This window comes from Bradyrhizobium algeriense, assembly GCF_036924595.1.
GTDB lineage: Bacteria > Pseudomonadota > Alphaproteobacteria > Rhizobiales > Xanthobacteraceae > Bradyrhizobium > Bradyrhizobium algeriense.
This window is the reverse complement of the sequence record NZ_JAZHRV010000001.1, coordinates 5,957,016-6,013,286: the sequence shown is the minus strand read 5'-3', so window position 1 is coordinate 6,013,286 and position 56,271 is coordinate 5,957,016. Positions and strand designations below refer to the sequence as shown.

52 protein-coding genes and 2 pseudogenes (2 of these 54 running past the window's edge) are annotated in these 56,271 nt (G+C 63.0%); 27 read left to right on the top strand and 27 right to left on the bottom strand.

The features are described from left to right. Positions 1–240, bottom strand: partial view of a hypothetical protein gene (locus V1286_RS29060; RefSeq protein ID WP_334485440.1) — the 5' portion only. Its footprint begins 210 nt before the window's first position; the window shows 240 of its 450 coding nt (coding positions 1–240); its start codon is at positions 238–240; the stop codon falls past the left edge of the window. 163 nt (positions 241–403) lie between these two features. Next, complete coding sequence (locus tag V1286_RS29055; protein ID WP_108519866.1) at positions 404–1,012, bottom strand: TetR/AcrR family transcriptional regulator; 609 nt, start codon at positions 1,010–1,012, stop codon at positions 404–406. Positions 1,013–1,116: 104 nt separating this feature from the next. On the opposite strand from V1286_RS29055, the gene V1286_RS29050 reads away from it, so the two are divergent. From V1286_RS29050 to V1286_RS29020, 7 genes are all read left to right on the top strand, one after another. After that, the gene (locus V1286_RS29050; RefSeq protein ID WP_108519867.1) at positions 1,117–1,812 is read left to right on the top strand and encodes a PspA/IM30 family protein; all 696 of its coding nucleotides are present in this window, start codon (positions 1,117–1,119) and stop codon (positions 1,810–1,812) included. A gap of 43 nt (positions 1,813–1,855) precedes the next feature. After that, positions 1,856–2,131, top strand: coding sequence for a YiaA/YiaB family inner membrane protein (locus tag V1286_RS29045; protein ID WP_334485436.1), 276 nt, complete (start codon positions 1,856–1,858; stop codon positions 2,129–2,131). 165 nt (positions 2,132–2,296) lie between these two features. Beyond that, the gene (locus V1286_RS29040) at positions 2,297–2,716 is read left to right on the top strand and encodes a hypothetical protein (RefSeq protein WP_334485434.1); all 420 of its coding nucleotides are present in this window, start codon (positions 2,297–2,299) and stop codon (positions 2,714–2,716) included. Between the two features lie 380 nt (positions 2,717–3,096). Next, the gene (locus tag V1286_RS29035; protein WP_334485432.1) at positions 3,097–3,372 is read left to right on the top strand and encodes a YiaA/YiaB family inner membrane protein; all 276 of its coding nucleotides are present in this window, start codon (positions 3,097–3,099) and stop codon (positions 3,370–3,372) included. A gap of 214 nt (positions 3,373–3,586) precedes the next feature. Next, a complete protein-coding gene (locus V1286_RS29030) occupies positions 3,587–4,648 on the top strand; it encodes a hypothetical protein (RefSeq protein WP_334485430.1) in 1,062 nt (353 codons plus the stop codon). Next, a complete protein-coding gene (locus V1286_RS29025; protein ID WP_334485428.1) occupies positions 4,645–5,844 on the top strand; it encodes a hypothetical protein in 1,200 nt (399 codons plus the stop codon). The genes V1286_RS29030 and V1286_RS29025 overlap by 4 nt, the downstream gene beginning before the upstream one ends. A 93-nt stretch (positions 5,845–5,937) precedes the next feature. Beyond that, entirely contained in the window at positions 5,938–6,144 is a 207-nt protein-coding gene (locus V1286_RS29020; RefSeq protein ID WP_028350436.1) for a hypothetical protein, read from the top strand. A 138-nt stretch (positions 6,145–6,282) separates the two neighbouring features. Here V1286_RS29020 and V1286_RS29015 read toward each other — a convergent pair whose 3' ends face one another. Then, entirely contained in the window at positions 6,283–7,134 is an 852-nt protein-coding gene (locus V1286_RS29015; RefSeq protein ID WP_334485426.1) for an SDR family NAD(P)-dependent oxidoreductase, read from the bottom strand. 72 nt (positions 7,135–7,206) lie between these two features. Further along, the gene (locus tag V1286_RS29010; RefSeq protein WP_334485424.1) at positions 7,207–7,587 is read right to left on the bottom strand and encodes a winged helix-turn-helix domain-containing protein; all 381 of its coding nucleotides are present in this window, start codon (positions 7,585–7,587) and stop codon (positions 7,207–7,209) included. 106 nt (positions 7,588–7,693) lie between these two features. Between V1286_RS29010 and V1286_RS29005 the strand changes: the two genes are divergently transcribed. From V1286_RS29005 to V1286_RS28995, 3 genes are all read left to right on the top strand, one after another. Continuing rightward, the gene (locus tag V1286_RS29005; protein ID WP_334485422.1) at positions 7,694–8,818 is read left to right on the top strand and encodes an alkene reductase; all 1,125 of its coding nucleotides are present in this window, start codon (positions 7,694–7,696) and stop codon (positions 8,816–8,818) included. A gap of 149 nt (positions 8,819–8,967) precedes the next feature. Continuing rightward, a complete protein-coding gene (locus tag V1286_RS29000; protein ID WP_334485421.1) occupies positions 8,968–9,480 on the top strand; it encodes a GFA family protein in 513 nt (170 codons plus the stop codon). 123 nt (positions 9,481–9,603) lie between these two features. Next, positions 9,604–11,268 carry a thiamine pyrophosphate-binding protein gene (locus V1286_RS28995; protein ID WP_334485419.1) on the top strand — a complete coding sequence of 555 codons (1,665 nt, stop codon included), beginning with the start codon at positions 9,604–9,606 and terminating at the stop codon, positions 11,266–11,268. A 112-nt stretch (positions 11,269–11,380) separates the two neighbouring features. Here the strand turns inward: V1286_RS28995 and V1286_RS28990 are convergent, their stop codons facing one another. Then, positions 11,381–12,769, bottom strand: coding sequence for an LLM class flavin-dependent oxidoreductase (locus tag V1286_RS28990; protein WP_334485417.1), 1,389 nt, complete (start codon positions 12,767–12,769; stop codon positions 11,381–11,383). A gap of 194 nt (positions 12,770–12,963) precedes the next feature. Here V1286_RS28990 and V1286_RS28985 point away from each other — a divergent pair. Further along, positions 12,964–14,350, top strand: a pseudogene (locus V1286_RS28985) (M20 family metallopeptidase). 207 nt (positions 14,351–14,557) lie between these two features. Here V1286_RS28985 and V1286_RS28980 read toward each other — a convergent pair. The 3 genes from V1286_RS28980 to V1286_RS28970 all read right to left on the bottom strand — a co-directional run bounded on the left by V1286_RS28980 (position 14,558) and on the right by V1286_RS28970 (position 17,728). After that, positions 14,558–16,066, bottom strand: coding sequence for a tripartite tricarboxylate transporter permease (locus tag V1286_RS28980; protein ID WP_334485415.1), 1,509 nt, complete (start codon positions 16,064–16,066; stop codon positions 14,558–14,560). Positions 16,067–16,073: 7 nt separating this feature from the next. After that, a complete protein-coding gene (locus tag V1286_RS28975; protein ID WP_334485413.1) occupies positions 16,074–16,559 on the bottom strand; it encodes a tripartite tricarboxylate transporter TctB family protein in 486 nt (161 codons plus the stop codon). 197 nt (positions 16,560–16,756) lie between these two features. Continuing rightward, entirely contained in the window at positions 16,757–17,728 is a 972-nt protein-coding gene (locus V1286_RS28970) for a Bug family tripartite tricarboxylate transporter substrate binding protein (protein WP_334485411.1), read from the bottom strand. Positions 17,729–18,395: 667 nt separating this feature from the next. Between V1286_RS28970 and V1286_RS28965 the strand changes: the two genes are divergently transcribed. The 6 genes from V1286_RS28965 to V1286_RS28940 all read left to right on the top strand — a co-directional run bounded on the left by V1286_RS28965 (position 18,396) and on the right by V1286_RS28940 (position 23,710). After that, positions 18,396–19,364 carry a LysR family transcriptional regulator gene (locus V1286_RS28965; protein WP_334485409.1) on the top strand — a complete coding sequence of 323 codons (969 nt, stop codon included), beginning with the start codon at positions 18,396–18,398 and terminating at the stop codon, positions 19,362–19,364. Positions 19,365–19,467: 103 nt separating this feature from the next. Then, positions 19,468–20,319 (top strand): amino acid ABC transporter substrate-binding protein, encoded by an 852-nt coding sequence (locus V1286_RS28960; RefSeq protein ID WP_334489977.1) that lies wholly within the window; start codon positions 19,468–19,470, stop codon positions 20,317–20,319. A 240-nt stretch (positions 20,320–20,559) separates the two neighbouring features. Continuing rightward, positions 20,560–21,291 (top strand): amino acid ABC transporter permease, encoded by a 732-nt coding sequence (locus V1286_RS28955; RefSeq protein ID WP_334485406.1) that lies wholly within the window; start codon positions 20,560–20,562, stop codon positions 21,289–21,291. A gap of 2 nt (positions 21,292–21,293) precedes the next feature. Then, positions 21,294–21,986 (top strand): amino acid ABC transporter permease, encoded by a 693-nt coding sequence (locus V1286_RS28950; RefSeq protein WP_334485404.1) that lies wholly within the window; start codon positions 21,294–21,296, stop codon positions 21,984–21,986. A gap of 6 nt (positions 21,987–21,992) precedes the next feature. Next, entirely contained in the window at positions 21,993–22,724 is a 732-nt protein-coding gene (locus V1286_RS28945) for an amino acid ABC transporter ATP-binding protein (RefSeq protein WP_334485402.1), read from the top strand. A gap of 125 nt (positions 22,725–22,849) precedes the next feature. Next, the gene (locus V1286_RS28940) at positions 22,850–23,710 is read left to right on the top strand and encodes a D-amino-acid transaminase (RefSeq protein WP_334485400.1); all 861 of its coding nucleotides are present in this window, start codon (positions 22,850–22,852) and stop codon (positions 23,708–23,710) included. 134 nt (positions 23,711–23,844) lie between these two features. On the opposite strand, the gene V1286_RS28935 is transcribed toward V1286_RS28940, so the two are convergent. Further along, positions 23,845–24,306: a carboxymuconolactone decarboxylase family protein gene (locus V1286_RS28935; protein ID WP_108519885.1), complete on the bottom strand. Its 462-nt coding sequence runs from the start codon at positions 24,304–24,306 to the stop codon at positions 23,845–23,847. A 129-nt stretch (positions 24,307–24,435) separates the two neighbouring features. Here V1286_RS28935 and V1286_RS28930 point away from each other — a divergent pair, with 129 nt between their 5' ends. Both V1286_RS28930 and V1286_RS28925 read left to right on the top strand, forming a co-directional pair. Further along, positions 24,436–25,719, top strand: coding sequence for a serine hydrolase domain-containing protein (locus tag V1286_RS28930; RefSeq protein ID WP_334485396.1), 1,284 nt, complete (start codon positions 24,436–24,438; stop codon positions 25,717–25,719). Between the two features lie 30 nt (positions 25,720–25,749). Then, the gene (locus V1286_RS28925; RefSeq protein ID WP_334485394.1) at positions 25,750–26,937 is read left to right on the top strand and encodes an acyltransferase; all 1,188 of its coding nucleotides are present in this window, start codon (positions 25,750–25,752) and stop codon (positions 26,935–26,937) included. Positions 26,938–27,133: 196 nt separating this feature from the next. On the opposite strand, the gene V1286_RS28920 is transcribed toward V1286_RS28925, so the two are convergent. The 3 genes from V1286_RS28920 to V1286_RS28910 are packed head-to-tail and all read right to left on the bottom strand — an operon-like array spanning position 27,134 to position 30,391. After that, on the bottom strand, positions 27,134–27,928 hold the full coding sequence (locus V1286_RS28920; protein ID WP_334485392.1) for a fumarylacetoacetate hydrolase family protein: 795 nt from the start codon (positions 27,926–27,928) through the stop codon (positions 27,134–27,136). Between the two features lie 17 nt (positions 27,929–27,945). Then, positions 27,946–29,313: an LLM class flavin-dependent oxidoreductase gene (locus V1286_RS28915; protein ID WP_334485390.1), complete on the bottom strand. Its 1,368-nt coding sequence runs from the start codon at positions 29,311–29,313 to the stop codon at positions 27,946–27,948. Between the two features lie 28 nt (positions 29,314–29,341). After that, positions 29,342–30,391, bottom strand: a complete 1,050-nt coding sequence (locus V1286_RS28910) for an Ldh family oxidoreductase (protein WP_334485388.1) — start codon at positions 30,389–30,391, stop codon at positions 29,342–29,344. Between the two features lie 383 nt (positions 30,392–30,774). Here V1286_RS28910 and V1286_RS28905 point away from each other — a divergent pair, with 383 nt between their 5' ends. Further along, positions 30,775–34,317: a sensor domain-containing phosphodiesterase gene (locus V1286_RS28905; protein WP_334485386.1), complete on the top strand. Its 3,543-nt coding sequence runs from the start codon at positions 30,775–30,777 to the stop codon at positions 34,315–34,317. On the opposite strand, the gene V1286_RS28900 is transcribed toward V1286_RS28905, so the two are convergent. From V1286_RS28900 to V1286_RS28890, 3 genes are all read right to left on the bottom strand, one after another. Next, entirely contained in the window at positions 34,291–34,632 is a 342-nt protein-coding gene (locus V1286_RS28900) for a hypothetical protein (protein WP_334485384.1), read from the bottom strand. The two genes, V1286_RS28905 and V1286_RS28900, sit on opposite strands and share 27 nt — an antisense overlap. 59 nt (positions 34,633–34,691) lie before the next feature. After that, positions 34,692–34,931, bottom strand: coding sequence for a DUF2171 domain-containing protein (locus tag V1286_RS28895; protein ID WP_275190496.1), 240 nt, complete (start codon positions 34,929–34,931; stop codon positions 34,692–34,694). A gap of 97 nt (positions 34,932–35,028) precedes the next feature. Further along, the gene (locus tag V1286_RS28890) at positions 35,029–35,499 is read right to left on the bottom strand and encodes a cupin domain-containing protein (RefSeq protein ID WP_334485381.1); all 471 of its coding nucleotides are present in this window, start codon (positions 35,497–35,499) and stop codon (positions 35,029–35,031) included. A 227-nt stretch (positions 35,500–35,726) separates the two neighbouring features. Between V1286_RS28890 and V1286_RS28885 the strand changes: the two genes are divergently transcribed. Then, on the top strand, positions 35,727–36,329 hold the full coding sequence (locus V1286_RS28885) for a 3-keto-disaccharide hydrolase (RefSeq protein ID WP_334485379.1): 603 nt from the start codon (positions 35,727–35,729) through the stop codon (positions 36,327–36,329). Positions 36,330–36,363: 34 nt separating this feature from the next. On the opposite strand, the gene galE is transcribed toward V1286_RS28885, so the two are convergent. The 7 genes from galE to V1286_RS28850 form a co-directional block, all read right to left on the bottom strand. Further along, positions 36,364–37,374 carry a UDP-glucose 4-epimerase GalE gene (gene galE / locus V1286_RS28880; RefSeq protein ID WP_334485377.1) on the bottom strand — a complete coding sequence of 337 codons (1,011 nt, stop codon included), beginning with the start codon at positions 37,372–37,374 and terminating at the stop codon, positions 36,364–36,366. Then, the gene (locus V1286_RS28875; protein ID WP_108519897.1) at positions 37,371–38,195 is read right to left on the bottom strand and encodes a WecB/TagA/CpsF family glycosyltransferase; all 825 of its coding nucleotides are present in this window, start codon (positions 38,193–38,195) and stop codon (positions 37,371–37,373) included. The genes galE and V1286_RS28875 overlap by 4 nt, the downstream gene beginning before the upstream one ends. Next, complete coding sequence (locus V1286_RS28870; RefSeq protein WP_334485374.1) at positions 38,188–40,491, bottom strand: exopolysaccharide transport family protein; 2,304 nt, start codon at positions 40,489–40,491, stop codon at positions 38,188–38,190. Before V1286_RS28870 ends, V1286_RS28875 begins: the two co-directional genes overlap by 8 nt. Before the next feature lie 156 nt (positions 40,492–40,647). After that, positions 40,648–41,400, bottom strand: coding sequence for a polysaccharide deacetylase family protein (locus tag V1286_RS28865; RefSeq protein ID WP_334485372.1), 753 nt, complete (start codon positions 41,398–41,400; stop codon positions 40,648–40,650). Between the two features lie 4 nt (positions 41,401–41,404). Continuing rightward, positions 41,405–42,229 (bottom strand): class I SAM-dependent methyltransferase, encoded by an 825-nt coding sequence (locus V1286_RS28860; protein ID WP_334485370.1) that lies wholly within the window; start codon positions 42,227–42,229, stop codon positions 41,405–41,407. Position 42,230: 1 nt separating this feature from the next. After that, positions 42,231–43,442, bottom strand: a complete 1,212-nt coding sequence (locus V1286_RS28855; protein ID WP_334485368.1) for a hypothetical protein — start codon at positions 43,440–43,442, stop codon at positions 42,231–42,233. Next, the gene (locus tag V1286_RS28850; RefSeq protein WP_334485366.1) at positions 43,442–44,917 is read right to left on the bottom strand and encodes an oligosaccharide flippase family protein; all 1,476 of its coding nucleotides are present in this window, start codon (positions 44,915–44,917) and stop codon (positions 43,442–43,444) included. Before V1286_RS28850 ends, V1286_RS28855 begins: the two co-directional genes overlap by 1 nt. A 592-nt stretch (positions 44,918–45,509) precedes the next feature. Here V1286_RS28850 and V1286_RS28845 point away from each other — a divergent pair. From V1286_RS28845 to V1286_RS28835, 3 genes are all read left to right on the top strand, one after another. Further along, positions 45,510–46,496, top strand: a complete 987-nt coding sequence (locus V1286_RS28845) for a glycoside hydrolase family 26 protein (protein WP_334485364.1) — start codon at positions 45,510–45,512, stop codon at positions 46,494–46,496. 262 nt (positions 46,497–46,758) lie between these two features. After that, on the top strand, positions 46,759–47,760 hold the full coding sequence (locus tag V1286_RS28840) for a glycosyltransferase family 2 protein (protein ID WP_334489975.1): 1,002 nt from the start codon (positions 46,759–46,761) through the stop codon (positions 47,758–47,760). After that, positions 47,757–49,070 carry an O-antigen ligase family protein gene (locus tag V1286_RS28835; protein ID WP_334485362.1) on the top strand — a complete coding sequence of 438 codons (1,314 nt, stop codon included), beginning with the start codon at positions 47,757–47,759 and terminating at the stop codon, positions 49,068–49,070. Before V1286_RS28840 ends, V1286_RS28835 begins: the two co-directional genes overlap by 4 nt. 3 nt (positions 49,071–49,073) lie before the next feature. On the opposite strand, the gene V1286_RS28830 is transcribed toward V1286_RS28835, so the two are convergent. Then, positions 49,074–50,165 (bottom strand): glycosyltransferase family protein, encoded by a 1,092-nt coding sequence (locus tag V1286_RS28830; RefSeq protein WP_334485360.1) that lies wholly within the window; start codon positions 50,163–50,165, stop codon positions 49,074–49,076. A 224-nt stretch (positions 50,166–50,389) separates the two neighbouring features. On the opposite strand from V1286_RS28830, the gene V1286_RS28825 reads away from it, so the two are divergent. The 3 genes from V1286_RS28825 to V1286_RS28815 all read left to right on the top strand — a co-directional run bounded on the left by V1286_RS28825 (position 50,390) and on the right by V1286_RS28815 (position 52,899). Then, positions 50,390–51,322, top strand: a complete 933-nt coding sequence (locus V1286_RS28825; RefSeq protein WP_334485358.1) for a cupin-like domain-containing protein — start codon at positions 50,390–50,392, stop codon at positions 51,320–51,322. Positions 51,323–51,334: 12 nt separating this feature from the next. Next, a complete protein-coding gene (locus tag V1286_RS28820; protein WP_334485356.1) occupies positions 51,335–52,525 on the top strand; it encodes a GNAT family N-acetyltransferase in 1,191 nt (396 codons plus the stop codon). A gap of 179 nt (positions 52,526–52,704) precedes the next feature. Continuing rightward, on the top strand, positions 52,705–52,899 hold the full coding sequence (locus V1286_RS28815) for a hypothetical protein (RefSeq protein WP_334485354.1): 195 nt from the start codon (positions 52,705–52,707) through the stop codon (positions 52,897–52,899). A 108-nt stretch (positions 52,900–53,007) separates the two neighbouring features. Here the strand turns inward: V1286_RS28815 and V1286_RS28810 are convergent, their stop codons facing one another. The 4 genes and pseudogenes from V1286_RS28810 to V1286_RS28795 all read right to left on the bottom strand — a co-directional run. Further along, positions 53,008–53,955 carry a DUF5996 family protein gene (locus tag V1286_RS28810; RefSeq protein ID WP_334485352.1) on the bottom strand — a complete coding sequence of 316 codons (948 nt, stop codon included), beginning with the start codon at positions 53,953–53,955 and terminating at the stop codon, positions 53,008–53,010. A gap of 271 nt (positions 53,956–54,226) precedes the next feature. After that, a complete protein-coding gene (wrbA, locus tag V1286_RS28805; protein WP_334485350.1) occupies positions 54,227–54,826 on the bottom strand; it encodes an NAD(P)H:quinone oxidoreductase in 600 nt (199 codons plus the stop codon). 144 nt (positions 54,827–54,970) lie between these two features. After that, positions 54,971–55,670: pseudogene (locus tag V1286_RS28800) on the bottom strand (pirin family protein). 73 nt (positions 55,671–55,743) lie between these two features. Further along, positions 55,744–56,271, bottom strand: partial view of an SDR family NAD(P)-dependent oxidoreductase gene (locus tag V1286_RS28795; protein ID WP_334485348.1) — the 3' portion only. It continues 225 nt past the right edge of the window; 528 of the gene's 753 nt are visible here — the last part of the coding sequence; its start codon lies beyond the right edge, outside the window — the gene reads right to left on this strand; it ends in the stop codon at positions 55,744–55,746.

The window sequence follows — 56,271 nt, the reverse complement described above, 5'->3', positions numbered from 1 at the left end:
ATTGTGGAAACCACCGGCGAAACCGCCGCCGTGGAAACCTCCACCGTGGAAGCCGCCACCACCAAAGCCTCCGCCATGGAAGCCGCCGCCACCCATGCCGCCACCATGGAAGCCGCCACCACCATCAAAGCCGCCGCCATGACCGCCTCCACCTCCGCCGCCGCGCGCCAACGCCATTGTCGGTGAGGCCAGGCCGACCAACGCAACTGCCCCCAACGCGATTACCAGCTTTCGAAACATGATCATTCTCCGTCAGAAAGGTTGCTCCCAACCAGGACACTTCGTCAGGTGGCGACGATTGCGAGGAATCACCATTCGTTTGGAGCGATCGGCTATTCAACTCCGTGCGAGACTGGCTAAATTTTGATTCATGAAGCGCGGTGCGCGCGAGCTTCGTCGAAACTCAATCATGCATCGCCGTCAGCCCATCGACCATCGCTCCAACGATGATCGCAATCTCCTCGCGCAACGCTTCGACCGGCACCGCGATCAGCTTCTGTTCGAGGCCGAGCAGCACCATGCCGTGCGCGGCGGAGAAAAGACTGCGCGCCGTCACGCCGAGCTCCGCCGGCGAACGGTTTGGAAACAGCGCGGCGAGCGGACGATAGATATGGCGGAACAGATCCATCTGCTCGCTGATCGCCCATTCCGGAACAGGTTTGCCCGGCGCCATCCGGTGTTCGAACAGCGCGCGCCACAGTTCGAGATTTTCCGCGGCGAAATTGCAATAGGCGACCGCGATGCGCACCAGCGTTTCGCGAGGGGAGGCGGGGCCATCGCTTTCAGCGGCTGTCAGCGCGGCGTCGAGCCGCCCAAGCGTGCGCGATCCCACCCGCAGGATCAGTTCGTCCATATCCTCGACGAGATTATAGACCGCGCCGTTGGCGACGCCGATTTCCCGCGCCAGCTCCCGCGTCTTCAGGCCGGCCAATCCGCCCGCGGAGATGCTTCGCTCCGCCGCCAGGATCAGTTCCTCCCGGAATTTTGCTCGTCTTTCCATTGCTTTAGACATTATTTACCAATTTCTTGAGCGATGCTCAAAATAGTTCTTGAGCAATGCTCATGTTGGTGCTACAACTGAATCATGAGCGGTGCTCATAACACAGGGAGTTACCAATGTTCAAAACTGTTTTGACGCTCTTCCGGGGCAGCGTGGCTGCCGCGGGAGAAGAACTGGAAGACCGCTCGGCACTTCTCATTCTCGACCAGCAGATGCGTGACGCGGCCGCGGCCGTCGAACGTTCCAAGCGCACGCTGGCGCTGGCGATCGCAGGCGACCAGCAGGAAGGCCGCCGTCTCGACGCCACCAACGCCCGGATCGCCGATCTCGAAGTCCGCGCCACCGCAGCGCTCGATGGCGGCCGGGAAGATCTCGCCCGCGAAGCGGCACAGGCGATTGCCAATCTCGAGGCCGACCGCGATGCCGCGATGACTGCGCGAACCCTGTTCGCGTCTGAAATCACGCGCATGAAGCGGCAGGTCGCCAATGCCGAAGCCCGGATCACCGAGCTTGATCGTGGCCGTCGCATCGCCCGTGCGTCGGAAGCGGTTCGTGCGCTTCGCCGGGGCGGCATCGAAGCCGCGCGTCCCTACGAATCCACGCTGCCGGAAGCGGAGAACACGCTGAAGCGGCTGCGTGAACGCCAGATCGAGGCCCAGGCCGCTTCTGACGCCCTGATCGAACTCGATGCCGCGAGCGGTCCGCTGGCGACCGCCGAGAAGCTCGCCGAACAGGGCTTTGGCCCTCGGCTGAAATCAACCGCGGACGACGTACTCGCGCGGCTGAACGCCAAACGCACGCAGGCTGCCTGAAACTGAATTTGATCGATTTAACCCATATCAACAGGAGATTGTCATGAACCAGAACGTCCAACCCCACAGCAGTGCCTGGGTTACCTTCACTTACGCTTCGTTTTCCGCATCGGCCTTCATGGTCGCCGTCGGCGTGTTCTTCCTGCCGCTCGATCTCTGGATCAAGGGCTACCTCGCGATGGGCATCGTCATGCTCGTTCAGTCCTGCGTCACCCTGACCAAGACCGTGCGCGACATGCACGAGAGCGGCAAGATGGTGAACCGCATCGAAGATGCCAAGGCCGAACGGCTGCTGATGGAAGTTTCCAAGGCTGCCTGATTTCCAAGGCTGCCTGATTTCCAAGCCCGCGTAACCTGTGACGCGGTGCTGGCGAGGCGGGCGGCGGATGTTTCGGCATTCGCCGTCCGTTCGGCGGCCAGGCATGATCGAGAAATCGCTGCAATCCGGCTTTGCGTCGGAAGTCTCAAGGAAGGATCGACTTCAATGAAACGACCCGTGGTGTTTCTTCTGCTGGGACCTTCGCTGGTTGCGCTCGCGGTGTGGATGGTTGCTGCTGCCATCGCGGGTCGGATCGACGATAGCTTCATTGGTGTATGCGCAATAACGGCCTTTCTGCTCACCTTGCCTGTATCGTCGATCGCCGGGCTCATGGACGGGTATCTTGCACGGGGTTTGCCGACGCTCTTGAGGGCATCCCTGACCGCAGCCTTCGGCATGACGATTGCCATCGGCCTGATTCTCGCCCTGTTCGCGATCATGTTTTCGCCGACGGTGCCGCCGGAGGTCATGAACGGCGCACTCTGCGCCGGCCTGTTCCTGCTGCTGCCGATGGGCATGTGCTCGCTGTTGTCGAACGATAATGGCAACCGGCAACGGCATTCGATTGAACCGCTCTGCGCGTGACGAAGCGATGTGCGGGCCGCGTAACCTGTGACGCGCGGCGCTAGCGAGCGAGGACGGCGGATGTCTCAGCATCCGCCGTTCGCTTGGTCACTTTGACGGTGCCGGTCAACTGACGATTGCAGAAGGTCTGACTTCGATGAAGAAAGCGCTCGTGTTCATGGACGCCATGGCCGGAGCCGCGGTTCCCTGTCATGATTCATTTGGCGTCGCCGCTCAATGTATCGTTTACCCTGTCACAACCTAAGGCTGATCGGCTCACAGCTCCTTAACCGGCGCGGGCGCACAAGTGCCGGGCGGATCAGGTTGCGGCGCGGCTTCGCGAAACGCAGCCTGTCTGAGACTGATATTTCATCGCATAATCTCATTTGCAGGACGGCGCCATGAATCAGAATATCCAGCATCACAGCAACGCCTGGGTCACCTTCACCTACGGTTCGTTCGGCGCCTCGGCCTTCCTGGTCGCGATCGGCGTCTACTTTCTCCCCGTCGACCTCTGGATCAAGGGCTATCTTGCGATGGGCATCGTGATGCTTATTCAGTCTTGCGTCACCCTGACCAAGACCGTGCGTGACGTGCATGAGAGCAGCCGCTTTGTGAACCGCATCGAGGACGCCAAGACCGAACGGCTGCTGATGGAAGTTTCCAAGGGCTCTTAATTTTCAAGGCTTCATCATTTCCAAGGTCTCGTAACCTGTGGCGAGGTCGTGGCGAAGACAGGCGGCGGATGCTTCGGTATTCGCCGTTTGCCTGCCTTGCAGAATGTTTGACGTCACCAACACATCGTTTACCCTCCTGCCACAGTAACGTCTCGCACTCATGGCTCCTTAACGGGCTCGGCGCACAAATCCGGACCGAGTGCGGGCAAGCGGCATGGCGTCTTTCTTGAGCGGCAATTCGGCGATCCGTCATGCCTTTGGGCAGACCTTGGGGCAGATCCGCTCCGCGGCCGCAAGTCTTGGCGGCTATGGCGTCTTCTGGCTGAAGGCGCTGCGCCAGCCGACCATCGATCTCACCATTCGCACCCATTCCGGGTTGATCACGCGCATTGTCGAAACCCCCGGCCTGTCGCTTTCGGAAGCCGAACTCGGCGACCTGGTCGCGCAATTGCGCGTCGTGGCCGCCAAAACGCTGCCCGAGGAAAGCCTGACCTATGGCATTTTCTCCGGCGACCGCGAACGACTGGCACGTGCCATCGTCACGCTGATCTCCGAGGAGGCGACCGGGCGGCCGATCGCCTTCAATGCGCTGTCGGTGATGGATGTCGAACTCGATGGCGAACCGGCCGAAGTCACCCATCTCGGCCTCGTCATGGTCGATCCCGACGAGCGCGGGCGCGGGCTGTCCTGGGTTCTCTATGGCCTGACGGCGCTGGTTCTCTTTGTCCGCGACGGGCTGCGTCCGAAATGGGTTTCGAACGTCACCCAGGTGCCATCAGTGGTCGGCATGGTCAGCCAGACCTTCTCGGATGTCTTTCCGTCGCCACATCCGGACGCGCGCCAGAGCTTTGCCCATCTGCAACTGGCGCGCGGCATCATGTCGCGTCACCGCGCCGTGTTCGGCGTGGGTGAGGAAGCCGGCTTCGATGAAGCCAGATTCGTCATCACCAATGCCTATACCGGCGGATCGGACGCGCTCAAGAAAACCTTCGAAGCCGCACCAAAACATCGCGACGAGCAATACAACGCGTTTTGCGCCCGTGAGCTGGACTACGCCAGGGGTGACGACGTGCTGCAGCTCGGCCGCATCGATCTTGCGGGCGCGCGTCGCTATCTCCTGAGCGAAGTGCCCTCCGGCTCACTGCCGGCGCTGCTTGCGACCGGCACCGCGCTGGCCCTGCAGCGGCTCGTGCTTCCCGCCGTTCACTGGATGGACGATACGCGGCCCTTCGGCATCTTGCGGCCGAGGACATCCGGTAATGGGAGCGGCCCATGACGCCGGGAATGATCGCCGATTCCATCGTCAACCTGTGCGGCGCGATTGGCCTTGGCGTCGCCATGGCCACGCTCTACCGGCGTGATCCCAGGAGCCCGCTGACCCGGCGCCTGCTGGTTGCGCTTGGCATCATCGCGTTGCTGTTCCTGGTGCGTGGCGTGGCGTGGTGGAGCGGCAGCGGGGCGCTCGACAACCTGTCGATGATCCCGGCCGCGCTGATCCCGCTGGGCGCCTTGATCGTCACCGAAGGGATGCTGCGGCGTCATGCCCCGCGCCCGGCCAAGATCGTCATTCTGGCCGGCGGCATCGCGCTCGGTCTCGCCGGCGCGGTGGGGTCGGAGCGTTTTGCCGCGCCCTTTGCCATCCTGCTTGTGCTGTTCCAGCTTGGCGGCTTTGCAATCTGCGCTTGGCTGCTGGCGACGCGCGACCGGACCACGCTGATGGCGTCCGAGAATCGCAGCATCGGGCGCCTCGCCGTCGGCGCCGTCCTCGTCATTCCCTTCATCGTCACCGATTTCCGGGTGCTGATGCCGGATATCCCGGTCAGGCTCGGGGCATTGGGGGCACTGCTCGTCGTCACCGCGATCCTGATCGCGGAACGTGGCGCGGAGACGCAGCGTCAGGCGCTGCTGATGACGGCGTTGCGACTGTCGAGTTCGGCGCTGCTCGGCATTGCCGCGGCGTTTGTCGCGCCGGAGGTCGATGCGGCGCAGGTCATGCGATTTTGCGCGATTGCGATCGCCGGCGTTCTCACCATCGGATTGATGGTGGACGCGCTGCGCGCCCACTTCGAATCGCAGGTGCCCGGCGTTCTCAATTCCGTCGCGGCGTCGCCGGCCAGAACCCGCGACGCGCTGATCGCGGAACTCGCGCGTCACCCGATCTTCGAAAGCGCCCGGCGCTATCGCGAGGGTGAACTCTTGAGCTACGATCCGCCGCTGCTGCGCGATTTCCTGTCGAGCGTGCGGGTGCTGCGTCGCCCTGACGCGCCGTGGGGCCTGTCATCGTCCGATCCGGCCGTCGAACGCGTGATGTCACTGCTGGCCGCCAACAGCGCGACGCATCTCATCGTCCTGTCGCACGACCCGATCGACGTCATCGCCCTTGCGGTTCCCGTGATTTCGGCCGATCCGGCCACGGAAACGGCGTTGGCCCTGGTGCGGCGCCTGCTGGCGCTGACGCCGGAGACCATCTGACATTCCGTCACGCAAATTTTCTTGCCCGGCTTACGAAATGCATCGTGACTGTGATAAGACCGCCGCCGTAACGGTTCATGACAGGGCAGGCCGATGTCGAAGCAAGCGATGCGTGAGGAAGCCGAGCGCCTGATCCGCGAGACGATGGAAAAGAAGGCCCTCGTCATCAAGCAGGGCAACACCAGGATCGAGGCAGTTTGCGGCAAATGCGGTGCGCCGAACCGCGTCCAGGCTGAAAAGGGAGCAACCCGCGTCAAATACGTCTGCAAGCAATGCGGCGACAAGCAGGTGACGCTGTAGGGATGCGCGATTGTAGTTTGTAGGGTGGGCAAAGCCAACGGGTCGCGCGAATGCGCGCCCGATGACAGGCTCCGCGTGCCCACCATTCCTTGCGGAGTGCGTGATGGTGGGCACGGCGCAAGTGCGCCTTTGCCCACCCTACGTTCCCTTCACAAACCTCGCGAACGCCTCCGCATAATCCGGATGCCAGCGCGACAGCGCGGGACGATTTTCCACGATATCGCCGGCCGCCCACAGCATGCGCCGTTCGTCGAGCGGTCGCGGCACATCATTGTCGGGGCACAGGATGTAGAAATCCCCGGCCTCGATGCGCGCGATCATGAAGTCGACGGTCTGCTCGGCCGTCCAGGCGCCGGGCGGCTTCTCGGTGCGGCCGCGCGCGGTCAGCGCGGTGAAGACGTGGCCGGGGATCATCAGATGGGCAGTGATCCCGCAGCCCGGTATGTTGCGCAACTCGTGTTGCAGCGCCTCCGTCTGTGCCTTCACGCCGGCCTTCGAGACGTTGTAGGCGGGATTGCCGGGCGGCGTCGTGATGCCCTGCTTGGAGCCGGTGTTGATGATGAGACCGGGCCGCCCGCGTTCGACCATGTGAGGGGCAAACGCCTGCGTACCGTGAATGACGCCCCACAAATTGACCGCGAGAATGCGCTGCCAGTTTTCCAGCGGGCCAAAACTGTTGCTGTCGGGGCCGATGCCGGCATTGTTCATCAGGATATCGGTGCCGCCGAACCGCTTTTGCACTGCGGCTTCCAGGTTAGCCAGGTCGTCGAAGCGGCTGACGTCGACCGAGGCTGTCATGACATCGGCAGCGCCGCCCTTTGCGACGGACGCCAGTTGGGCCGCCGCCTCGGCGAGCCGGTCAGCCCCGATATCCGCGATGCAGACCCTCATGCCGATGGCGGTGAAACGCGTGGCGGCGGCAAGCCCGATGCCGGACGCGCCTCCGGTGATCACGGCAACATTGTTCGGCGACATGGCGGGATGGGGCATGTAAAGTTTCCTGGACTGCTTAGGGAGGGGCGACCTCAGCGCGTCCAGTTATCGCATACTTTCCGCCTGTTATCAGCCCGCGCGTTTCTTCGCCCGGCCGATATCGGATCGCAATGCCTGCAATTCCTTGCGCGCCGCGCTTGTGGCATTGCGTTCGATCTTGCGGTAGCGCGCGACCAGCGAGAGGCCGAACGGCGTCAGCACCGCGCCGCCGCCGTTCTTGCCGCCGGTTTGCCGTTCCACCGCGGCCTGGCGGCAGATTCGGTTGGTTTCATCGACCAGATCCCAGGCGCGCTTGTAGGACATATCCATCGCACGGCCGGCGGCCGAGATCGAGCCGCTTCGGTGGATCGTTTCGAGCAACTCGATCTTGCCAGGACCGATACGCCCCCCTGCGTCGATATCAATGCGAACACTGAGTGAGGGAAGCGACTTGCCGCTCGGTTTTTGCATGGAAGATGTGCTCACTCGCTTGGAGGCTACGCGTTGCGTCCCAAACCTTTTACGAACAAGCTAAAGCGGTTACATATCCGTATCAACACGGGGTTCTGGAATAGACATGAATTATCCATCGCTGTTTTCGCCGCTCAAGGTCGGCCCCTATCAGCTCAATCATCGTCTCGCGTTAGCGCCGTTGACGCGGATGCGGGCGGCAAAACCCTCGCTCGCGCCGCGGCCGCTGAACGCCGAATATTATGCGCAGCGCGCGACGCCGGGCGGGTTGCTGATCGCCGAAGCCTCGCCGGTGATGGAAACGGGCTTCGGCAGCCCCGGCGTGCCCGGTATCTATACCGAGCAACAGATTTCCGGCTGGCGCGAGGTGGTCGATGCCGTTCACGCCAGGGGTGGAATCATTTTTCTGCAGCTCTGGCATGTCGGACGCGTCTCGCATTCCTCGTTCCAGCCTGATGGCGTGTTGCCGGTTGCGCCGTCGGCGGTGCCGATCGCGGACCTGAGAACAGCGACCGCGGACGGCAAGGCGGTGCCTTATGAGACACCGCGCGCCCTTGAGACATCGGAAATTCCCGGCGTTGTTGACGCCTACCGGCAGGCGGCGAAGAATGCGCTTGCAGCCGGCTTCGACGGCGTCGAGGTGCACGGCGCCAACGGCTATCTGATCGAGCAGTTCCTGCAGTCGCATACGAACCTGCGCACCGACCGATATGGCGGCTCGATTCCGAACCGCACGCGCTTCCTGATGGAAGTGACGCAGGCGGTGGTGGACGTGTGGGGCGCCGATCGCGTCGGCGTGCGGCTGTCGCCCTACGGCGTCGCCAATGGCAGCGGCGAGCCGGACCCGATGCCGCTCTACACATATGCTGTTGAACAACTCGGCCTGCTTGGCTTGGCCTATTTGCATTTCATTGAGCCGCGCTCCTCCGGCGCCGGCCGCGCCGAGGTCAATCATCAGAACGTGCCGTCGGCGATGGTGCTGTTCCGCCCGATCTGGAAGGGCGTGCTGATCACCGCCGGCGGCTTCACCGGCGAAGCGGCGGATGCGGCGATCCGGGATGGCCATGCCGACGCGGTCGCGTTCGGCCGCATCTTCATTTCCAATCCGGACCTGCCGCGCCGCCTGCAACGCGGTTTTCCGCTGACGCCCTATAACCGCGCGACCTTCTATGGCGGCGACGTGGCGGGTTATACGGATTATCCGGAACACAACGAACTGGAGCAGGCGTGAGTTACCGCCGTCATTGCGAGCCACCCGGTCGGCGCGTAGCGCCGCCGGATGACAGGCTCCGCGAAGCAATCCATCCGTCCACGGGGAAAGAATGGATTGCTTCGTCGCTTTGCTCCTCGCAATGACGAAACGTGAGGATAGGGCCAAACATGTTTCCGGAAGAGGAATTAGAGAAGAAGAAAACCAAAGCCGTATCCCTCGGCAAGCCCGCCGCCGGCCAATGCCTGTGCGGCAAGGTCACCTTCGAGATCGACGTGCCGGCGCGCTGGGCCTGGCACGATCATTCGCCGGCGAGCCGCCGCGCGCATGGCGCGGCGTATGCGACCTATGTCGGAAGTTGGCGCAAACGCTTCCGCATCACCAAAGGCAAGACCAGCCTTGCACGTTATGAAGACGAGGCCACCAAGACTGTGCGCAGCTTCTGCTCGCATTGCGGCACGCCGATCGCCTATGAGCGCCCACGCTCGCCGCATATGGTCAACATCCCCCGTGCGCTGTTTTCGGGCCGCACCGGGCGGCAACCGCTCTATCACATCGCGATCGAGGAACTGCAGGAATGGGCCTACACCGGTGAGCCGCTGGTACCGCTGAAGGGATATCCCGGCGTGGTCTGGCAGCGATCGAAAAAGAAGAAGCGTACCAACAGCGAGGGGATGTTCTAGTGTTGCTGCTACTTCGTGCCCCGGACGCAGTGCAGCCATGACCTCCCTCCATTGCGCGCGCCCTCCAAGTTTGATCATCTGCCTCCATCCCGCAAGTCAACGAACCGGCGGGCGAGAGGAAATATGAAAAACAAGATCACCGGCCGCTCCGCATTCCTCGCACTGCTGAAGGACGAGGGCGTCACGCATCTGTTCGGCAATCCCGGCACCACCGAGCTGCCGATCATGCACGCGCTGAAGGACCATCCGGACCTCACCTATGTCATGGCGATGCAGGAAAGCCTGGTCGTCGCCATGGCCGACGGTTTCAGCCGCGCCTCGGGCAAGCTCGTCGCCTGCAACGTCCACGTCGCGCCCGGCCTCGGTAACGCGATGGGCTCGCTCTACAACGCGAGCTTTACGGGGACGCCGCTGATCCTGACCGCGGGCCAGCAGGAGCAGGGCCACGGCCTGACCGAGCCGGTGCTCTACGGCCCGCTGGTGCAGATGGCGGCGCCGCTGGTGAAATGGGCCGTCGAGGTGACGCGGCTGGAAGACCTGCCGCGCATCGTGCGCCGCGCCGCCAAGATCGCGACCACGCCGCCGACCGGGCCGGTATTCATCTCTCTGCCGGGCGATATTCTCAATTCTGAGGCCGGCATCGAACTCGGCCGTTCGACCCGCGTCGATACCCGCGTCAAACCGGCGGACGAATCGCTGCAGGCGCTGACCGCGCGCATCCTCAAGGCCGAGCGGCCCGTGATCATCGTCGGCGACGAGATCGTGAAAAGCGATGCATTGAGGGAAGCGGCGCAGCTTGCGGAAACGCTGGGCTGTCCGGCGTATCAGTCGTCGACACCCTATGGCGCGCATTTCCTGTCCGAAAGCCCGTGCTTCATGGGCGCGTTGGCGCGCATCCAGAAGATTGCCCGCGACACGCTCGCGCCTTACGACCTCATCATTGCGCTCGGCGGCGATCCGCTGCGGATGTCGGTCTACAGCGAGACCGATCCGCTGCCGGACGGGCTGTCGATCGTGCACGTCGGCCTGGTCGATCACGATCTCGCCAGGAATTACGGCGTCGAGATCGCGCTCAAGGCCGACGTGCGGGAAACCCTGCGCGCGCTGGTGCCGGCGCTGAAGGCCGCGGGCGGCGGGGCGCTTGAGACGCGGGCGAGACAGGGACTGGACGCGCTGGCGTCGAGGAACTGGACGGCCCGGCGCAAGCCGCTGGTCGAACAGATTTCGAAAGCGGGCAAAACCTCGCCGATCGATCCGGACTGGCTGGCGCTGCAGGTGGTCGAGGCGATGCCTGATAACGCGATCCTGGTCGACGAGGGACTGACGTCATCGCGGCAGATGATCGCGTTGCGGCCGCATCGCGACCGCTACGGCTATCACGCGCTCGCTTCGGGCGGCATTGGCTGGGGATTGCCGGCGTCCGTCGGTGTCAGTCTCGCCAATCCGGAGCGGTCGGTCGTGTGTTACTCCGGCGACGGCAGTTCGATGTATTCGATCCAGTCGCTATGGACGGCGGCCAACCACAAGCTGCCGCTGACATTCGTGATCGTCAACAATGGCGGCTACCGCATCATCAAGCAGCGGCTGCTCGCCTTCCACGGCGACGATCACTATGTCGGCATGGATTTCATCGACCCGCCGGTGGATTTTACGGGAATGGCGAAGTCGCTGGGGTTGGAGGCGACGCGGGTCACCGATCCTTCGCAGTTGAAGTCCGTATTGTCATCCGCCTTCAGCCGTCCTGGCGCGAAGCTGATCGAGGTTGTCGTGAGCAATTCGGTGAATTGATCGTCATTGCGAAATCGTAGGGTGGGCAAAGCGAAGCGTGCCCACCATTCAGATTAGCGATGTGGATAGGTGGTGGGCACGGCGCGAAGTGCACCTTTGCCCACCCTACAAGTTACTTCGCCGCCGCAGCGCGTGGCTTCACGCGATACCTCGCCGCCGGATGCTGCTCCGTTAACCGCGCGCGCCCGGCACCAAACAGCTTCTCCCGCAGCGTTCCTTCCGCATACGCGCTCTTGTAGCGTCCACGCTTTGTCAGCTCCGGCACCAGCATGTCGGCGATATCCTCGAAATCGCCCGGCGAGGTGGCAAACGCGACGTTGAGGCCATCGACATCGGTCTGCTCGAACCAGGCTTCGATATCGTCGGCGACCTTCTCCGGCGGGCCGACCACGACGGGGCCGGCGCCGCCGATGCCGACATGCTCGACGACCTCGCGCACGGTCCAGACCCTATCAGGATCCGCTCGCGTGACGTTGTCGAGCGCGGTGCGCCCGGCGTCGTTCTGAACGTGGCGCACTTGCTGGTCGAGGTCGTAGCCCGAGAAATCGATACCCATCCAGCCCGACATCAGCGCCAGCGCGCCCTCGGGCGCGATGTGGCAGCGATAGTCGGCGTATTTTTCTTTCGCCTCGGCCTCGGTGCGGCCGAGAATGATCGTCATCATGGAGAACATCAGGATCTCGGCCGGATTGCGTCCGATCTCCTTCGCAGCCGCGCGGATCGCCGCCACGCGCGGGCCGATGATCTTGGCCGACGGGCCCGACATGAACACGCATTCGGCGTGCTGGGCGGCAAATTGCCGTCCGCGCGGCGAGGTGCCGGCCTGATACAGCACCGGCGTCCGCTGCGGCGACGGCTCGCTGAGATGAATGGCGTTGAGCCGGTAGTTGGCGCCCTCGTGCTCAATGCGGTGCACCTTGGAAGGATCGGCGAAAATGCCGCGCGCGCGGTCGCGCAGCACGGCATCGTCCTCCCAGCTTCCTTCCCAGAGCTTGTAGGCCAGCTCCATATATTCATCCGCGATCTCGTAGCGGTCGTCATGCGCGGTCTGCTTGTCCTTGCCGGCGCCGCGGGCGGCAGAGTCGAGATAGCCGGTCACCACGTTCCAGCCGATCCGGCCTTCGGTCAGGTGATCCAGCGTCGACATTCTGCGCGCAAACGGGTAGGGCGGCTCGAAGGACAGATTGCTGGTGACGCCGAAGCCGAGGTTTTGCGTCACCGCCGCCATCGCCGGGATCAGCATCAAGGGCTCGTTCGCCGGCGTCTGCGCGGCATTGCGCAGTGCGGCGTCCGGGCTGTTGCCGAACACGTCGTAGACGCCGAGCACATCGGCGAGAAACAGCCCGTCGAACCGGCCGCGCTCCAGCGTCTTCGCCAGATCGAGCCAATAGGGCAGGCGGTTGTAGCCTAAGGTGCGGTCGCGCGGATGGGTCCAGAGCCCCGGCGATTGATGTGCCACACAGTTCATGGCGAAGGCATTGAGCCGGATTTGTTTTGTCATGACGCGAACCTCGGTGCGTGCAGGGTCCAAGGTCCCCCTGCGCGTCCGCCCGGTTAAACGCCGGGCTGTTGCCTGAAATTGTTGCATCCTCGCGATTTTTAGCAAGGCCCATTCGGCAGTCCATGCCACTTCCAGCGGGCGGCTTATCCCGATAGGTTGCGTTCCACACATTAGTGAACAAGGGAAAGAAAAATATGGCTGATAGGGCCGACGCGATTGCGCGGGTACGTGAGCATCTGAATTCCGGCGCGTTTCTCGCCGAGCTCGGCCGCAGGGTCGGTTATCGGACCGAAAGCCAGAACCCCGGCAGCGGCGAGGCGTTGCGCGCCTATCTCGTCGATGACCTCCAGCCCGCCTTCGCCGCCCTCGACTTCTCCACCCGCCTGATCGAATCGCCGAGCGGCAAGGGTCCGTATCTGCTGGCCGATTATCGCGAGGATGCCTCGCTGCCGACCGTGCTCACCTACGGCCATGGCGATGTCGTCGACGGCATGGAAGGCGAATGGCGCGACAACCTCGATCCGTGGCAGGTCCACGACCAAGGGCGAGCGCGTCTATGGCCGCGGCACCGCCGACAACAAGGGCCAGCACAGCATCAATCTCGCGGCCTTGCGCGCGGTGCGCGAGACCCGCGGCGGCAAGCTCGGGTTCAACGCCAAATTCATCATCGAAACCGGCGAGGAGATCGGCTCGCCCGATCTGCGGCAGGTGTGCGAAGCCCACCGCGAGGAGCTGAAGGCGGATCTGTTCCTGGCATCCGACGGGCCGCGGTTGTCGGCCGATCGGCCGACCATTTTCCTCGGCTGCCGCGGCGGCAACCGCATTCACCTCGACGTCAACTTGCGCGAGGGCGGAAACCATTCCGGCAATTGGGGCGGCGTGCTCGCCAACCCCGCGACGATCCTTTGCAACGCCATCGCGAGCCTCGTTGACGGCAAGGGGCGGATGAAGCTCGACGCGCTCAAGCCGCCGCGGATCTCGAACGCCGTCCGCGCGGCGCTCGCGGACGTGAAGATCGAGCCGACTGCCGATGAGCCGGCGCTGGCGGCCGACTGGGGCGAGGAGGGATTGTCGCCGGCCGAGCGGCTGTTTGCCTGGAATACGCTGGAAGTTTTGGCGATGTCGTCCGGCAATATCGAGAAGCCGGCCAACGCCATTCCCGGTCGCGCCAATGCCGTGCTGCAGCTCCGTTTCGTCGTCGGCACCAAATATGAAGAGGTCATCGACGCTGTGCGCGCGCATTTGCATGGCAACGGCTTTCCGATGGTGGAGGTCAGCGGCGCGCAGCGCTTCGCGGCCTCGCGCACCGATGTCGACAGCCCCTGGGTGAACTGGACGGCGAACTCAATCCTGAAGACCACCGGCAAGGCGCCGGCGATCCTGCCGAATTTCGGCGGCTCGCTGCCCAACGACGTGTTCGCTGAAGGACTGGGCCTGCCGACGATCTGGGTGCCGCATTCCTATCCCGGCTGCTCGCAGCATGCGCCGGACGAACACATTCTTCTGCCGGTGACCGAGGAAGCGCTCGCCATCATGGCGGGGGTGTTCTGGGACCTCGGCGAGATGAAGCGGGCGTTCTAGATATTGGCTAGGCGGAAGACCGGCTTGGATCTCACCTCGCCCCGCTTGCGGGGAGAGGTCGGAGCGCGAAGCGCTCCGGGTGAGGGGGTACAGGTCTATCGATAGATCACAATCGCGGAGGCAGCCCCTCACCCCAACCCTCTAAGAGCGAGCTTCGCTCGTCTCGACCCCGTGAAGGACGGGGAGAGGGAGTAATTCAGCGTCAGTTTATGCCCCTTCGTCGAGCGCGACCAGTTCGCGCTTCTTGCGCAGTGCCGGCAGCAGCGGGCCGATCAGCAGTACGGCCGCCAATGCGAGACAGGCGGCCGAGATCGGCCGCTCGACGAAGGTCATCAGATCGCCCTGCGAGAGAATAAGCGACTTGCGCAGGTTGTTCTCCAGCATCGGCCCGAGCACGAAGGCCAGAACCAGCGGCGCCGGTTCGTAGCCGAGCTTGCGCATGAAATAGCCGATAATGCCGAATGCGATCATCACATAGACGTCGAACACGTTATTGCTCGAGCAATAGACGCCGATGATGGTGAACAGGATGATCAGCGGGAACAGGATGTTGTAGGGCAATTTGAGGAGCTGCACCCACATGCCGATCATCGGCAGATTCAGCACGAGCAGCATCAGATTGCCGATATACATGCTGGCGACGATGCCCCAGAACAGGCCGGGGTTCTGCGTGATCATCAGCGGACCGGGCTGCAGCCCGTGAATGACGAAGGCGCCGAGCAACAGCGCCATCACCACGTTCGGCGGAATGCCTAATGTCATCAGCGGAATGAAGGCTCCGCCGGCGGCGGCGTTGTTGGCGGCTTCGGGACCTGCAACACCCTCGATCGCGCCATTGCCGAAGCGCTCCGGCGTCTTGGACAGCCGCTTCTCCAACGCGTAGGACGCGAACGACGAGATCACCGCGCCGCCGCCGGGCAGAATGCCGAGGAAAAATCCAAGGACCGTTCCGCGCGTCATCGGGCCGGCACTGGCTTTCCAGTCCTCCCTGCTTGGAAGGAGGTGCGTGATCTTCGTGTTGATGACGTCGCGCTTGATGACCTGCTCGGTGTTGAACAGGACTTCGGCGACGCCGAACAGGCCCATGACCACGGGAACGAGGCCGATGCCGTCGATCAGCTCCAGGCGGCCGAAGGTCAGGCGCGGTTGCGCGGTGATGCTGTCGAGCCCGATCACGCCGAGCACGACGCCGATGCAGGCCATCAACAGTGCTTTCGCCATCGAGCCCTGCGTCAGGAAGGTAAGAACCACGAGGCCGAGCACCATCAGGCTGAAATATTCGGCCGGACCGAAGGCGATTGCGACGCTGGCGAGCTTGGGCGCCACCAGCATCAGCGCGATCAGCGCAAAGGTGCCGGCGAAGAACGAACCGAATGCGGAGATGCCGAGCGCTGGTCCCGCGCGGCCCTGCTTGGCCATCTGGTGGCCATCGATACAGGTGACGACGGAAGCGGCTTCGCCGGGAATGTTGACCAGGATCGAGGTGGTCGAGCCGCCATACATCGAGCCGTAATAGATTCCGGCCATCATGATGATGCCTGACTCCGGCGTTCCCGACAGCGTGATCGGCAATAGCAGCGACATCGCCGAGATCGGGCCGATGCCGGGCAGCACGCCGACCAGCGTGCCGATGAACACGCCGATGAAGCAGTAGATCAGGTTGGCGGGTTGAAGGGCGACGCCGAAGCCATGGGCGACATTGATGAGTGTGTCCATGGTGCGATCAGCCGATTTCGAAGATGCCCGAAGGCAGTTGGATCAGAAGCAGGCGTTTGAGGACCCACCACATGCCTAGCGGAACGAGCACGGCAACCGGAACGGCCAGCGGCCAGCGCACCGGGTCGACCACGCGCAACAGCAGCAGCATCAGCGGAATCGAGGACAGCAGAAAGCCGAGCGGGTTAAGGGCGAAGGAAAAGGCGATGAGGCAGACGATCACCAGCAGCGGCTTGGTCCAGCGCGTGTTCACCCAGCGCGAGCCGAAGGTCGGCCCGCCCTCGGTCAATGCGGCGATGATGACCGAGGCGGCGAACAGGCACATCAGGATGCCGGTATAGAACAGCACGAACCCGGCGCCGGGGTCGTTGATGCTGCCGAGCTTGAGCTTGAGGCCGGACCAGATCACGAAGCCGCCGAGCGCAAGCCCGATCAGCCCGCCCCACAGCTCGGAATTGTTGAGGCGGAATTTGACGTTGGATTGATCACTCATTTATACTTTCTCTCAGCCGTTCCCCGGACGCTGCGCAGCACCATTAGCGCGTTTACGCGCGTCTTGACGCGCTATGGTGGTGCGCTGCTGAGCCGGGGCCCATGTGTTTGCGGGCGCAGTGGGTCCCGGCTCAGCGGAGCAGCGTGAAGCCGGACGATGCTTCGCATCGCCTAGGCTGCACCGCGTCCGGGACACGGCTAGTTCGTCTTCTTCGCCAGCCCGAGCTTGTCGACCACCTTGCGCTCGGACTCGGTGACCTCGACGACGAACTTCTTGTAGTCCTCGGTGCTCTTGTAACTGGGCACCATGTCGAATTTGGCAAGCGTGGCAATCACGGCCGGATCGTCCAGCGCCTTCTTGAAGGCGTCGTGCAGCTTGGCGACGATCTTCGGGTCCATCCCCTTGGGGCCGGCGATGCCGAACGGGGAGTCATAGACCATGGGGTAGCCGAGTTCCTTCAGCGTCGGCACATCGGGATAGTTCGGCGAGCGAGCCGAGGTCCACACCATCAGAAGCCGCAGCTTGCCGGCGTCGACCAGCGGCCGCCAGCCGGTCGAGTCCGCCTGCAGCATGGTGTGCTGGCCGAGCACTGCGGCATTGGTTTCCGCGCCACCCTTGAAGGGCACCTGCGTCAGCTTGATTCCCGCCATGCCGGCGATCTGCTCCATGCCGATATGCAGCGACGTGCCGGCGCCCGGGGTGGCATAGGTCACCTTGCCGGGGTTCTGCTTGGCGTAGTCGACGACGTCCTTCCAGGTCTTGAACGGCGACTCGGCGCTGGTGGTGACGCCGAACGTGTAGCCGGTGAGGTGGACGATATAGGTGAAGTCCTTGTCCGGATTCCAGGAGACTTCCTGCATCAAGGGCAGGCGGAACACGGTGATCGGGATTTGGGCGATGGTGTAGCCGTCGGACCTGGCGCCTGCCGCCATGGTGGCAGGGCCGACGGTGCCGCTGCCGCCGGCCTTGTTGTCGATGGCGATCGGCTGTCCGAGCACCTTGGACGCGCTTTCGGCGATCGCGCGCATCGAGATGTCGGTCGAGCCGCCTGCCGGCCAGGGGACGATCAGCGTGATCGGCTTGGTGGGATATTCCTGCGCGCCGGCGGCTGCTGAAATCAGCATGCCGACGGCAGCGACAGCGATCGTCAGACGGCGAGCTCTGGACATATCGAACACTCCCTTGCGGCCTCTTTTGTGGGGAGGCGCGCTTATCTTCTTTTTCTGGGTTCGATCTTCCCCGAAATCGCCAGAGAAGAAAAGCGTATTGACCGCGGCGAACACCGCCGAGGCGGTCGCAATCGGGTGGAAATGTGACATGCGACAAATTGGTCTGGCGCGGCCTCCCGAGATACGGAATTATGCCGCGGCGGCAGGGCAAACGCGCCTGCTTTGCTGGCCTCCGGCTTGCGATCGATCATATCGGCCGTCAGTGATCGTCCGATCGAAACGCGCAAGAACCGATCGGGCGAAGGGTGTCGCTCGCCAAATCAAGGCCCGGGACGCCGCCATTGATGCCAGGTCTGCATGATGCAAAATTTGCATAACCTGCTCGCGACGTGGCAGGCTAATGAAGGCGCGACCTCATGGGTGAACGCGGACCGGTTTGTATGACTGGGCGAGGAATGATCGGGATTGTCGCACTGATGACGGCACGGTGTGGCGATGCAAAGCTTGCATTGGCCGGCCTGCCGGCCAATCCGCTACGTTTGCCGGCATGGGGCTTCACATTTCGTATCGAGAACCGGCGCCGGTTGGCGTCCGCGGCCTTGCGCTGCCCCGAGGCGGCCTTTGCGGCCGCGCGGCGGGCGCGGCCCGCATCAAAGCGGGGAGCGTGATGGAGCTTCGCTGGCTTCAGGATTTCCTGATGGTGGCCGAGACCGGCAATTTTACACGCGCCGCCGAGAAACGAAATACGTCTCAGGCGGCGTTCAGCCGCCGCATCAAGTCGCTGGAGGCCTGGCTCGGCTTCGACCTGATCGACCGCAGCGTCTACCCGACGCAGCTCACGCCGCAAGGCGAGCGTTTCCGCGAACATGCCGGCGAGTTGCTGCGGCAGATGCTCGACAGCCGTCTCGAGCTTGGCGGCAAGCCGCTTCGCCGCAACGAACATATCCGCATCGCCCTGCCGTTTGCGATGGCGACCGCGCGATTGCCGCATTGGTGGCAGGCCTGGTCACAGGAGCGGCGGCTGAGCTGCTCGGTGGTGGTGGGCAACATCCACGATCTCGTCACCTCGCTGGTGTCAGACAATGTGGACCTGATGATCTGCTACCACCACGCCCAGCAGCCGATCCATCTCGATCCGGATCTTTACGAGCGTGTGACGCTCGGCACAGAATTCCTGCGGCCCTATGCCAGCGAAGCGCTGGTGGCCAAGGGCGGCGCGGCGCTGCCCGGGCGGGCGTCGCATCCGGTCCCCCTTTTGATGTATTCGCCCGGCGTCTATCTCGCCCGCCTGGTCGATCTCATTTTGGAGAATGCGCCCATTTTCGGCGTACGGGTGATCGAAAGTGACATGTCCGACGTCCTCTGCGGGATGGCGCTGAGCGGCCGTGGCGTGGCTTGGTTAACGGAGGGCACCGTGGCGGCGTCGGGCCGGAAGCGGCTGACCCCGATCGGCGGCGACAAATGGGCGTTGCCTTTGTCTTTAGTCGCATTCAGGGGTCGAATGCATGATGGTCAACGGGCGCTAAATCTGTTTTGGTCCGAATTGTGCAGGCATAGTGCCGGGCACGCCGGGGGCGGTCTTGCGAAGACAGGTTCGAGACCGCCGGCCAAACGGCCCGGCAAGTTGCTGAGTTAGGGTTGATGAGCAATCATCTGAAACCTTTTGAGGGAGAAGTTACGTGAAACACCGTCAGATTATCGGCTGCCTGCTCGCGGGTGCGTTGTGCACCACCCCGGCAATGGCGCAGGAACTCACCGGGACGCTGAAGAACATCAAGGACACGGGCGCCATCACGCTCGGCTTCCGCGACTCGTCCATTCCGTTCTCTTATCTTGACGACAACCAGAAGCCGATCGGCTACGCCATGGACATCTGCTACAAGATCGTCGATGCCGTGAAGAAGGAGCTCAAGCTCGACAAGCTCGAGGTCAAGCTCAATCCGGTGACGTCGTCGACCCGCATCCCGCTGCTCGCCAACGGCACCATCGATCTCGAATGCGGCTCGACCACCAACAATGCCGAGCGCCAGAAGCAGATTTCCTACACCAACACCCACTTCCTGACTGCGAGCCGCTACGTCACCAAGAAGGCAAGCAAGATCAATTCGATCGACGACCTCAAGGGCAAGTCGGTGGTCTCCACCGCCGGCACCACCAACATCAAGCAGCTCACCGAAGCCAACGGTGCGCGCAACCTCAACATCAACATCATCCCGGCCAAGGATCACGCCGAGGCATTCCTGATGGTCGAGACCGACCGCGCGGTGGCCTTTGTGATGGACGACATCCTGCTGGCGAGCCTGATCGCTGGCTCGAAAGCGCCGGCCGACTACGTCATCTCCAAGGATGCGTTCTCCAAGCCCGAGCCCTACGGCATCATGCTGCGCAAGGACGATCCCGCCTTCAAGAAGGTGGTCGATGCCGCCACTGCGGCGCTCTACACCGGCGGCGAAGGCCAGAAGATCTACGACAAGTGGTTCACGCAGAAGATTCCGCCCAAGAACCTGAATCTCAACGTTCCGATCAGCTCCGAACTCAAGAACGAGTTCGCCAAGCCGTCGGACTCGCCGGATCCGGATTCGTATAAGTAAGGGCAGACCTCATCTAGGTAAGGGTAGACCTCATCGTGAGGCGCCGCGCTATGCGCGGCGCGGCGCCTCCAGCAATAACGGCGAAGCCGTTATGCAGGGTGAGGGGCAAATAGCTGGTCCGGCCATTTTTCAAGCGGAGAATGGCCGGACTTTTGCATAAGCATAGTGACGCATAAGCGTTAGTGATACATAAGCGTTAGTGACCAGGGGCCTTACCGGCACTTTTGGGCAGGGTGCAGCGTGAACTATAACTGGAACTGGCACATCTTCTTCGAGCCGAACCCGACCGGGGCCGGCACCTATCTCGACATGCTGGTGGCGGGATTGCTGCTGACCATCAAGACGGCGCTGCTGGCCTGGGTCATTGCGCTGATCTTCGGCACGATCATCGGCATCTTGCGCTCGCTGCCGTCGAAGACGGCATCCTGGATCGGCTTTGGCTACGTCGAATTCTTCCGCAACATGCCGCTGTTGGTGCAGCTGTTCCTCTGGTTCTTCGTGCTGCCCGAACTGTTGCCGCGCGCTGCGGGGCTGTGGATGAAGCAGCTTCCCAACGCGCCGTTCTGGACGGCGGCGATCGGGGTCGGCCTGTTCATGTCGGCGCGCGTCGCCGTACAGCTCGCCGCAGGGATCGCCTCGCTGCCGCGCGGGCAGAAGCAGGCCGCGACCGCGCTCGGGCTGACGACCGGGCAAGGCTATCGCTACGTGCTCCTGCCGATCGCGTTCCGCATCATCCTGCCGCCGCTCACGTCCGAATTCCTCAACACCATCAAGAATACCTCGGTCGCGATCACCATCGGCCTGATCGAGTTGACCGGCCAGGCGCGGGCGATGCAGGAATTCTCGTTCCAGGTGTTCGAGGCCTTCACCGCCGCGACCGTGATGTATCTGGCGATCAACATCATCGTCGTCACCGGCATGCGCTTCCTCGAACGCAGCCTGGCGATCCCCGGCTACATCACGGGGAAATGACGATGTTCGACAATCTCGATTTCGACGTCATCCGCCGCTCGCTGCCGTATCTTTTCCTCGACGGCATGAGCTTTACGCTGATGCTGACCGGGTTGTCGGCGCTGGGCGGCCTAGTCTTCGGCACGCTGATCGCGCTGATGCGGCTGTCGAGCTACAAGCTGCTCGGCCGTATCGCCGGGCTCTATGTCGACTTCATGCGCTCGCTGCCGCTGGTGCTGGTGATCTTCTGGTTCTATTTCCTGGTGCCCTATATCGGTCAGTGGCTGACGGGCGCGTCGCGGCCGATCCGCGTCGGCGCGTTCACCTCATCCCTCGTCACCTTCATCATGTTCGAGGCGGCGTATTTCTCCGAAATCATGCGCGCCGGAATCCAGTCGATCTCGAGGGGACAACCGGCGGCGGCAAGCGCGCTCGGCCTGACCTACGCCCAGTCCATGCGCTACATTGTGCTGCCGCAGGCGTTCCGCAACATGCTGCCGGTGCTGTTGACGCAGACCATCGTGCTGTTCCAGGACACTTCGCTGGTCTACGTGCTGTCGATCCCGGACTTCCTCGGCGCCGCCAGCAAAGTAGCCCAGCGTGACGGGCGCCTAGTCGAGATGTACCTGTTCGCGGCGTTGGTTTATTTCGTGATTTCCTGTGTCGCGTCCTATGGCGTCCGGCGCCTGCAGGCGCGCATTGCTATTGTTCGGTGAGAACCCATGATCGAAATCAGCCACGTCAATAAATGGTACGGGCCGAGTTTCCAGGTGCTGAAGGACTGCACCACCAGCGTCGCCAAGGGCGAGGTGGTGGTGGTGTGCGGTCCGTCGGGTTCTGGAAAGTCGACGCTGATCAAATGTGTCAACGCGCTGGAGCCGTTTCAGGAGGGCCAGATCATCCTCGACGGCATCAAGGTCAACGATCCCAAGACAGATTTGCCGAAGCTGCGCGCCCGCGTCGGCATGGTGTTCCAGCACTTCGAGCTGTTTCCGCATCTGCGGATCATCGAGAATCTGTGCCTGGCGCAGGAGAAGGTGCTGGGGCGCTCGCACGACGAAGCCATGGCCAAGGGTCACAAGCTGCTCGAGCGCGTCGGGCTGACGGTGCAGGCAAACAAATACCCGGCCGAACTGTCCGGCGGCCAGCAGCAGCGCGTGGCGATTGCACGGGCTCTCGCCATGGACCCGATCGCGATGCTGTTCGATGAGCCGACTTCGGCGCTCGATCCCGAAATGATCAGCGAGGTGCTCGACGTCATGGTCGATCTGGCCCATGAGGGCATGACCATGATGGTCGTCACCCACGAAATGGGTTTTGCCAGCAAGGTCGCCAATCGCGTGATCTTCATGGACAAGGGCGAGATCGTCGAGGATGCGCTGAAGACCGATTTCTTCGGCAGTCCGCGCAGCGAGCGCGCGCAGCAGTTCTTGTCGAAGATTCTCTCGCATTAGTTTCCCGTCATTCCGGGTTCGCCTCTTCGAGCGCCCCGGAAGTGACCGCCGGAAGCTTTGTCCGCGTTGACACCTAACGTATAGGAATGCCGCCACCGGCTTCGCTACCTCCAGGAGACTCTACTTTGGAACAGATCGCTTACGTCAACGGTTCATTCGTGCCCCTTTCAGAGGCGAAGGTCTCGATCCTCGACCGCGGATTCCTGTTCGCCGACGGCATCTATGAAGTCGCGGCCGTGCTCGACGGCAAGCTGATCGACAATGCCTCGCATCTGGCGCGGCTGGAGCGCTCGGTCGGCGAGATCGAGCTGGCGTTGCCGGAGACAACCGCACGCATCCAGGAGATCCAGAAGGAGCTGATCGCGCGCAACAATCTCGTCAACGGCATGGTCTATCTGGAAGTGACCCGCGGCGCCGATACCGGGCGCGACTTTGCGTTTCCCAAGGGCGACGTCAAGCCGACGCTGATCATGTTCACCTCGACCAAGGACATCATCAATGCGCCGTCAGCCAAGACCGGCATCAACGTGATCACGGTGCCCGATCTGCGCTGGGCGCGGCGCGACATCAAGAGCGTGGCGCTGCTGGCGCAGGTGCTGGCCAAGCAGGCGGCGGCGGTGGCCGGCGCCGGCGAGGCCTGGATGATCGAGGATGGCAAGGTGACCGAAGGCGGCTCGTCGTCGTGCTTCATCCTGACCCAGGACGACGTGATCGTGACGCGGCAGAACGGCAGCGCGATCCTGCCCGGCTGCACCCGCAAGGCGGTGGTTGCTCTGGCCGAAGAGCGCCAGCTTCGCGTCGAGGAGCGGGCGTTTTCCGTCGAGGAGGCGCTGGCCGCCAAGGAAGCCTTCGTCACCAGCGCGAGCGTTTTCGTGCAAGGCGTGGTATCGATCGACGGCAAGAAGGTCGCCGACGGCAAGCCCGGCCCGATGACCAACCGCCTGCGCGAGATCTATGTCGAGTTCGCCAAGGCGACGGCGGTGTAGTGCGATAGTTCTCGCAGCGTCATTGCCGGGCTTGACCCGGCAATCCATCGCGCTTCAAAGATTTTCTTGTTTGATGGATGCGCGGGTCAAGCCCGCGCATGACGAGTGAGGACGCTGATGCGCTGCGCGGTCACTTAAGCCACCGCGGCCTTGGCCTTCACCGGGTGTACCGCGCGAAAGGCGATCGCAAGCCTGTTCCAGGCATTGATGGCCCCGATCAGCATGGTCAGATTGACCGTCTCCGTCTCCGAGAAGTGGGCGCGCACGTCTGCGTAGAGATCGTCGGGCGCGTGGGTTTCGGCGATCAGCGTCAATGCCTCGGTCCATGCCAAGGCGGCGCGTTCGCGGTCGGTGTACAGCGGCGACTCGTGCCAGGCGTTCAACAGATACAGCCGCTGCTCGGTCTCGCCCAGCTTGCGGGCGTCCTGGGTGTGCATGTTGATGCAATAAGCGCAGCCGTTGATCTGCGAGGCACGCGTCTTTACCAGTTCGATCAGCGATTTTTCGAGGCCGGACGCGACGATCTGGGCCTCCAGCGCGACGAGCGCTTTGATGGTGTCAGGGGCGGCCTGGTAGTAGTTCATCCGGGGTTTCATGGTCGTTCTCCTCTGAACGTTTTCAATTTGAACGATTGTCGGAGTGTATCCGATCGAGAAGATGGTCGCCATCTGGATCGATGCTTGTCGATCTAATAAGGTCGTAACCTGGAATGGGGAAAATCGCGCATGCCTACGCACAAGCCGGTGTCATCAAGTCATCATGCGTCGCTGCTGGCAGTGGTCGTCGCGCTGGCCTGGCTGGGCGCCTTGCTTCCCGTCGTGGCATTCGGTCCGCCGCCGAATGCCACGTTGTCGGTGGAAAAGCTCTCACGGATCGACGCGTTTCTCAACGACCAGGTCGCACAAGGGGAAATTCCAGGCGCTATCGTTCTGATCCAGCGCCACGGCAAGCCGGTCTATTTCAAATGGTTCGGCAAGCGCGATGTCGATGCCGGAATCGATATGCCGAGGGATACGATCTTTCCGCTGCATTCGCTCACCAAAACGGTCACTAGTTTTGCCGCGATGATGCTGATCGATCGCGGCAAGATCAAACTCGACGATCCCGTCGCCAGGTACATTCCCTCTTTCGCCGGCATGAAGGTCGGCGTCGAGCGCAAGGATGAGTCCGGCAAGGCCGTGCTCGATCTCGCGCCATTGCGCCGGCCGGTCACGATCGAGGACCTGCTGCTGCATACATCGGGGATCACTTATGGCTTCTACGGGCCGCGAGGGCCGGTGAAGGCGGCGTATGACGGCATTTATCTCGGCGACTTCGACAATGCCGAATTTGCCGAGCGGATCGCCAAACTGCCGCTGGCGGAGCAGCCGCGCACGCTGTGGGATTACGGGCATTCGATCGACGTGCTCGGCCGCGTGATCGAGGTCGTTTCCGGGCAGTCGCTGTACCAGTTCGAAAAGACGGAACTGTTCGATCCCCTGGGGATGACGACGACCAAATTCTTTTTGACCGATCCGGCTGAGCGGAGCCGCTATGCCCGGCCGCTGCGCAAGGATCAGCATGTTGAGCGGACTTCGCTCGATGTTACGCGATGGGAATCCGGCGGCGGCGGATTGGTCTCGACGGTTGCCGATCTCGCGCGCTACGGGCAAATGCTCCTCAATGGCGGCACGCTCGACGGCAGGACCTATCTCAGTCCCGCTACGTTTGCGGCGATGACGACTGACCATATCGGCCCGGGCTCGGGCGTCGAACGCAATTACTTTTATTACCCTGGCGACGGCTTTGGGTTTGGCTACGGTTTTGGTGTCCGCACCAATCCCGGCAATGCCGTGCCGCCGCCACCGGGCTCGCTCGGCGAAATCAAATGGGACGGCGCCACCGGCGCCTACCTCGTCATCGACCGCGCCCAGGACATGTTCTTTGTCGTGCTGGAAAACGCGCCGTCGGCCCGCCAGCATGTGCAGGTGAACGTCAAGAAGCTGATTTACGACGCGTTCGAGAAATGACCGGGCGCAGGCTCGATGGGAAATAGCGAGATGCTGCGCAAGACCGATCGGAGCGACAGGACCGTCAAGGTGAGGGCGCGCATCGTTGCGCTGGACCGCGCCCGCACCTTCATCACGCTGTTGGTGCTGGTTCATCACTCCGTGGTCAACTACACCCATTTCGGCAGCGGCGATAAAATGCGCTGGTTGGGGTTCGACCTCGTCGTGCTGTTCAACGACAGCTTCTTCATGGCCTGCATGTTCCTGATCTCGGGCCTGTTCGTTCACGACAGCCTGATGCGCAGAGGCGCCGCGGATTTCCTGCGCCATCGGGCATGGCGGCTCGGCATTCCCTTTCTGGTTTCGATCTTCGTGCTGATGCCGATTGCATACTATCCGACCTTCCTGCGCTATCATCTGCCCGGCACCACCGACTTCAACTTCTTTCACTTCTGGTGGCGCACGCTGACGGTCGGCCCCTGGCCGTCGGGTCCGGCGTGGTTCCTGTGGGGACTGCTGGCGCTTGACATCGTTGCCGCGGCGCTGCTGGCAGTCGCGCCGCGCCTGCGGAAGATGTCTGGCCTGCTGATCTTTTCGCTGCGCGACCGGCCGTGGACGGCGTTTGCGGCCTTCCTCGGCGTCTCGACCGTCGTCTACGTACCGATGCGGCTGATATCAGGCGATGCGAGTTGGCTGGAGCCGGGCGGCTATCCGCTGCCTATCCAGACCAGCCGGATTCTGCTCTATGCCGGCTATTTCCTGACCGGTGTCGGCATAGGCGTGGTTAGCCTTCGTGCAGGAATCCTGAGCGAGGAAGGTGCGTTGGTCAGGCGCTGGCCGCTTTGGCTTGCCTTTGCGTCGTTGTTCTACGGCGCCATCCTGCTGCTGGTCTATGCCCATCACAACTGGATCGCAGATTTCGATTCACCGCCGCTATCCTGGCAGACCGGCTATGGCCTTGCCTTTGCGCTGTTCAGCGCAGCGATGACGTTCACGGTGCTGACCGTGTCGCTGGCCTTCGCCGCATCGGGCATGAAGCTGCTCGATGCCATGCGGCCATCTGCCTACGGCATCTTCCTCACCCACTACATCTTCATCCTCTGGCTGCAATACGCCGTTTACGATTATTCATGGCCGGCCGTCGTCAAATTTGCTGTCGTTTTCATCGGCACGCTGGTGCTGAGCTGGGGGGCCACGGCGCTGTTGCGGAAAGTTCCGATTGTGTCGAGAATGATCTAAGGTTCAACTGAGGAGGTCGCAGCCGTCATTGCGAGCGAAGCGAAGCAATCCATAAGGCCGCAAGCGGAGATATTGATTGCTTAAGGGCCGAGCGGGGTGGAGCTGCGAGTCATGATGATTCTACGCAGGATAGATACTCGCGCGGACGAACCTTACCCGATGCCGATTCCCGCGCCTGTCCTCATTTCTGAGGACGTCAAACTTCCTCCGCCGCGAACCTGTTGCGCAACGTCCCGATCCCGGTGATGTCGATTTCAACGACGTCGCCGGCTTTCAGGTTAGGTGAGGCGCCGTCGGTGCCCATCCAGATCACGTCGCCGGGCCACAGCGTGAAATACTTGGTCAGCTCGACGAGGAACGGCACGATGCCGAAGATCATGTCGTTGGTGCGGAAGCGGCCGGTCTCCTTGCCGTTGACCCGGATCACGGTTTCCATCTTGTCGAGATCGACTGATGTTTCGATCCACGGCCCCATCGGCTTGAAGGTGTCGGCGTTCTTGGAGCGCCACAGGCTGCGGTCGGCCTTCTGCCAGGTGCGCTCGCTGACATCGTTGCCGATGGTGTAGCCGAACACGCAATCCATCGCGTTGGCTTCGCTCAAGTGTTTTGCCTTCTTGCCGATGACAACCACGAGTTCGCCCTCGTAGTGGATCTTCTCGGTCGCGGTCGCCGGAATCACCACATCCTCGTCATGGGCGATCAGCGCGTTCTGCGCGCGATAGCCGATCTCGGGTCGATCGGGCACGTTGGGCACGTTGGGCACCGTGCCGGCCTTGTCGGCGGCTTCCTTGAGATGCTTGAGGTAATTCAGCCCGACGCAATAGAAGGTGCGCGGGATCAGCGGCAGCTCGATCTTGACGTCTTTCAGCGCATGCGACTGCGTTCCGCGCTGCCATTCGCCGAGCGGATCTCCGTTGACGGCGATCACGTTGTCGCCCTCGACAATGCCCCAGGAGGTCTTGCCGGCGGTGGTGAATTTGAGCCAACGCATGGTTCTTCCTCTTGTTCTTATTCGGCCGCGGCCCGCGGCGTGGCTTTCCAGGCGCCGGCGGCAGGACGCGTCAGGCCGAGATTCTCGCGCAGCGTCTTGCCGGCGTAATCCCTGTGAAACAGCCCGCGACGCTGCAGTTCCGGCACGATGTGCCGGACGAAATCGGCATAGGAGCCCGGCACGATGGTGGCTGCGATGACAAAGCCGTCGCAGCCGCGCTCGACGAACATCTCCTCCAGCTTGTCGGCGATCTCCTTCGGGCCGCCGACGATCGCGTCATGCACCTGGCCGCGGCCGGAGAAGGTGACGAAGTCGCGCGCGCTCGGATTAGTCTTCCCCGAATTCTTGAGCACGCCGTCGCGAATGCCAAGGATGCCCTGCATGCTCTTGAGCTCTTCTGTTGTCAGCGGCTCGTCGAGCGGCTTGGCGGCGAAGTCGTAGTTCAGCGCCTCCGCGAGCAGCGACAGCGCATCGATCTGCAGCGGCAGCTTGTTGATGACAGCCATCTTGTCTTCGGCCTCAGTCTTGGTTGCGCCGCAGACGGGTGTGGTGAGGTTGCAGAGGCGCATCTGGTCGGGATCGCGGCCGGCTTTGGCCGCTTCGTTGCGGACCGCCGCATAGCCTTCCTTGGCGGCGGCCACGTTGCGCGCGGCGGTGAAGATCACCTCGCCCCATCGCCCCGCAAAACGCTGGCCGCGGCCGGACGCGCCGGCCTGGATGATGACGGGATGGCCCTGCGCCGAGCGCGGAACGGTGAACGGACCGCGCGACTTGAAGAACTCGCCCTTGTGGTCGAGCCGCTTCACCTTGGCCGGATCGGCGAAGCGGCCGCTCTTCTTGTCCATGATCAACGCGTCGTCTTCCCAGGTGTCCCAGTGGCCGAGCACGACTTCCATGAATTCGTCAGCGCGATCGTAGCGGTGGTCATGCTCGAGATGGGCGTCCTTGCCCATGTTGTGGGCCTCGCCGTCATTGAGCGAGGTGACGACGTTCCAGCCTGCGCGTCCGCCCGACATCAGATCGAGGGTGGCGAAGCGGCGCGCGACATCGAATGGCTCGTAATAGGTGGTCGAGCAGGTCGACCCCAGCCCGAGCTTCGTCGTCACCATGCCCATCGTGGTCAGCACGATCAGCGGGTCCATCTTCACGCAGCGGATGCCGTATTCGACGGTGTGGGCGTGGTCGTTGCCGTAACGGTCGGGCATCGCCAGGCGGTCGTCGAAGAACGCCATGTGGAATTTTCCGGCTTCGAGAATCCTGGCGATTTCCTGGTAGTAATCGGCCGACATCGAATCGTCGCGCGATTCCGGATGCCGCCACGAACTCGGCAGATTGGTGCAGTTCTGCGCCTGCAGGAATCCCACCAGCGCCATTTGCCGTGTCATGCGGTTCTCCTTGTGCGGGCGGAATTCATTACAAGTCGAGCTCTGCGACGAGCCTGTAGTCGGTGGCCAGCGCCTTCAATTTGTCCCAGGTCGCGTCCTCGACCTCGATGCCGTCGCGCCTGCGCTGCTGTTCGCGGATATGTTCGACCTCGCCGGGATAGAACACGCCGGGCGAGCCTTCCGATGGCCGCGTCGATTTCAGATAGCGCGCGAACTCGCCGACTTCCCTCTCGAAATCCTTCAGCGGGCGGAACGCGGCGACATTGAACACCGCCATGAAGCATCCGTCATTGTGGCGACCGGTCGGCTCGACGCCAAAGCCAAGTCCCGTGAGCAGGCCGCACAACACCTCAACCATCGCGGCGAGGCCGCTTCCCTTGTAGCCCTCGCTGCCGCCGAGCGGCAGCAGTGCACCGCCCTTGCGATACTGGGTGGGATCGGTGGTGTGCCGTCCCTCGGCGTCGATGATCCAGCCCTGCGGGATCTGTTCGCCGCGCGCCACCGACAGCGCGATCTTGCCGGCCGCGACCGCCGAGGTCGCCATGTCAAGATAGAACGGCGCCTCGAGGTCGGATGGCACCGCAATCGAGATCGGATTGGTGCCGAGCCGTGCCTCGCGGCCGCCGAACGGCGCGACATGCTTCGGCGAGCGGCCGGAGTCGGCGGTCGCAATGCCGATCATGCCCTCGCGCATCGCCATCAGAGGATAGGCGGCGAGCCGCCCGACATGGCTTTGGCGGAACACCGTGCAAGCGGCGACGTTGGCGGTCTTCGCCTTCTCGATCGTCAGCGCCATCGCCTGGGCGTTGACGTGAAAGCCAAAGCCCCAATGACCGTCGATCACGGTCGTGGTCGGCGATTCCTGGACGATGGTCCATTTGGCGCCGGGCACGATATGGCCGGCCTTGATGCGGTCGATATAGGTCGGGATCGCGATCACGCCGTGCGAGTCATGGCCGGCGAGATTGGCGTTGACGCAGCCGACCGCGACGGCGCGAGCCTCCTCCTCCGACGCGCCGGCGGCCTTGAGCAGCGCCGCGCCGATATGCGTGAGACGGTCGGCTTGGACCATCGGCATGGAAATTTCCTCTACCTTTAACGCCCGCGTGAAGACGGGTCTTGCTTGTTGCCGCGGCCGGTATGGTCTCAAAGCGGCGGCGGCAGGGCAAGCGTGGAAATATCCTGTTAGCCATGCTGCCGGCACGGTTCTCGATGGCTTTCGAATTTCATCCTGCAAAATTCGAATTGCGTTCGGCTGCCTGTATTCCGGCCGGCGCGCGCCGGCGGTATGGCTGACAAATCGTGAATCAGCCAGTAGTTCTCCTGAGCGACGTCGCGGTTCGTTGGTCCGACATTTACTCTGAATCGCAACTGCGGGCCGCCAATAACGAGCATTTAGGCCACCTGCACGCATAAAATCCGCGGGGCAGCCCGGTGCTGCCGGCAGGGAGCTTGGGGACGGTGAGGACCGATATCGCGCGCACGTTTGCGGCGTTGAATGCGACCAACGAAGCGATTCTGTACGCCAAATCACCCGAAGAGCTGTACGCGAAGGTCTGCGAAGCCGCGTTCTCGGTCGGGGACTTCCTGGCCGTGGCGATCTTCCTGCTGGAGCCGGAAACCAATCTCCTGCGCTTCGCCGCCGGCTGTGGCGACGACGTCCCGCGCCTGCGCAGCATCGACATCTCGATCGTGGCCGGTACGCCCGAAGGGTCCGGGGTCTCCGGGCAGGCGTTCCGTGACCGGAAGATATGCGTCAGCAACGATTTCCTGAATGATCCGCGCTCGCTGCCGTGGCGCGAGGGAGCTAGAGCCGGCCAAGTGGGTACGGCGGCGGCGCTGCCGCTGACCTGCAACGGCGAGGGCGTCGGCGTGCTTCTCGTTTCGCGGCGGGAACCTCACTCGATCGACGGGCAGATCGTCGCGATGCTGGAGCGCGTGTCGGCGAACATTTCGTTTGCGCTCGACAATTTCGAACATGAGGCCGCGCGCAAGAACGGCGAGCGCGGGATGCGGCGGTTGAACCGGATGTTCGGCGCCATCAGCGCGACCAACGAAGCGATTTTGCGCGCCAAGACCGAACAGGATCTCTATCAGCGCGTTTGCGATGCCGCGGTATACAGCGGAAAATCCGCGGCTACCGTGGTGCTGCTTGCGGAGCCGGACTCGATCTGGTTGAAGCCGGCCGCAGGCACCGGCGCGATCGTCGAACAGATCATGCGGGCGCCGTTCTCGATCGATGCGAGTAACCCGTATGGAACGGGCGTCTGCGGCAGGGCATTCCGGACGCAGCTGCCAGCCGTCAACAACAATATCCTCAACTCGACACAGGGCCAGCCCTGGCATCAGGCCGCACGCGAAACGGCTGTCACCGCCTGCGTCGCCGTTCCGCTGATCAAGGCCGACGAGAGCATCGGCGTGTTGCTGTTCTTTGTCGGAAAACTGTGGGCGGAGGACGAGGAGATCGTCGCCCTGATGGCGCGGATCGCGGAGAACGTCTCGTTCGCGCTGGACAATTTCGAGCGCGCCGGTGAAAAGGCGAGAGCCGACGCCCAGAAGGAACGTCTGGGGCGCATGCTGGCGGCGCTCAGTGCGACCAACGAAGCGATCGTTCGTGCAACGTCGCGGACGGAGCTGTTCGAACTGGTATGCGAAGCTGCCGCGACGGGCGGCCGGTTCAACTCGACCAGCATCATGCTGGCCAGATCCGACAGTGACTACACCGACATGGTGGCCGTGGCGGGACCAACGGCCGGCAACATGCGCCGGGTGAAGGTTTCGATCAACGCGGATCATCCGGAAGGACGCGGGCTGTGCGGCAACGCTTTCCGCTCCCGCCAGGCCTGCATCGCCAACGATTTGCGCGCTGACCCGCGCGGGTCGGCGTTTCACCAGTTCATTCACAGCGACGGCGCGATGTCGGGCGCGGCGTTCCCGCTGCTGGTTTCCGGCCAGGCGGTCGGCGTGATGTTTTTCATCTCTTCGGAGATCGATACGTTCACGCCCGAATTCGCCGAACTGTTGCAGAGACTCACCGACAACGTGTCGTTCGCGATCGGGACCTTCGATCGGGCCGACGAGAAGGCGAGGACCGAGGTCCAGAAGGAGCGCCTGACACGCATGTTGGCGGCGTTGAGCGCAACCAACGAGGCGATCATCCGTGCGGCATCCCGGGCGGAACTGTTCGAGCTGGTGTGCGAGGCCGCGGCCAACGGCGGCAAGTTCACCTTGACCTCCATCGCGCTGATAAAGCCGGACAGCGAGTATCTCGACGTCGTGGCTGCCGCCGGTCCGACCGCCTCCAGCGCCCGCGAGGCAGTGATATCGACTAGCGAGGCGCATCCGGAGGGGCGTGGGCTCTGTGGTTCGGCGATACGTTCGCAGCAGGCCTGCATCATCAACGATTACCTCGGCGATCCGCGCGCCGAAGCGTTTCACGCCACGGCGCGCAACGACGGCACGAATTCCGGCGGTTCATTCCCCCTGTGGGTGCATGGGCAAGTCGTCGGCGTGATGTCTTTCATGTCGATGGAGAAAGACACGTTCACGCCCGAGTTTGCGGAGCTGTTGCAGCGGCTCGTCGGCAACGTTTCGTTCGCACTGGAGAATTTCGACCGCGTCGATGAAAAGACCAAGGCCGACGAGCGGATCGAGTATCTGGCGTCGCACGACAGCTTGACCAATCTGCCGAACCGGGAAATGTTCAACGGTATGCTCCGCCGTGCGATCGATGCGGCCGCGCGCTATCAGCGGCAGTTCGCCCTTCTGTTCATCGACCTCGACAGGTTCAAGGTCATCAACGACTCGCTGGGGCACGACGCCGGCGATATGCTGCTGGTGGAGATCGGCGGCAGGCTGCGGCGCGCACTGCGTTCGAACGATGTCGTGGCGCGGCTGGGTGGCGACGAGTTCGTGGTCATTCTGGAGGAGACCGCCGAGCGCCACGAGGTCGAGCGCATCGCCGGAGAGCTTCTGTCCGTGCTCAGCCAGCCGTTGCAGCTCAGCGGTCACGAATGCCACACCACCGCCTCGATCGGCATTGCGATGTACCCCTTTGACGGCGCCGACGTGCTGACGCTGACCAAGAACGCCGACATGGCGATGTATCTCGCCAAGGAGGACGGCAAGAACGCCTTCCGCTTCTTCACCAAGGAGATCAAGACGCAGTCGATCGAGCGCCTGACGCTGGAAAGTGCCTTGCGCCGCGCGCTGGAGCGCGACCAGTTCTGTCTGCACTATCAGCCCAAGATCGACATGGCGAGCGGCCAGATCACCGGCGTCGAGGCGCTGCTGCGCTGGATCCATCCCGAACTCGGCACCGTATCGCCGGGGCAGTTCATTCCGCTGGCCGAGGAAACCGGGCTGATCGTTCCGATCGGCCGCTGGGTGCTCAAGGAAGCCTGCGCGCAAAACATGACCTGGCAGCGACGCGGCCTGCGGCCGGTGACGATGGCGGTCAACCTGTCGCCGCGGCAATTCGCGGACCCGAATCTGCTGCACGATGTCGACGAGGCGCTGCTGGCAAGCGGCATGTCGCCGGTGCTGCTGCAGCTCGAAGTCACCGAAAGCATGGTGATGCGGAACGTGTCGCGCGCGATCAAGGTGCTGGATGCGATCCAGAGCCGTGGCATTCGCCTCGCGATCGACGATTTCGGAACCGGCTATTCGTCGATGTCGCTGATGAAGCAGTTTCCGATCGACACCATCAAGATCGATCGCTCCTTCGTTCGCGACCTTCCCGTCGATTCCGAAGACCAGGCCATCGCGCAGGCGATCATCAGCATGGGCAAGGCGCTCGGCATGACCGTCATTGCGGAGGGCGTCGAGACCCTGGAGCAGGAGACCTTCTTGCGCAGCCACGCCTGCGACGAAATGCAGGGCTTCCTGTTCTCCAAGCCGCTGCCCGCCAGGCAGATGGCTGATCTGCTTCGCGCCGAACCGCGGCTCGCCTCGCCGCCGTTGCAGCCGGAAGCCGGCTCAGGGTTGGAAGGCGCTGTCGTCTGACGGTTGCGGATGCAGCTCACGGACCGCCGGGTCCGGAATTTCGGTTTTGCAGGGGAAATCGTAAGGCCAAGGCAACGACGTCTGCCCTGCGAAGGTCCCAAGGAAGATGTCTGCGGCGGAAGCATATGTCGCCCGGTCTGGCAATCCGAGCTCGGCGCACCATTCGGCCGGGAGCGGCTGGGAGGAGGCGCGCAACTCCATCGCGGGTCCCCACCACCACGCCGGGGCGGGCGAGCGTTCCGTTTCCGGAACGGCACGCCACGTGTTGTATTCGCCGATCATACGTTCGAATTGCAGTACCGCCGCCGGATGCATTCAATCTCCTGAAGCCTGATGATATCTGCATCCACGGGCGGCGCAATGCATGTTGCCGGCTATTGCCGTCCGTGCTGCCAGTGCGAGGTCACGTCCGCGCCTGATTTGTTGAGATGGACATGCTGATCAACGTGGTCGACCCATGACATCGGAATGAAGTGATGATGCTGGCCATCAGGCGAACTCTGTTTGGTCAGCTTGATCTTGTCGGTTCCTTCCATATGGTCGACTTTTCCGACCGTCTTCTTGTCCGATGAGATGACGTCCATATGTTCCCGGATCTGTGAAGCAGAAGCCATGTCTCATATCCCCTGATTTGGTTGGGACATAAAACGCGCCGCTGCCGGAATGGTTGCTGGGTCGTTGATCTCGAAGCCGGTCCCGTTCCGCCAGCGGTTATTTCTCTTCTTCCGCCGCGGTTGAGGTCGCCGGGCCTTCTCCCATGATCAGGAGAACGGCGTCCTCGTCCTTGGCACCGTCCCAATGCACCTGCTTGGCGAAATGGGTGACAAAGCTGCCGGCCGGCATCGGCGTCGTGTTGGCGGGATCGAATTTCGGCCCCGAGCCGACCCACCACGTGCCCTGCAGCACGACGATGTAGCGATCATTGGGGTGGAAGTGCGGGCGGCTGAAATGATTGCCCTTCGTCCACTTGTTGTAGACCATATAGAAGCCGGGTTTGGCGGGATCGCCTACGACAACAGCGCTTTGCGCACCGGCTGCATTGACCGGGCCCCAGGGAATCTGGTCCGGCAATTTGTAGATGACGGCGGCCGGATTGAGTTCCGCAGCGGAAGAGATGCTCAACATGCTGGCGAAAGCCAGCGGTGTCATGAGGTGTCGCCAGGAGCGGATGATCGCCTTCATGGTTTCCTCCGTTGCCGTCTCGTGAGCTGAGATGCGTTCATCTCTGTTGCCGCGATGCTAGTCGGTCTCCTTCCCGCGGAGCAAGGCGCGCAGGTGCATGCGTGATCGGCGGCAGCGGAAAGCGAAATGTCGCACAACGCAGCTGCAGCATGAAAAACGGATTTACGCCGCGCGTCGCGGTGATAGGTTTCGGCCCAACTAAAAGCAGCCATGGGAGGGCTACGTTCATGAAGCGCTTGTCGATACTTGCGGCCGCTCTGTTGATCGGCGCCGCCGCACTTCAATTTTCCAGCGTCGCGTCCGGGCAGGGCGATGGCTGGGTGACGCTTGTCGACGGCACCAAAATGGGCGACTGGACCGAGGTCGGCAAGGCCAATTGGGCGATGAAGGACGGCGCGCTGGTCGCAGACAAGATCACCGAGGGCAAGGATCCCTCCTATCTCGTCAGCAAGGAGTCCTACAAGGATTTCCAGATCAAGGCCGAGTTCTGGGCCGACGATGATGCCAACAGCGGGATCTTCATTCGCTGCGACCAGTCGGCCAAGATCGACGCCAAGATCTGCTACGAGGTCAATATTTTCGACAAGCGGCCCGATCCGACCTACGGCACCGGCGCCATCGTCGATGTGGCCAAGGTCGACCCGATGCCGAAGGCGGGCGGCAAATGGAACACCTACGAAATCACCGCCAAGGGTCCGCATCTCGTGGTCGTGTTCAACGGCCAGAAAACCGTCGATGTCCAGGATTCAAAACACGCCAGCGGTCCGTTCGCGCTGCAATACGGCTCGGGCGTGATCAAGTGGCGCAAGGTGCAGATCAAGCCGCTGTAGGCCGCTGAGAGCTCTCTTGCGAGGTTGTGCCGGATCACTCGCGAACCGGGGCGCCCGTCTTCAGCGGGTGCGCCTTCCTGTGCCACGCCCAGGCGGTGCGGATGATCGTGGCCAGATCCGAATAAGCGGGACGGAAGTTCAATGTCGCGCGTGCGGCGGAGGGATCGGCGACCAGATAGGTCGGATCGCCCGATCGCCGCGGCTTGACGACATGCGGAACATCGCGGCCGGCCTCGGTCGCGATCGCCGCGAGTATTTCGCGCACTGAAAAACCGTTGCCGGTGCCGAGATTGAATGCCCCGCCTGAATGTCCCTCCAGCAGCAGCTTGAGCGCCAGCACGTGGGCAGCCGCGAGGTCCGTCACATGGATGTAGTCGCGGATCGCCGTCCCGTCCGGCGTGTCGTAATCGTCGCCGAACACGGCAAAGTCCGGCACATGCCCCTGCAGCGCCATCATGGCGCGGGGGATGAGGTGTGTCTCGACCTCACGCAGCTCGCCGATGCCGCCGGCGGGATCGGCGCCAGCGGCGTTGAAGTAGCGCAGCGCGAACGAGCCGAAGCCGTAGGCTGTGCGATAATCCGCCAGCACGCGCTCGATCATCCATTTCGAGGCGCCATAGGGGTTGATCGGTGCGCAGGGATAGTCTTCGCGTAGCGCCTTGCTGTCGGCATTGCCATAGACCGCGCCGGTCGACGAAAACACCAGGCGATTGCAGCCGGCCTCGCGCATGGCCGCCAGCAGCGACAGCGTGCCGGCGAGGTTGTTGACGTAGTATTTCTGCGGATCGGCAACGGATTCGCCGACCAGGCTCGACGCAGCGAAATGCATCACGGCCACGATGTCGTGCTGGGCAAAGGTCCGCGCCAGCGTGGCCTTGTCGGCGATGTCGCCGACCACCAGCGCGCCGGCGGCGAAGCTGCGGTGGCCGGTTGAAAGGTTGTCGTAGGTGACGGGCTGGTAACCCGCCGCATCCAGCGCCCTGCAGCAGTGCGAACCGATATAGCCGGCACCGCCGGTGACGAGAATGGCTGGACGGCTGCTCATTGATTGTGTGTCCCGCCGATGTCAGTCGATCGGCCCCTGTTCAGCAACAAATAGAGCGCGCGCGGGTTGGTCGTCAAATAGCGCCAGAACAGGCGGCGCGGCTCCAGCCAGATGCGCCACGCCCATTCGAGGCCCGCATGCTGCATCCACCGCGGCGCGCGGACGCGGCTGCCCGACAGGAAGTTAAACAGCCCGCCTGACGTCTTGATGACGCCGACATTGGAGAGGTTGGGTGTGTATTCCTCGACGAAAGCCTGCTCATAGGGAACGCCAAGCGCAACCCAGAGATAGTCCGGTGCCAGCGCGTTGATTTCGGCGACCTTGGCACGCAGCGCTTCGCCCCGCAGAAAGCCGTGGCAACGGCCGACGATCTTGAGATCGGGATATTGCTCGCGAACGCTGGCGACCGCGGCGGCGTTCTCCGCGTCGTCCGCGCCCAGCATGTAGAAGGTCAGGCCGGCCGCTTGTGCCTTGCGGGCAACGACGTGAAACAGGTCGGTAGTCGCGACGCGTTCGGGCAGCGGTGTCTTTGATCTGAACCGCGACACGGTCACCAGCGGCTGGCCGTCGGCATTGATCAGATCGGCGGCCCGAAACAGCCGGTCGGTCATCGGTTCGGTCGAGCAGCGCGCCAGCACCTCGCCATTGGCCGAGGTCAGGTAGAGCGGGCGATTGAGGCGGCGTTGCGGGAACACCATGTCGATCATGAAGTTCGCGGTCTGCTCGAGATCCAGCACGGCAAGCCGCAACCCGCCCAGCGTGATGCGAGGCACGCTGGCCGTGGCCGCTCTGCCGACGGGATTTACGCGACGCTCAAGCATATTGCTTGTCCCGCTGCGGGCTCGCGGCCGTTGGGTTGACTTCGCTGAGGACGACACCGACCAGCTTGCGCTCGGCCCCGCCGAGGGCTGCGATGATGTCTTCCATGCTGTCGTTGATGTCGAGATGCACCGGGAGGATCGCAACGAGTCCCTCGGCGATGTCGAGCAGTTTGCCGTCGGCCGCGCTCCACGGCATCGCCGGCCCGTCGAGAATCACGAGGTCATAGCCGCCGGCGGAACGGGCCTGCGCAATCGCCTTTCGGATGGCGTCGCCGGCTTTCGCGTCGGTGGCATTGACGGCCGGCAGGATCGAAATTCCGTTGGCGGTCGGAATCGCGCGGGCGGCCCTGGCGCCGATGCCGAGCCAGCCGAAACGGCTGGGCTCGCTCTTTGCCAGATGGCTCACCTTGCTCGATAGCGCGCGCTCCTTAAGGTCGGCATCGATCAGCAGCACCTTGGCGCCATCACGCGCCGCGGCGAGCGCAATGTTCAGCGCGGCGATGCTGCGGTCCTGATCCACTCCAGCGCCGATCACAGCCATCACGGGCGGGGTTTCCCCGCCGGCGCGTCTGGCCAGCGCCGCGCGCATCTCGCGCAGGGCATTGAGGACAGTCATTAGCGGAAAGCCCGCGCGCAGCGTCGGCCAGCCCAGCCGCGTGACGTCGGCGGTGCTATCAGTTGCAAGGATGCCGCCGAGCGTACGCATCACGTCGGCTTCCTGTAGCCGCGCGATCAGCGGCTTTTCGATCAGGCTGACCGCGGGTTGCGGCTGGGGTGGCGCGGCAGGTGGCTGCTTCTCGGCCGCCGGAGCGGTCGGCTGCTTCGGCGTTTCTGGCGGCGCTTTGTCCCGTGGCTGAACCGGATTCGTGCCCGGCATCAACTGGTTCAGTGCGATGAACCAGCCGGAGGCAGCGAGCCCGCCAAAGACAAAACCGATCATCGCGAGCAGGCTCATGGCCGGCGGGAAGGTACGCCGTTGCGGCACGGTGGCTTCGCCGATGATGCGTGCGTTCGAGGTGTTCAGGCTCTCCTGCTCCTCGGTTTCGCGCGATCGCTTCAGGAACGACTGGTAGACGTCGCGGCTTGCTTCCACGTCGCGTTCGAGTTCGCGCAGGCGCACCGAGGCCTGACTCATCTGGACGCTCTGGCGCTTCTGGGTCTCCAGCGCCTTGCCGAGCGAGGCTTCATAGTCGCGGGCGCGGATCAGGTCGTTCTTCGCGGACTGCGCGAAGCGCTCGACCTCCTCGTTGATGGCGCGGCGCAGGTCCTGCACCTGTTGCTCCATCTGGCGCAGCGCCGGATGACGCGGCCCCAGTTCGCTGTGCAACTCCGCCTGGCGCTTCCGCGCTTCGGCATATTGCGCGCGGAGATTGGCGATGGTCTGCGACTGCAGCGCCTCGGGGATGGCGCCGGCGTCGGAGGATGCCTTGCGGCTGGCTTCGATCTGGTCGAGTTTGGCCTGCGCGTCCAGCGTCAGCGCGCGGGCGGCGGCGAGCCGCTGGTTGCTGGCGGAGAGCTGCTGGTCGCTGATCAGCGTGTCTTGGCTGCCGACGAAATTGTTCTGCGCCTTGTAGACCGCGAGCGCGTTCTCGGCGTTGCGAAGCCGTTCCTGCAATTCCTTCAAGCGGCCGGAAAGGTCGCTGGTCGCGCGCCGCGCGGCGGCGGCCTGCGACTGCTTGGATTCGGCGAGATAGGCTTTCGAGATCGCATTGGCGAGCATCGCCGCCTTGGCCGGTTCATACGACCAGACGTCGATATCGACGATGAAGGTGCGGTCGGTTTTCTTGACGTTGATATGGCGATTGAGCGCTTCCAGTGCGCCCATCTGGATCTGCTTCTGCTGCTCGGCGGTGGGGCGCATCTCGATCCCGAACAGGCCGAGCAGCGATCCCAGGATGCCCTTCGAATCGCCGCCGCCGAACTCCGGGTCCTTTTCCAGATGGGTGTCGCGGATCACCTGCAGCAGCACGTTGTTCGAGGTGATGACGCGCGCCTGGCTCTCCACCACCATCGCGAGGCCGGAAATATCCTGGGCGCGCGGCGTCAGTTCGCGATCGACCAGTTGCAGTTCGCGGGGATCGACGTAGAGCTGGGCAGACGCCGTGTATTTCGGTGTCAGGCTCTTGCCGACCGCAACCGCGGCGCAGGCGGAAATCAGCGCCGCCGAGACGATCGCGACCTTGCGCTGCCACAGGAGGTGGGCCAGGTCGAGCACGCTGAAGCCCGCCAGCGCGGTTGTCGCCGCGGGGCCGACCTCAGGCTTTGCCCGGTCTATCGGCTGGTCATAGATAAGCATCGACCCCAGCTTTCATTCGAACTGCCGCACGCATCGGCTGAGGGGTTACTCTTCGGGTCACGCCACGGGCGCTGAAATAAAGCGCTGAACAAACGCAACAGGGAAAATTAACCATACTCACCAAGGGACTATTCCCCGAATTGGCAAACAAAGCGTTTAAGCGCGGGCGCATCGCATCGCCTCCGCCATGGTCAGGGCCGGAATCTTCCGCTTCGCTGCCGCGCGGAGCGCATGGGCGAGCAAAGCGGGCGAACAGCCATAGGGGCTCGGCCGGTCGGTGACGTCGTGGCCGTAGAAAATTAACCATCCATTATTGGTTTGGGCTTCGTCGAACGCGCGGTCGATCCCGTCGAAATCCATCTCGCGATTGATCAGCGGTATGGCGCGCAGGAACTGCAAGTCGACGCTGCCGCCGTTGACGCCCTGCACGATGCTGCGGCAGGTCTGGAATTCCTTCCTGAGCTGATACTTGCGGGCGTAGGAACCGTATCCGAACGGATAGGCGAAACTGTCGACCTGTATCGAAGGATCGAGCGCGCGAAGGTAAGCGTTGTTGCGCGTGATTTCCTGCCGCATCGCCGCTTCGTTGAGGTCGCAGGCGCGCTGATGCGAGAACGTGTGGCAGCCGATCTCGTGACCCCTGCGGTGAAGCGAGACCACGTCGTCGGCCTCGCCCGCCACCCAGTCCGGCGCGTCGACGCCGACCAGGCTGCCCGAGACATAGAACGTCCCGCGCGCGCCATGCGCTTCGAGCATCTGCGCACCGGTCGTCACCGCGCTCTTTGGCAGATCGTCGAAGGTGAAGCTGACCATCGGCGTGCTGTTGCGCAGCCGGAACAGGTCGACGCGCAGATGCATCGCCAGCCGGTGGCCGACCTTCGCTCTTGCCTCTGACAACATCGCGTTCATGGTCTCAACGCTTTCGCAGGATCACGTGGTAGTCGCCGTGCCGCACGTCGGTGCGGCCAGGCAGCAAGAAGTTCATCGCGCGCGCGACGGCATCGACGAGCGCAGCGAACGCGGGCATGCGCAGTCGCATCTCGGGATAGCGCGGGCTCTCATACTGTTTGCGATAGATCATCTGCAGGCCGTGCTGCTCGGCGAACGCTTCAAGGTTCGTGAGCGTGACCAGCGGATGGAACAGCGTCGGGAACGGCGCGTGGCCGGGCAAGCCGGCTTTCTTGTCGCCGCGGACGTGACGGTAGAACCAGACATGGAACCAGTGCGGCGAATATTTGGTAACGACGCCGGACAGCGACCGCGGATTGGGCGCGCCGATCAGGATCATGCCGTTCGGCTTCAGCGACTCGTAGAAGCGCAGCAGGGCTGCTTCGACATCGGGCACGTGTTCGATCACGTTGTAGCAGATCACGAGATCGAAGCTGTTGGGCCTGAAGCGATGGGTCTGGATGTCGCCGAGGATCGCCTTTTGCGCATAGTCGTTGTTGCGGATCTGATCCTCGTCGATGTCGACCACAGTGACGTGGGCGCGATGCAGCACCTTGAGCGGCAGGAAGCTGGTCGAGCCGCCGCCGGCTTCGTAGATCGAGAGTTCGCCCTCAGGCAGTCTCGCTTCGAGAATGCCGTGAACGGTCAAGAGGCTCTGCCGCGCTTCGCCATGTGCCAGCTCGAGCAGCGCCTGCGGATGCTGCACGGGCTCAGCCGCCTGAGTGTGGTCGATCGTGACTGCCTTGGGCATCGGCTTCATCCATTCTGACGCGGGGGTTGCCTTGTTCATTCTAGTTGTCCCAATCGACGCGCTTAAAAGCGTCCATCAAGGCGCGGTCTTCCCTGTGAATCGACGGATCGAACGGCACACGGTTGGTGCGCTGGTATTTCCAGTTGCTGCCGATCTCGCGGAAGTGCCGAAACGAAAAATCCCTGGTGCAGAAATAAGACGCCCACCAGGAGAAGATCGAATGGACGTGCCATTGCGCATGCGTGGGGCACCGGGCGGGAACCACCGTCCATTTCGGCAGGCACTCGTTTGCGTCGCGCCGCATCACGAGCCTTGAGAACTGATATTTCGGCGGCATCAGAATCGAGAAGTCGGCGTGCCGATGCGGAGCCTTGTGCATGTTGTCGCGGATGCCGTCATCGATGCCGATGATCCATCGCCCGCGATATCGGACAAGCCCGGTCCAGGATTGCTCGGCGGCCTCAAACACCGATTTTCCCGACTTCGACAGCACCAGCTCGTCGATGTCGGAGTTCATCGCGCTCCGGGCATTCTGCAGGAAGCGCCATCTTGCGTGCTCCCAGGCTCCCAGTTGGCAGAAATCGGAATCCCAGTGGTCCCAGCTGTTCGCGCCCTGCGGACCGTATTTGAAAGGCCACTCCATCACGACCGAGCATCGGATGCCTTCGACTGAACGGAGCGCGGCGCTCAGCGTGGCGCTGTCGTAGGCGCTGGAGCCGTTGTCATAGATGAGGACGGCATCCGCGCCGTGACTGTCCCGGTTGAACCGCACCCAGTCGAGGATCCATTCGATCGGATTGTCCTTCGACATCGTGAAGATGACGCGGCGATCCCGGAACATCTCCGACTCGTTCGGCGACACCGGGAATGCAAAACTCCCCAGTTCGCCCAATGCCTGGATCGGGCCGGCATGCTCGGGGATGTCCAGCCACAATTGGGCGTGGCGGTCGAGGCGCCTTGTCCGCGCCTTGCGGGTCCCCGCGCCGCTGATGAACGTTGTCGTCGCGACGTCGCGCGCGAGGTTGAAGAATGGCGGCGCAAACAGCGCAACCTTTGATTTGCTGACCTGCACCGCGTCGTAGAACAGCGTATTGCTGTCGAAGTCGCGCTCGAAATTCTCGCTCCGAAACGCGGACGGACGCGTCGCCTCGCGCCGCTTGTCGGTGAAGTCCGACAGCGACGCTGAATTGGTTCGACAGATGACATGTCGACTGTCGGCTGCAACGACCGAATTTTTGCTGGCGAGCCGCATCATGGTTCTCTTGTCGACATGCTGGGTAGTCCGGTGGACGGGGCGGCGATGGACGGGGCCGGGAGACTGCGCCGCGCGGCATAGGCGATCACGGCCTTGCGCAAGCCGGCGATGTCGAATGCAAAGGCTGCGGCGACGTAGACGACGCAGCCGGTTGCGGCCAGCACGCCAAACGAGACGATGCCGATCGGAAGCAGCGGTTTTGCGAACGTCAGCACCAGCGCCATGATCGCCGTCGCCGCGACAATCCGCATGACCTGGAATGCGTTGAAGGGGAGCGGAAAGGCTTTCCGCGTGAGATACCAGCCGAAGCCTGCGCCGAAGGCTTCCACGATGACGAGGCTAGCCGCCGCGCCGGCCAGGCCAAATTTGGCAAGCAGGACCGGCATGACCAGCAGGTTCGCGGTCAGCATCGCGATGCTTTGCGTCGTCATCATGAGCGGCGTCTTGGCGAGATGAAAGCTCGCGTGAATGTAGGATTGGGAAATCGACTGAAACAGCCAGGCAAAGGCCAGGATCGGCATGATCTGCGCTGCGGTCTCCCTGAACTCGCTGCCAAGGATCACGCCGGCGATGTAGCTGCTCGTCAGCGCTACGCCGGCGACGGCCGGAAGGACGGCGGCCAGCAGAATTTCGAGGCTGAATTCCAGATGCGGCCGCGCCTCGGCGGCGCCGCCGGTGGCATAGGCGCGTACCGCCAGCGGGATCGTCGCGGATGCGATGCTCACCGCCGGAATCAGGATGATCTGCCGGACGAGATCGGCCGACGCGCCGTACTGGCCGGCCGCATGGTCGCCCATGAAGTGAAACACCAGCATCCGGTCGAGCGCGGCGTGGAGCGCAAAAACGATGCCCGACAGCGTGATCGGAATGCCGAAGCCTGCGAACGTCCGCAATTCGGAAATCTTCGGTCCGGCGACGGGGGATCGCAGGATCGTGCTGGCAAATAGCATGGTCGTGACGAAGTAGGTGATGGTCACCATCGCGAGCTGGCACAGTCCGCCGCCGCCCAATAGCGCCGCGGCCAGGCACAGCGTGAACGCCAGGCAGGCGCGAATGATCGACGCCGACATGAACGCGAAGGATTGCAGCCGCGCCTTCAGCAGCTCCTGTCCGAGCTCAAACAGGCCGAGCCCCAGCGCGAAAAAGATCGCTGCGAGATTTCGTTCCAGCGATACCGACGTCGTCAGTGTGGCAACAAGGAGTGCGATCGGCGCGGCGAGGGCGGAAATGAGATAGGCGACGAAAATGGTCTTCCTGACGTCGACCACGCCGCCTTCCGACTGAAAGCGAAGAGCAGAGACGCGAACCCAGGTGAACAGCAGCGCCGAAACGATGCCCGCCGTGCTCAGACCGACGACGTAGACTCCATACGCTTCTGGCGAGAGCAGCCGCGTGAACACGACCGCGCTCAGCAAGCCGATCGCGGCCGATACGACGCTCGCGACCGAGTAATGGAAGGTTTGGCTGAGCATTATGCTTTCGGCCTATGAAGCGCGGAACTTCGCTTCGGCAATGGGGTGAGGGTTAACGACACGTTGCAATTCATCTCAATCAATCTGCCGGAGGCCGCCGTTTGTCAGGCTCAATTCTCCCGCGGTACCCATTGAGCAAGATCGGTGCCGAACCGGCGCAACGCACCATGTCGCGCGGCGGCGTGGTTAATCTGCCGGTTTTCCCGCGTATCTCACGGCTGGAGCGCCGCGGCCCCACGAGGCCGGCAATTTCCGGTACATCCGCCCCGTCCCACGGCGTCCACATTTGCGACAGGCCGAGGCCGCTCCAGCATTGCGGTAACCATGGCGAACGCGCCATTCGTGCGCGTGCCCGTACTGGACTCGATATTGCAAAGCCGCTGACCTGAATCGTCGATCGCGTCGACGAATGGATTGCCGATGTTGGATTTTCGACGAAAACCCTTTTCGCAAGAAGCGGGCTGTGAGCCTCCTGTTCTTTTTGATACAGCCACCCTGTCCGGCCTGTATCCTTTTGCTACGGCGAGCGCTCACTGTCGCGACGGCGTCTTGCTGTCGGCCGCCTTTGCCAGAGAGCACGCAAGGACAGCCGATGTTTCGAACTGATCCGAGGCGGCGCAAGGGGCACAGCGTGAAGCGGCTGGTGCTGTTTCTGGCGGCCTTTGTGCTGACCGTGCTGCTTTTGGCTCATGTCGACAGCAACGCCGCCTCGCGCACTGTTTCCACCCCGTCGAAATTCGCGGGGGCCTTCGTCAATTGGGGTCCGATAGGTCGCGAGCATACGCTACAGGCGTGGGAAAAATGGCTGAAGCAGAAGCCGTCCTCGGTGCTCGGCGTCGACTTCTATGGCGGGACGACCTGGGAGGACTCTTCCAAATTGAGCTGGGTTCCGGGCATATGGAAGAAGCTCAATCCCGCGCGCAATGTGGTCTGGTCGATCCCGCTGACGATGAAGGGGACGCCTCTCGCCGACGTGGCCGATGGGCTTCACGATGCCGAATTCGAGGCTGCCGCCCGGGCGATTTCGGAAGCGCATCCGCAGGCGGTCATTCGGCTCGGCTGGGAGATGAATCTGGCTGAAATGGCGTGGTTCGCCAAAGGCCATGAAGCCGATTACATCAAGGCGTTCCGCCGCGTCGTGGAAATCTTCAGGCGTCACTCCACCGGCTTCAAGTTCGACTGGTGTCCGGGGTGGGGGCCGCAGGAGATGGCGGCGGACGCGAGCTATCCCGGCGATGACGTCGTCGATTACATCGGTCTCGACGTCTACGATTTCAAGCAGGCGGGCACGCCCGAGGAGCGCTGGAACACCTTCTACGTCAAGGCGCCATTCGGCCTGGAATGGCACCGCGATTTTGCGCGCAAGCACGGCAAGCCGATGAGCTACCCTGAATGGGGCGTGGGTAATGCCGGCGACAACCCGTTCTTCATTCAGCAGATGCACGACTGGTTCATGAAGAACGAAGGCAGCATTGCCTACGCCGCCTACTTCGACGTCAACGGTGCGTGGCCTACCCAGATCGACAACGGCCAGTTTCCAAATTCGCAGCGGCTATTCCGAAAGTTGTTTAGTCGCTGATTTGCGGCGAGCGTTCGTTCAGCGCGGATTAACCCCGTCCATTAACCGTCGTCGAAGTTCGCTGCTTCACGTTTCGGCATCGGACCGAATATTGCACCGCTGCCCGCGTTACGTTCGGAACGGCCGGATCAACCCCGGAACGAACGTCTTTATCGAGACGGTACTGTCCCGCGATTACGCCGGCCATCCCGTTTCGGGACGATGAGACAGATTCGTGAACGACGTGAACGTCATGGCACAGCCTTCGACCAGCGATCTCCAGATGGACGGGCTTGATCCGTCGGTCAGGGCTTTGCGCGCGCTGGTGGCGGCTTCGCCGGCGCTCGATCCCGCAACCGAAACCGTCGTCTGCATCCCCTGTTTCCGCCGGCCGCAGTACCTGCGCCGGACGCTGGAGTCGCTTGCCGCGCAGCGCACCCACCGTCGCTTCGCCGTCGTCATGGTGGAGAACGATGCCTCGAAGAGCGAGAGCGTTCCGGTTGCGGCCGAGTACCTCGCATCGGGGAAATTCGCAGGCGTGTGCGTGATCGAGCCGCGGCAGGGCAATTGCCATGCGATCAACGCCGCCTTCGAGACGGCGCTGCAGATGTTCCCGGCGGCAACCAGTTTCCTGATGATCGACGATGACGAAATCGCGTCGCCGGACTGGCTGGAGCAGATGGTCAGGACTGCCGGTGCGACCGGCGCCGACATCGTCGGCGGACCGGTATTCCCCGAATTCGAGGACGAACGGAAGCGCGGGTTGCAGCGCCACCCGGCTTTTGCGCCGGCCTATGAGGCCTCAGGCCCGGTGCCGGTGATCTATGGCTGCGGCAATTGCCTGATCCGGCGTTCGGTGTTCACGCGGCTCGGCATGCCGGCATTCGACCTTCGTTTCAATTTTCTGGGTGGCGGCGATACCGATTTCTTCTACCGCTGCATGAGGCTCGGTTTGCGCTTTCACTGGGTGGCTGAAGCCGTGATCAGCGAGACCGTGCCGCAAAGCCGCACCAGCCTGAGATGGCTGGTGACGCGCGGCCTGCGGATCGGCGCAATCAATTATCACGTTCAGCGCAAGGCGACGCCTACGATCTGGCTGCGGGCGAAGTTGACCGCCAAATTGCTGGCGGCCTTGCCGCTTTCGCTTGTTTATGCCGTGTGCGCCATCCTGACCGAGCGTGAGCGGACCATTGCCATGCATCCCGTGACGGTGGCGATCGGCAGCGCGCTGGCGGCGTTCGGCCTCGAACCGCAGCCCTACAAGGCCTCGAAGATCGTCTCATGAGTGAGCTCGTCGACGCATCCGAAATCCGCAGCCTGGCCGCCGGGATAGAGCGGCAGCAGGTGATGGACATCGTCCGCGGCGCGACATTCATTGGAACGCTGCTGCTGGGCTGGATATCGCTGCATCCATTCGTCAGTCTCGGCGATCTGCAGATCGGCGACGTCGGCACCGGAAACGAGCTGGCGACCTATGCGGTGTTCGGCGCCCTGAGCGTGCTGACCGTTGCATTGGCATTGCGAAACGACGCGCGGGGCCTGGCGACGCTGTTGTCGCCGGCGTTTGTCCTGTTCGGCGCCTGGCTAATGGTGACCGTCGTGTTGTCGCTCGATCCGACAACGTCGATCAAGCGCCTTTCCCTGACAATCTGCGTCGTCGCGGTGACCGCCGCGCTGATGCTGCTGCCGAAGTCGCAGCAGGAATTGATGCACTGGTTCACGATCGCGGCGCTCGCATTGCTGGCGATCTGCTATCTCGGAATATTGCTGGCCCCCGATCTTTCGATTCACCTGGCGACCGATCCGCAGGAGCCTGGCCTCGCCGGCAACTGGCGCGGCGCGTTCGGCCACAAGAACCAGGCCGCGTCCATCATGGTGGTGGTGCTGTTTCTCGGCGTCTACGTCCTCCGCTCCGGCCTGTGGCTATCCGGTGCCGCCATCATCGCGCTCGCCTCGCTGTTTCTGCTGTATTCGGCCGGAAAGAGCTCGCTGACCCTGTGCTTTGTGGTGCTGCTGCTGACGTCGACAATCCATTTCATCCGCGCGCTCTGGCTTCGCGCGATCGTCTTGCTCACGCCGCTGGTATTGCTGAACCTGCTTAGCATCGGCGCGGTGATGTCTGAGGGCCTCGCCGGGATTTCCAGGTTGCTGCCGTTCGATTCGACATTTACCGGCCGCACCGACATCTGGGCGTTTGCATTGCAGTCGCTCCATGCGCGGCTGCTCACCGGCTATGGCTTTGCGTCCTTCTGGGGCAGCAGCGCCATTCAAAATCTGCCGGAAGGCAAGGAGTGGGCTGGCTTTGCCGCGCACAGCCACAATGGCTATCTCGACACTGCGCTGGGCACGGGCCTGCCCGGGCTCGCCTTGCTCATCCTGGTGCTGGTGATCCTTCCTTTAAGGAATTTTCAGCGGGCGGATGAGGGCGGCAACAACGGTCCGCTCGCCATGATGCTGCTGCGGATCTGGCTGTTCGGGCTCTATCTGTCGGCGATGGAAAGCTTCTTCCTCGACCGTTCCGAGCCCTCGTGGTTCACGTTCCTGTTGGCGGTATTCGGCCTGCACTATCTCGCGCGGTTCCGGGCGAAAGCCTGAGGTTCAGAGCTGCGCCCGCACCGCTTCGGCGATATCCTTCCACCAGCCGTCGAAATCGAACGGCCAGTGTACCGGCGGCCGTTTGACCACCGAGGCGATCCGGTCGGCATAGGTCTCGTTATCAGCGCCGCGCGCGACCAGCACGATGGCGCCACGCGCGATCAATTCCTTGAAGCGCGGATGGTGGTCGAATTCCTCCGGCAGCGCGGGACCTGCGACGATCAGTGGACGGCCGGACTGCACGCAGGTGAGAATGCTGGAGCGTCGCGCCGTGAGCCCCTCATCGAGCGGATAGCAGAATGCGTCGATCTCGCTGAACAGGCCGAACACCTTGTGATCGGAGGCGACGAAGCCGGAGACGATCACATCGTCGGCGAGGCCAAGTTCTCTGGCGCGAGCATGAAACTCCTGCTCGACCTTGTCGACGCCGCGAATGAAGGAGCCGATGTAGACGATCAGCGGCTTGAGCCCGCGCTGCTTCAGGATCGCGCCGATCTCGAGCAGCGCATTGGGCTGCTTGCCCGGATAGATCGATCCAAAGTGACCAATCAGCAGCCGTCCGTCGCGCTTCGCGGCGATGAGGCGGTGCCGCAATTTCGAATCTTCAATTCCCACAGGGACTTCGATGTTCGGCGGCAGCGGCGCCAGCACGCTCTTTCTGGCGGTCCAGCCGAGCAGGGGATCACTGGCCAGTTCGCGCTGTACCAGCGGCGAGAACATGACGATGGTGTCGGCAAGCAGTAGCGCCGGCATGTAGGTGATCCGGCGCAGCCAATGCAGCCCGGTCCATTCGTGCTGGATCAGGACGACCTTGCGCCGGCGCAGCCGGGCAATCGCCATTGCCAGAAGCGGCGTGAACATCACGCGCTTCCAGGCCACGATCGGGAAGTTGCAGACCACGCTTTGCGTCGCGCCGACCGCGCGCCAGATCTCGGCAAGCGAGCCTTCACTGCGCGTTAGCGTTAATGTCGCGCTCGTGCCGGGCTCGAGCTTTTCGATCGTCTCCTGCAACAGGCGGGTGAACTGGCCGACGCCGCAATGCATCTGCGGCCCTGCGCCGAGAAACAGCGCCCGATATCGGGTTTCTCCAGTCATCGTGCGGCGGGTTTCCAGGAGCGGTCGGCGTTAGCCATACATCCCAGACATTAGCTTCCGGTAAGCGGCAGCGTCCGTCCGGCACCGTTCTTGCCAATTCGACCATGAAGAGCGTCCGGCCGTCTCATTACGGGACATCGGGCGGTGACGGCAATGGCGGCAGGGCGCGATTTCGGGACAGCCGGAATACGGCGCAGGCAACGGAAGTCAGCAGGAGCGCGGCGATGACGGGCAAGATCTTCAGCAGATGGGATGAGACCCATTCCGAGCTTTGGAGCCACCAGCCGATCCGGCTCGAACACGAGATGCACAAGTCGCCGGCGTTCTCGATGGACGAACTCGCGCAGCTGATCGAGAGCTATCCGCGCGAGCATTACAGTCTGGTCAAGACGGGCGCCAGGGGATCCAGCCGCGTGTGGCGCGAGGGCGATATCGGCAACCTCTCCGGCCGGCAGGTCATCGAAGCGATTTCCCGGGGCGGGCTCTGGCTCAACATGCGCGATGTCGGCGCGGTCGATAGCCGTTACCGCAAGCTGGTCGACCGGATGTTCGAGGAGATCGCGGCCAAGGTTCCGGGGTTCGTGGTTCCGAACCACCAGGCCGGCATTCTGATCTCCTCGCCGGACGCGCAGGTCTATTATCATGCCGATCTGCCGGGGCAGGGGCTGATCCAGATCGCCGGTCGCAAGCGGGTCTATGTCTATCCAAACACCGCGCCCTTCATCAAGCCGCAACACCTCGAGGACATCGCACTGTTCGACGTCGAGGTCGACCTGCCTTACGCGCCCTGGTACGACGCCCATGCGCAGGTGTTTGATCTCGAACCCGGTCAGATGCTGAACTGGCCGCTGAACGCGCCGCACCGCGTCGAGAATCTCGGCACCGTCAATATCTCCATGACGGTATCCTACGGCAACGACGAGATCCGCCGCGCCCAGATCGTCCATCTCGCCAACGGCTTGCTGCGTCATCGCTTCGGCTATACGCCGAAGACCAGCAATCTGCGCGGGCCGTCGTTCTTCGCCAAGAAGGTGCTGCAAAAACTCGTGCGCGACGGCAAGTGGGTCAAGCGCGAGCGCAAGGCCCGTCGCGCGATCGATTTCCGCCTCGACGCCACTGAGCCCGGCAAGATCGTCGATCTGCCGAAGGCGGCATAGATCGCAACGCCGATGACGGTGCTGACGACCAGTGCGGGGCAATTGGCGGCGCGGCCGAAAAGCCGTGCGGCCGGATTCCGCGTCGAATTGCTGCGCAACTGGCAACAGGCCCTCGCGCGCTGGCACGACATCAGCCCGTCGACGCCGTTCCAGCATCCGCAGTGGTATGACGCGTGGTACGCCGCTTTCGACGGTACCGAGGGCGTGGCGCCTTTGATCGCTGTTGTCACCGATGCATCGACCCATGAGCCGGCGATGCTGCTGCCGCTGATCCGCCGCCGACAAGACAAGATCACAACGGTCGAATTCGCCGATCTCAATCTGACCGACTACAACGCGCCGATCTTGGGCAGCGCCGCGCCGCGTGATGCCAAAGCGATGCGCGCGCTGTGGCGCAGCCTGCTGTCGGCGCTGCGCCGCATGCCTGAGGCGGCCGATCTCATCCGCCTTCGCAAGGTGCCCATCGATCTCGATGGCAGGCCCAATCCGCTCGCCTTGCTCGATACCGGCGGTCCGTGCTTGCTCAACGGCAATCTCGTCACCACCGGCGAGGATTACGACGCCTGGCGCTACACGCTGCAAAAAGCCGTGCGCACAGAGCTGCAACGGAGCTGGCGCGTCTTCACGCGCGATCCCGCCGCTTCCTTTGCGATCGTCACCGATACCAGTGAAGCGCTGCGGATTCTCGCGACCACCGAGGTTCAGCAAGGCGCGCGGATGAAGAGCCTCGGGCGGAACTACGTCCTCGATGACGAGACCTGCGCGGAGTTCTACCGCAACCTGGTGCGCGATGGTGTCGGCAATGGTTATGCGCTGGTCTCGGTGCTCACGGCCGCCGGCGACGAGATCGTGGCGACGTTGGTCGGCATCAGGACCGGCTCACGCTACGTGATGGTCCGCATCAGCAACGCCGGCGAGAAATGGTCGAACTGTTCGCCGGGCCGGCTGATCATCGAGCGCACCATGGCTGCCCTTCACAAGGACGGCGTGCGCGAGTTCGACTTCTCCGTCGGCAATTACGCCTACAAGCGCCGCTTCGGCGTGACGCCCCTGTCCTTGATCGACATTAGCGCCGCCTTGAGCTGGCGCGGATGGCCCTCCGCACAGCGCGACCATATGGTGCGCGCAGTGCGTAACTATCCGCGGCTCGACGCCTGGCTGAGACGCGCGCGCGGTAAGCCGCTGTCACGCGAAGAGAATTGACGCGCTGGAACAGCGCGGCCACGGTTGTGCAAATATGCCACACATATCAGGATTATGTGGACGTTCTGCCTGTGTTCGCGAGAGTTCATGATCGCCTGCACGCCAGAGGCGTATGATTCGCTTCGGGTCAGGGATTACTGGTGAATGCCTTCTTGGGTGTCTTCTTGGGGAGAGCCGACATGCCAGCCTATATCCATCATCACGACGATACCGAACCCGCCTTTGTCATCTGTCCGAGCTGCGTCGGAATTCCGATGTATGTGCGTGACGTCGAGCCGCATTGGAGCATGGCGAAGATCGACTTCACCTATGAGTGCGCCGACTGCGGCGCCCAGGTTCGCCAGACCATTGTGAAGCCGGAATCGCGGCACTAGGTGACGGATCCGTACAGGGTGGGCAAAGGCGCGTTTGCGCCGTGCCCACCATGTTTTCCGCAAGCCGAAGATGGTGGGCACGCTGCGCTTTGCCCACCCTGCGCAGCATCAAACCTGCCGCACCACGCCCGGCTTGCCCGGATCGCATTCCAGCGCGTCGCGATCCCACTTCGCTGCGATCGCTGCGGCCTGATAGGTGCTTTGCAGGAAATCGAGCAGCGCCTTGTCAGGATCGGCCGCCGTTCGCACCGCGTCGTAGGGCAGAATGAATTCGCCGAGCGCTTCGCTGAAGAACGCCGCGTCCGGCCGCGCCTTCGCCGCGCGGAAGCCTGATGGCTCGGGATAGGCATAGGAATAGAACGCGGGATAATCGATCGCGCCGCCGCCTGGCCAGAAGCCGGCGCTGCTCACTTCATGCGAATAGGCTTCGTGGGCGACCGCATCGGGCAAATGCGGCACGCCGCCGGGATGGCGCGGCGCGCGACGGCCCGAGAAGCGCGTCACCGCGAGATCGAAACTGCCCCAGAAGAAATGCACCGGGCTTGCCTTGCCGAGAAAGCCGGTGCGGAATTGCTTGAAGACGCGGTCGCAGTTGACGAGGATTTGCAGGAAGCGCCCGACGGCATCGGGATCGTAGGAGGCGTGCGCGGTGTCTTCGGAGAATTTTATCGGATCGGGCAATTCGTTCGGCATCTCGTCGATCGCAACGGCAATGCCGAGTTCGGCAAGCGCCGCCATGACGGCGGCGTAGAAGCTGGCGACGGAGTGATCCGGCAGCGCAAGGTGCCGCTGCGTGCCGTCGCTGGTCGAGATGCGCAAGCGATGGTCGATGAAATCGAAATCGATCTGGAACGTTCGCGCGCCGTCGGGCATCGGGGACGTCGTCAATCCGCGCGCCGTGACGTAGAGCGTCACATGCCAGGAATGATTGAGCCAGGGCGATTTGGTCAGCCGGATCTTGCCGACGATCTGAGTCCAGAGCTGCAGCGTCGCACAGGTGTCGCGCCACGCCGCGATCGGCAGTTCCGGCCACGGGGTCTGCGAACTACTGCTCATGCCAGAACCTTGTGCGTGCCTGCCCCGGAACGCGTAGCACGAATCCGCGGGGCCTTAAAACCGGCGGCTCACGATTTCGTGCATTCCGGGCAGCGCCGCTGTCCGCGCGAGGCGCGGTAGAGGCTACTGCACCACCAGCGTCGCGCCATGGCCTGCAGCGGCCGGCGCGCCAGTTGAGCGATAAAGAGAAATTCGACCATCATTGTTTCAGTCGTCCCATAGGGGACGAGATAGGGCGGCATTCCCGAATGAGAATGCCGCCCACGTCGCATCAGCCATGCAGTTTGCTGGCGGTCTCCGCGATCACGCGTCCTTGATAACGCGCGCCGGCGAGTTCGTTTTCGCTCGGCTGGCGGCTGCCGTCGCCGCCGGTGATCGTGGTGGCGCCATAGGGCGCGCCGCCGGTGACTTCGTCGAGCTTCATCTGGCCGGCAAATCCATAGTTCAGGCCGACGATGGTCATGCCGAAGTGCAGCAGATTGGCGATGATCGAGAACAGTGTGGTTTCCTGTCCGCCGTGCTGGGTCGCCGTTGAAGTAAAGGCGCCGCCGACCTTGCCGTGCAGTGCGCCCTTGGCCCAGAGGCCGCCGGCCTGGTCGAGGAAGTTCGCCATCTGCGACGCCATCCGGCCAAAGCGCGTGCCGGTGCCGATAACGATCGCGTCGTAATTGGCGAGATCCTCGATCTTGGCTATGGGGGCAGCCTGATCGAGCTTGTAATACGACGCCTTGGCGACCGCTTCGGGCACCAGCTCCGGCACGCGCTTGATGTCGACGGTGGCGCCGGCCTTGCGCGCGCCTTCGGCTACGGCATTCGCCATCGCCTCGATGTGACCGTAGGCGGAATAATAGAGCACGAGTACTTTGGCCATGATGGCTTTCCTTTGGGTTGTACGGGGGACGTGTTGATTATTGAGGTGTCGTTGCCGGGCTTGACCCGGCAATCCATCAATCTTCACAAGGACTCTTCCGAAGAGGATGGATGCCCGGGTCAAGCCCGGGCATGACGAGCAGCGCTAAGCCGCGTCGACCAGCACCAGTTCGGAATCTTCCAGCGCGGTAATCGTCAGCTTCGCCTCGTTGCGGATCGCGGCGCCGTCACGAGCATTGACGCGCACGCCGTTGACTTCGACGCTGCCGGCCGCCGGCACCAGATAGAGGTGACGCGCCTTGTGCGGTTCGTATTCCGCACTCTCGCCGGCCTTCAGCGTGGTGGCGAGCACCCGCGCATCGGCCCGGATCGGCAGCGCGTCCTTGTCGCCTTCAATGCCGCTGGCGATGGTGACGAGCTTGCCGGAGCGATCCGACTTCGGAAACGGTTTTGCGCCCCAGGTCGGCTGGCCGCCCCGGCGTCGTCGGCTCGATCCAGATCTGGAAGATCTTCGTCTTCGAAGGTTCCAGGTTGTATTCGGAATGACGAATGCCGCTTCCGGCGCTCATCACCTGCACGTCGCCGGCTTCAGTGCGGCCCTTGTTGCCGAGCGAGTCCTGGTGCGTGATCGCGCCTTCGCGGACATAGGTGATGATTTCCATGTTGGCGTGGGGATGGGCGGGAAAGCCGGTGTTCGGCGCGATCTCGTCATCGTTCCACACCCGCAAGGAGCCGTGGCCCATATTATCAGGGTCGTAGTGGCTGCCGAACGAGAAGTGATGTTTTGCCTTCAGCCAGCCGTGGTCGGCGCTGCCGAGTTTTGCAAATGGTCTGAGTTCGATCATGGGATATTCCTTCGTTGAAAGTTTTTTGAATTAGGAGGCCGGGCGGCATGCGCCCGGCCTCGCTGGATTTGAGTTACGCGCCGAAGCCGCCGTCGACGTTGAGCACTGTGCCGGTCACGAACGAGGCTTCGGGACTCGCGAGGAACAGCACGCCGGCGGCGATTTCTTCCGGCTTGCCAAAACGCTGCAGCGCGTGCTGCTTGCGCTGGAGGTCGGCGAAGTCGCGGTCGTCATCCGGGTTCATGTCGGTGTCGATCGAGCCCGGCTGCAGCACGTTGACCGTGATGCCGCGGGGACCGAGGTCGCGCGCTGCGCCCTTGGTGTAGCCGACGACGGCAGCCTTGGTGGCGGCGTAATCGGCGAGGCCGGGGAACGAGGTGCGGGTCGCGATATCGGAGCCGATCGTGACGATGCGGCCGCCTTTGCCCATCAGCTTCGCCGCCGCGCGGATCGCGGTGATGACGCCATCGACATTCACGGCGCTCTGCCGGGCCAATGCCGCTGTGTCGGCGTTGGGATCGTCGACCGCGCCGCCAACGGCAACACCGGCATTGTTGACGAGGATGTCGAGCCGGCCGAAATCCTTGGCGACGTTCTTCAC

Excerpts from the sequence above, each read along its gene's own strand:
- V1286_RS29055 (WP_108519866.1), bottom strand. The coding sequence starts at position 1,012 with ATGTCTAAAGCAATGGAAAGACGAGCAAAATTCCGGGAGGAACTGATC.
- V1286_RS29050 (WP_108519867.1), top strand. The coding sequence starts at position 1,117 with ATGTTCAAAACTGTTTTGACGCTCTTCCGGGGCAGCGTGGCTGCCGCG.
- V1286_RS29045 (WP_334485436.1), top strand. The coding sequence starts at position 1,856 with ATGAACCAGAACGTCCAACCCCACAGCAGTGCCTGGGTTACCTTCACT.
- V1286_RS29040 (WP_334485434.1), top strand. The coding sequence starts at position 2,297 with ATGAAACGACCCGTGGTGTTTCTTCTGCTGGGACCTTCGCTGGTTGCG.
- V1286_RS29035 (WP_334485432.1), top strand. The coding sequence starts at position 3,097 with ATGAATCAGAATATCCAGCATCACAGCAACGCCTGGGTCACCTTCACC.
- V1286_RS29030 (WP_334485430.1), top strand. The coding sequence starts at position 3,587 with ATGGCGTCTTTCTTGAGCGGCAATTCGGCGATCCGTCATGCCTTTGGG.
- V1286_RS29025 (WP_334485428.1), top strand. The coding sequence starts at position 4,645 with ATGACGCCGGGAATGATCGCCGATTCCATCGTCAACCTGTGCGGCGCG.
- V1286_RS29020 (WP_028350436.1), top strand. The coding sequence starts at position 5,938 with ATGTCGAAGCAAGCGATGCGTGAGGAAGCCGAGCGCCTGATCCGCGAG.
- V1286_RS29015 (WP_334485426.1), bottom strand. The coding sequence starts at position 7,134 with ATGCCCCATCCCGCCATGTCGCCGAACAATGTTGCCGTGATCACCGGA.
- V1286_RS29010 (WP_334485424.1), bottom strand. The coding sequence starts at position 7,587 with ATGCAAAAACCGAGCGGCAAGTCGCTTCCCTCACTCAGTGTTCGCATT.
- V1286_RS29005 (WP_334485422.1), top strand. The coding sequence starts at position 7,694 with ATGAATTATCCATCGCTGTTTTCGCCGCTCAAGGTCGGCCCCTATCAG.
- V1286_RS29000 (WP_334485421.1), top strand. The coding sequence starts at position 8,968 with ATGTTTCCGGAAGAGGAATTAGAGAAGAAGAAAACCAAAGCCGTATCC.
- V1286_RS28995 (WP_334485419.1), top strand. The coding sequence starts at position 9,604 with ATGAAAAACAAGATCACCGGCCGCTCCGCATTCCTCGCACTGCTGAAG.
- V1286_RS28990 (WP_334485417.1), bottom strand. The coding sequence starts at position 12,769 with ATGACAAAACAAATCCGGCTCAATGCCTTCGCCATGAACTGTGTGGCA.
- V1286_RS28980 (WP_334485415.1), bottom strand. The coding sequence starts at position 16,066 with ATGGACACACTCATCAATGTCGCCCATGGCTTCGGCGTCGCCCTTCAA.
- V1286_RS28975 (WP_334485413.1), bottom strand. The coding sequence starts at position 16,559 with ATGAGTGATCAATCCAACGTCAAATTCCGCCTCAACAATTCCGAGCTG.
- V1286_RS28970 (WP_334485411.1), bottom strand. The coding sequence starts at position 17,728 with ATGTCCAGAGCTCGCCGTCTGACGATCGCTGTCGCTGCCGTCGGCATG.
- V1286_RS28965 (WP_334485409.1), top strand. The coding sequence starts at position 18,396 with ATGGAGCTTCGCTGGCTTCAGGATTTCCTGATGGTGGCCGAGACCGGC.
- V1286_RS28960 (WP_334489977.1), top strand. The coding sequence starts at position 19,468 with ATGGCGCAGGAACTCACCGGGACGCTGAAGAACATCAAGGACACGGGC.
- V1286_RS28950 (WP_334485404.1), top strand. The coding sequence starts at position 21,294 with ATGTTCGACAATCTCGATTTCGACGTCATCCGCCGCTCGCTGCCGTAT.
- V1286_RS28945 (WP_334485402.1), top strand. The coding sequence starts at position 21,993 with ATGATCGAAATCAGCCACGTCAATAAATGGTACGGGCCGAGTTTCCAG.
- V1286_RS28935 (WP_108519885.1), bottom strand. The coding sequence starts at position 24,306 with ATGAAACCCCGGATGAACTACTACCAGGCCGCCCCTGACACCATCAAA.
- V1286_RS28930 (WP_334485396.1), top strand. The coding sequence starts at position 24,436 with ATGCCTACGCACAAGCCGGTGTCATCAAGTCATCATGCGTCGCTGCTG.
- V1286_RS28925 (WP_334485394.1), top strand. The coding sequence starts at position 25,750 with ATGCTGCGCAAGACCGATCGGAGCGACAGGACCGTCAAGGTGAGGGCG.
- V1286_RS28920 (WP_334485392.1), bottom strand. The coding sequence starts at position 27,928 with ATGCGTTGGCTCAAATTCACCACCGCCGGCAAGACCTCCTGGGGCATT.
- V1286_RS28915 (WP_334485390.1), bottom strand. The coding sequence starts at position 29,313 with ATGACACGGCAAATGGCGCTGGTGGGATTCCTGCAGGCGCAGAACTGC.
- V1286_RS28910 (WP_334485388.1), bottom strand. The coding sequence starts at position 30,391 with ATGCCGATGGTCCAAGCCGACCGTCTCACGCATATCGGCGCGGCGCTG.
- V1286_RS28900 (WP_334485384.1), bottom strand. The coding sequence starts at position 34,632 with ATGCATCCGGCGGCGGTACTGCAATTCGAACGTATGATCGGCGAATAC.
- V1286_RS28895 (WP_275190496.1), bottom strand. The coding sequence starts at position 34,931 with ATGGCTTCTGCTTCACAGATCCGGGAACATATGGACGTCATCTCATCG.
- V1286_RS28890 (WP_334485381.1), bottom strand. The coding sequence starts at position 35,499 with ATGAAGGCGATCATCCGCTCCTGGCGACACCTCATGACACCGCTGGCT.
- V1286_RS28885 (WP_334485379.1), top strand. The coding sequence starts at position 35,727 with ATGAAGCGCTTGTCGATACTTGCGGCCGCTCTGTTGATCGGCGCCGCC.
- galE (WP_334485377.1), bottom strand. The coding sequence starts at position 37,374 with ATGAGCAGCCGTCCAGCCATTCTCGTCACCGGCGGTGCCGGCTATATC.
- V1286_RS28875 (WP_108519897.1), bottom strand. The coding sequence starts at position 38,195 with ATGCTTGAGCGTCGCGTAAATCCCGTCGGCAGAGCGGCCACGGCCAGC.
- V1286_RS28870 (WP_334485374.1), bottom strand. The coding sequence starts at position 40,491 with ATGCTTATCTATGACCAGCCGATAGACCGGGCAAAGCCTGAGGTCGGC.
- V1286_RS28865 (WP_334485372.1), bottom strand. The coding sequence starts at position 41,400 with ATGAACGCGATGTTGTCAGAGGCAAGAGCGAAGGTCGGCCACCGGCTG.
- V1286_RS28860 (WP_334485370.1), bottom strand. The coding sequence starts at position 42,229 with ATGAACAAGGCAACCCCCGCGTCAGAATGGATGAAGCCGATGCCCAAG.
- V1286_RS28855 (WP_334485368.1), bottom strand. The coding sequence starts at position 43,442 with ATGCGGCTCGCCAGCAAAAATTCGGTCGTTGCAGCCGACAGTCGACAT.
- V1286_RS28850 (WP_334485366.1), bottom strand. The coding sequence starts at position 44,917 with ATGCTCAGCCAAACCTTCCATTACTCGGTCGCGAGCGTCGTATCGGCC.
- V1286_RS28845 (WP_334485364.1), top strand. The coding sequence starts at position 45,510 with ATGTTTCGAACTGATCCGAGGCGGCGCAAGGGGCACAGCGTGAAGCGG.
- V1286_RS28840 (WP_334489975.1), top strand. The coding sequence starts at position 46,759 with ATGGACGGGCTTGATCCGTCGGTCAGGGCTTTGCGCGCGCTGGTGGCG.
- V1286_RS28835 (WP_334485362.1), top strand. The coding sequence starts at position 47,757 with ATGAGTGAGCTCGTCGACGCATCCGAAATCCGCAGCCTGGCCGCCGGG.
- V1286_RS28830 (WP_334485360.1), bottom strand. The coding sequence starts at position 50,165 with ATGACTGGAGAAACCCGATATCGGGCGCTGTTTCTCGGCGCAGGGCCG.
- V1286_RS28825 (WP_334485358.1), top strand. The coding sequence starts at position 50,390 with ATGACGGGCAAGATCTTCAGCAGATGGGATGAGACCCATTCCGAGCTT.
- V1286_RS28820 (WP_334485356.1), top strand. The coding sequence starts at position 51,335 with ATGACGGTGCTGACGACCAGTGCGGGGCAATTGGCGGCGCGGCCGAAA.
- V1286_RS28815 (WP_334485354.1), top strand. The coding sequence starts at position 52,705 with ATGCCAGCCTATATCCATCATCACGACGATACCGAACCCGCCTTTGTC.
- V1286_RS28810 (WP_334485352.1), bottom strand. The coding sequence starts at position 53,955 with ATGAGCAGTAGTTCGCAGACCCCGTGGCCGGAACTGCCGATCGCGGCG.
- wrbA (WP_334485350.1), bottom strand. The coding sequence starts at position 54,826 with ATGGCCAAAGTACTCGTGCTCTATTATTCCGCCTACGGTCACATCGAG.